Origin of the sequence: Hymenobacter montanus (genome assembly GCF_014699115.1) — a bacterium.
GTDB classification, from domain to species: domain Bacteria; phylum Bacteroidota; class Bacteroidia; order Cytophagales; family Hymenobacteraceae; genus Hymenobacter; species Hymenobacter montanus.
Genome location: NZ_JACXAD010000001.1, coordinates 230,687 through 288,357, shown reverse-complemented (window position 1 = coordinate 288,357; position 57,671 = coordinate 230,687). Strand labels below are relative to the sequence as shown.

The 57,671-nt window shown below is 58.6% G+C and carries 39 protein-coding genes, 1 tRNA gene and 1 CRISPR repeat array (1 of these 41 cut by a window edge); of the genes, 17 read left to right on the top strand and 23 right to left on the bottom strand.

The genetic code is table 11. From position 1 onward, the window contains the following. Positions 1–109: 109 nt before the first annotated feature. Positions 110–1,459, bottom strand: coding sequence for a Na+/H+ antiporter NhaA (gene nhaA, locus IC235_RS01090; protein ID WP_191003307.1), 1,350 nt, complete (start codon positions 1,457–1,459; stop codon positions 110–112). 531 nt (positions 1,460–1,990) lie between these two features. Here nhaA and IC235_RS01085 point away from each other — a divergent pair. Beyond that, positions 1,991–2,419 (top strand): BLUF domain-containing protein, encoded by a 429-nt coding sequence (locus IC235_RS01085; RefSeq protein WP_191003306.1) that lies wholly within the window; start codon positions 1,991–1,993, stop codon positions 2,417–2,419. A 142-nt stretch (positions 2,420–2,561) separates the two neighbouring features. Here IC235_RS01085 and IC235_RS01080 read toward each other — a convergent pair whose 3' ends face one another. Next, positions 2,562–3,053: a helix-turn-helix domain-containing protein gene (locus IC235_RS01080; protein WP_191003305.1), complete on the bottom strand. Its 492-nt coding sequence runs from the start codon at positions 3,051–3,053 to the stop codon at positions 2,562–2,564. Between the two features lie 133 nt (positions 3,054–3,186). Between IC235_RS01080 and IC235_RS01075 the strand changes: the two genes are divergently transcribed. From IC235_RS01075 to IC235_RS01065, 3 genes are all read left to right on the top strand, one after another. Beyond that, positions 3,187–3,519 carry a hypothetical protein gene (locus IC235_RS01075; RefSeq protein WP_191003304.1) on the top strand — a complete coding sequence of 111 codons (333 nt, stop codon included), beginning with the start codon at positions 3,187–3,189 and terminating at the stop codon, positions 3,517–3,519. Positions 3,520–4,070: 551 nt separating this feature from the next. Continuing rightward, positions 4,071–5,945, top strand: a complete 1,875-nt coding sequence (locus tag IC235_RS01070; protein ID WP_191003303.1) for an ABC transporter ATP-binding protein — start codon at positions 4,071–4,073, stop codon at positions 5,943–5,945. A gap of 441 nt (positions 5,946–6,386) precedes the next feature. Further along, positions 6,387–6,998, top strand: coding sequence for a DUF4136 domain-containing protein (locus IC235_RS01065; protein WP_191003302.1), 612 nt, complete (start codon positions 6,387–6,389; stop codon positions 6,996–6,998). A gap of 117 nt (positions 6,999–7,115) precedes the next feature. On the opposite strand, the gene IC235_RS01060 is transcribed toward IC235_RS01065, so the two are convergent. The 3 genes from IC235_RS01060 to IC235_RS01050 all read right to left on the bottom strand — a co-directional run bounded on the left by IC235_RS01060 (position 7,116) and on the right by IC235_RS01050 (position 10,537). Further along, positions 7,116–7,838, bottom strand: a complete 723-nt coding sequence (locus IC235_RS01060) for a hypothetical protein (RefSeq protein ID WP_191003301.1) — start codon at positions 7,836–7,838, stop codon at positions 7,116–7,118. 95 nt (positions 7,839–7,933) lie between these two features. Continuing rightward, on the bottom strand, positions 7,934–9,145 hold the full coding sequence (locus tag IC235_RS01055; RefSeq protein WP_191003300.1) for a DUF1501 domain-containing protein: 1,212 nt from the start codon (positions 9,143–9,145) through the stop codon (positions 7,934–7,936). A gap of 6 nt (positions 9,146–9,151) precedes the next feature. Further along, positions 9,152–10,537 carry a DUF1800 domain-containing protein gene (locus IC235_RS01050; RefSeq protein ID WP_191003299.1) on the bottom strand — a complete coding sequence of 462 codons (1,386 nt, stop codon included), beginning with the start codon at positions 10,535–10,537 and terminating at the stop codon, positions 9,152–9,154. A 1,376-nt stretch (positions 10,538–11,913) separates the two neighbouring features. Here IC235_RS01050 and IC235_RS01045 point away from each other — a divergent pair. Beyond that, the gene (locus IC235_RS01045; RefSeq protein WP_191003298.1) at positions 11,914–16,851 is read left to right on the top strand and encodes a T9SS type A sorting domain-containing protein; all 4,938 of its coding nucleotides are present in this window, start codon (positions 11,914–11,916) and stop codon (positions 16,849–16,851) included. 407 nt (positions 16,852–17,258) lie between these two features. Here IC235_RS01045 and IC235_RS01040 read toward each other — a convergent pair whose 3' ends face one another. Both IC235_RS01040 and pucL read right to left on the bottom strand, forming a co-directional pair. Beyond that, the gene (locus IC235_RS01040; protein WP_191003297.1) at positions 17,259–18,251 is read right to left on the bottom strand and encodes an XdhC family protein; all 993 of its coding nucleotides are present in this window, start codon (positions 18,249–18,251) and stop codon (positions 17,259–17,261) included. Positions 18,252–18,438: 187 nt separating this feature from the next. Beyond that, the gene (pucL, locus tag IC235_RS01035; RefSeq protein WP_191003296.1) at positions 18,439–19,287 is read right to left on the bottom strand and encodes a factor-independent urate hydroxylase; all 849 of its coding nucleotides are present in this window, start codon (positions 19,285–19,287) and stop codon (positions 18,439–18,441) included. A 57-nt stretch (positions 19,288–19,344) separates the two neighbouring features. Here pucL and allB point away from each other — a divergent pair, with 57 nt between their 5' ends. The 6 genes from allB (at position 19,345) to IC235_RS01005 (ending at position 25,992) form a co-directional block, all read left to right on the top strand. After that, a complete protein-coding gene (gene allB, locus IC235_RS01030; protein ID WP_191003295.1) occupies positions 19,345–20,685 on the top strand; it encodes an allantoinase AllB in 1,341 nt (446 codons plus the stop codon). Between the two features lie 4 nt (positions 20,686–20,689). Continuing rightward, on the top strand, positions 20,690–21,952 hold the full coding sequence (locus IC235_RS01025) for an allantoate amidohydrolase (RefSeq protein ID WP_191003294.1): 1,263 nt from the start codon (positions 20,690–20,692) through the stop codon (positions 21,950–21,952). A gap of 501 nt (positions 21,953–22,453) precedes the next feature. Continuing rightward, positions 22,454–23,200, top strand: coding sequence for a (S)-ureidoglycine aminohydrolase (gene allE, locus IC235_RS01020; RefSeq protein WP_191003293.1), 747 nt, complete (start codon positions 22,454–22,456; stop codon positions 23,198–23,200). 267 nt (positions 23,201–23,467) lie between these two features. After that, a complete protein-coding gene (gene uraD, locus IC235_RS01015) occupies positions 23,468–23,977 on the top strand; it encodes a 2-oxo-4-hydroxy-4-carboxy-5-ureidoimidazoline decarboxylase (RefSeq protein ID WP_191003292.1) in 510 nt (169 codons plus the stop codon). Further along, positions 23,974–24,312, top strand: coding sequence for a hydroxyisourate hydrolase (gene uraH / locus IC235_RS01010; protein WP_191003291.1), 339 nt, complete (start codon positions 23,974–23,976; stop codon positions 24,310–24,312). The genes uraD and uraH overlap by 4 nt, the downstream gene beginning before the upstream one ends. Positions 24,313–24,555: 243 nt before the next feature. Continuing rightward, positions 24,556–25,992, top strand: coding sequence for a DUF6986 family protein (locus IC235_RS01005; protein WP_191003290.1), 1,437 nt, complete (start codon positions 24,556–24,558; stop codon positions 25,990–25,992). Between the two features lie 114 nt (positions 25,993–26,106). Next, positions 26,107–30,289: a CRISPR direct-repeat array (repeat unit 29 nt; unit sequence ATTTCAATTCCTCACAGTCCGATTGAAGC). Positions 30,290–30,491: 202 nt separating this feature from the next. Here IC235_RS01005 and cas2 read toward each other — a convergent pair. Together cas2 and cas1b are read right to left on the bottom strand one after the other, a co-directional pair. Beyond that, positions 30,492–30,755 (bottom strand): CRISPR-associated endonuclease Cas2, encoded by a 264-nt coding sequence (cas2, locus tag IC235_RS01000; protein WP_191003289.1) that lies wholly within the window; start codon positions 30,753–30,755, stop codon positions 30,492–30,494. A 48-nt stretch (positions 30,756–30,803) separates the two neighbouring features. Next, a complete protein-coding gene (gene cas1b / locus IC235_RS00995; RefSeq protein WP_191003288.1) occupies positions 30,804–31,814 on the bottom strand; it encodes a type I-B CRISPR-associated endonuclease Cas1b in 1,011 nt (336 codons plus the stop codon). An 81-nt stretch (positions 31,815–31,895) separates the two neighbouring features. Between cas1b and IC235_RS00990 the strand changes: the two genes are divergently transcribed. Next, positions 31,896–32,339 (top strand): hypothetical protein, encoded by a 444-nt coding sequence (locus IC235_RS00990; protein WP_223847004.1) that lies wholly within the window; start codon positions 31,896–31,898, stop codon positions 32,337–32,339. A gap of 43 nt (positions 32,340–32,382) precedes the next feature. Here IC235_RS00990 and cas4 read toward each other — a convergent pair whose 3' ends face one another. From cas4 to IC235_RS00965, 5 genes are read right to left on the bottom strand one after another with little or no spacing between them, the layout of a single operon-like run. After that, entirely contained in the window at positions 32,383–32,907 is a 525-nt protein-coding gene (gene cas4, locus IC235_RS00985; protein WP_191003286.1) for a CRISPR-associated protein Cas4, read from the bottom strand. A gap of 14 nt (positions 32,908–32,921) precedes the next feature. Continuing rightward, entirely contained in the window at positions 32,922–35,813 is a 2,892-nt protein-coding gene (gene cas3, locus IC235_RS00980; RefSeq protein ID WP_191003285.1) for a CRISPR-associated helicase Cas3', read from the bottom strand. Positions 35,814–35,822: 9 nt separating this feature from the next. After that, on the bottom strand, positions 35,823–36,692 hold the full coding sequence (gene cas5 / locus IC235_RS00975) for a CRISPR-associated protein Cas5 (RefSeq protein ID WP_191003284.1): 870 nt from the start codon (positions 36,690–36,692) through the stop codon (positions 35,823–35,825). A gap of 12 nt (positions 36,693–36,704) precedes the next feature. Then, the gene (locus IC235_RS00970; protein WP_191003283.1) at positions 36,705–37,640 is read right to left on the bottom strand and encodes a type I CRISPR-associated protein Cas7; all 936 of its coding nucleotides are present in this window, start codon (positions 37,638–37,640) and stop codon (positions 36,705–36,707) included. Positions 37,641–37,665: 25 nt separating this feature from the next. Beyond that, complete coding sequence (locus IC235_RS00965; protein ID WP_191003282.1) at positions 37,666–39,582, bottom strand: hypothetical protein; 1,917 nt, start codon at positions 39,580–39,582, stop codon at positions 37,666–37,668. 447 nt (positions 39,583–40,029) lie between these two features. Here IC235_RS00965 and IC235_RS21920 point away from each other — a divergent pair, with 447 nt between their 5' ends. Next, the gene (locus IC235_RS21920) at positions 40,030–40,248 is read left to right on the top strand and encodes a hypothetical protein (RefSeq protein ID WP_223847003.1); all 219 of its coding nucleotides are present in this window, start codon (positions 40,030–40,032) and stop codon (positions 40,246–40,248) included. Between the two features lie 46 nt (positions 40,249–40,294). Here the strand turns inward: IC235_RS21920 and cas6 are convergent, their stop codons facing one another. The 5 genes from cas6 to IC235_RS00935 all read right to left on the bottom strand — a co-directional run bounded on the left by cas6 (position 40,295) and on the right by IC235_RS00935 (position 46,945). Beyond that, a complete protein-coding gene (gene cas6, locus IC235_RS00955) occupies positions 40,295–40,963 on the bottom strand; it encodes a CRISPR-associated endoribonuclease Cas6 (protein WP_191003280.1) in 669 nt (222 codons plus the stop codon). 135 nt (positions 40,964–41,098) lie between these two features. After that, positions 41,099–43,402, bottom strand: coding sequence for a xanthine dehydrogenase molybdopterin binding subunit (locus IC235_RS00950; RefSeq protein WP_191003279.1), 2,304 nt, complete (start codon positions 43,400–43,402; stop codon positions 41,099–41,101). Positions 43,403–43,555: 153 nt separating this feature from the next. Then, positions 43,556–45,097: an FAD binding domain-containing protein gene (locus IC235_RS00945; protein ID WP_191003278.1), complete on the bottom strand. Its 1,542-nt coding sequence runs from the start codon at positions 45,095–45,097 to the stop codon at positions 43,556–43,558. Positions 45,098–45,329: 232 nt separating this feature from the next. Beyond that, positions 45,330–45,806, bottom strand: coding sequence for a nucleoside deaminase (locus tag IC235_RS00940; RefSeq protein ID WP_191003277.1), 477 nt, complete (start codon positions 45,804–45,806; stop codon positions 45,330–45,332). Positions 45,807–46,015: 209 nt separating this feature from the next. Next, positions 46,016–46,945 (bottom strand): hypothetical protein, encoded by a 930-nt coding sequence (locus IC235_RS00935; protein ID WP_191003276.1) that lies wholly within the window; start codon positions 46,943–46,945, stop codon positions 46,016–46,018. 362 nt (positions 46,946–47,307) lie between these two features. Here IC235_RS00935 and IC235_RS00930 point away from each other — a divergent pair, with 362 nt between their 5' ends. Both IC235_RS00930 and IC235_RS00925 read left to right on the top strand, forming a co-directional pair. Next, positions 47,308–48,405, top strand: a complete 1,098-nt coding sequence (locus IC235_RS00930; RefSeq protein ID WP_191003275.1) for an MJ1255/VC2487 family glycosyltransferase — start codon at positions 47,308–47,310, stop codon at positions 48,403–48,405. Between the two features lie 117 nt (positions 48,406–48,522). Further along, positions 48,523–50,559 carry a peptidylprolyl isomerase gene (locus IC235_RS00925; RefSeq protein WP_191003274.1) on the top strand — a complete coding sequence of 679 codons (2,037 nt, stop codon included), beginning with the start codon at positions 48,523–48,525 and terminating at the stop codon, positions 50,557–50,559. 228 nt (positions 50,560–50,787) lie between these two features. Here IC235_RS00925 and IC235_RS00920 read toward each other — a convergent pair whose 3' ends face one another. Then, positions 50,788–51,129, bottom strand: coding sequence for a cupin domain-containing protein (locus IC235_RS00920; RefSeq protein WP_191003273.1), 342 nt, complete (start codon positions 51,127–51,129; stop codon positions 50,788–50,790). A gap of 173 nt (positions 51,130–51,302) precedes the next feature. Here IC235_RS00920 and IC235_RS00915 point away from each other — a divergent pair, with 173 nt between their 5' ends. Next, positions 51,303–52,136: a serine O-acetyltransferase gene (locus IC235_RS00915; protein ID WP_191003272.1), complete on the top strand. Its 834-nt coding sequence runs from the start codon at positions 51,303–51,305 to the stop codon at positions 52,134–52,136. Between the two features lie 134 nt (positions 52,137–52,270). Then, on the top strand, positions 52,271–53,194 hold the full coding sequence (cysK, locus tag IC235_RS00910; protein WP_191003271.1) for a cysteine synthase A: 924 nt from the start codon (positions 52,271–52,273) through the stop codon (positions 53,192–53,194). 71 nt (positions 53,195–53,265) lie between these two features. Here cysK and IC235_RS00905 read toward each other — a convergent pair. From IC235_RS00905 to IC235_RS00895, 3 genes are all read right to left on the bottom strand, one after another. Then, positions 53,266–53,342 (bottom strand) — tRNA-Ala (locus IC235_RS00905). Positions 53,343–53,528: 186 nt separating this feature from the next. Next, positions 53,529–57,044: a TonB-dependent receptor gene (locus IC235_RS00900; protein ID WP_191003270.1), complete on the bottom strand. Its 3,516-nt coding sequence runs from the start codon at positions 57,042–57,044 to the stop codon at positions 53,529–53,531. A 145-nt stretch (positions 57,045–57,189) separates the two neighbouring features. Next, on the bottom strand, positions 57,190–57,671 hold the 3' portion of the coding sequence (locus IC235_RS00895; protein ID WP_223847002.1) for a C40 family peptidase. 160 nt of this gene lie beyond the right edge of the window; 482 of the gene's 642 nt are visible here — the last part of the coding sequence; its start codon lies off the right edge, out of view; the stop codon is at positions 57,190–57,192.

Below are 57,671 nucleotides of genomic sequence, written 5' to 3'. Positions count from 1 at the left end.
TGGGGGCAGTAGCTACGCGGCGTAAGTACGCAGGGCTTCACCCACCTGACCGTTCAGCCGGCCCCGGGGTTGCGTCGGTCAAGCAATGCCCGGCTTAGCCGTAATTTCTTTAAGGGGAAGGGGTTTGGGACAGGGATTCTGCGGGCTCAGAGGTCGCCGCGGGCACCCGGAAGAGCAGCGCATACCCCATGAGCCCCGCGACCAGGGAGGACAGCAAAATCGCCAGCTTGGCCACTCCAACACCCTCGGAGTGCTCGCCCAGGGCCAGCAGCGTAATAAACAACGACATGGTGAAGCCGATGCCGCCTAGTACGCCCGCCCCCCACAACTGCCGCCAGCTCACGCCGGCGGGAAGCGAAGCCCACCCCAGGCGCACCACCCCCCAGGATAGCAGCCCAATTCCCAGGGGCTTGCCCAGGACCAGCCCGCACAGGATGCCCAGCCCCAGGGGAGTACCAAGCTGAGCAAACATCGACCCATCGAGCGCCACACTGGTATTGGCGAAGGCGAAGAGGGGAATGATGCCGAAGGAAACCACTGAGTGCAGGCGCTGCTCGAGCCGTTGCGCCGGCGAGCTAATGGTTTCCGAGAGGTACTCCAGCTCTTCGCTGATGGTGCGCGGGTCGGCGTCGGCACCGTGGGTCTCGTGCTTGAGAAAGGTCAGGCGCTCGTCCAGCAGCCGCAGCAGGTCCGGGCGGGGGTGGCCAATGCGCAGGGGAATGGCCCCGGCCAGCATCACGCCGGCCAAGGTGGCGTGAATGCCCGACTCCAGCATGAAGAACCATAGCAAGACGCCCAGGGGCAGAAACGCCCAAAGCGTGCGCGCCCCCAGCCGGTTGAGGGCCAACAGCGTGCCCCAGGTGCCTAAGGCCAGGCAGAGGTAGCCCAGGTGTAGTTCAGCAGTATAAAACCCGGCAATCACCACCACGGCCCCGAGGTCGTCGACAATGGCCAGGGCCGTGAGAAATATTTTCAATCCCAAGGGTACCCGGGGCCCGAGTAGCTGTAGCACCGCCAGGGCGAAGGCAATGTCGGTGGCCATGGGAATGCCCCAGCCCGCGGCCGTCGGGGTGCCGCGATTGAGCAGGCTGAAAAGCAACGCTGGCAGAAGCATGCCGCCCAGTGCGCCGGCAATCGGCAGCACCGCCTGGCGCCAGGTAGACAATTCCCCGTCCAGAGCTTCGCGCTTAATTTCCAGGCCCACAATGAGAAAAAAAATGGCCATCAGCCCATCGTTTATCCAGTGCAGCAGGCTTTTGTCGAGCACTAGCCCGTTGAGGGAGATCCGCAGGTGCTCCTCCCACAGGCCCGGGAAGTAGCGCGCCACGCCCCAGCTGGTATTGGCCAGGACGAGCGCCAACCCGGCACTCAGCATCAGCACAATGCCCCCGGCCGCTTCGCGCCGAAAAAATTCAGAGAAGGGCCGCACCAACGGCCGGACAAGATGGGCAACAGCCATAAACCGGTTGTTATTAGCAAGTAAAATTACTACCGGCACCGTCCCGGATGGGGGCGGCCGCGATTATCAAAACAATTCCCGGGTAGCGAGTGCTTTTAGCTTATCCTCATCACGTGGCGATTGCATAGCTACGCCCACCCTGGCCGACCAGCTGCCAGGCTTATACTACCCCCGTTTTTTTCAAGCATCCTCTCTTTTGGTTTATGATGAAACTCGATGGTAACCAGGTACGCACTCCCTACGTCAACTCAGTAGGCGACCTTATCGACCGGTGGAACTCAAGGGCACCGGGGTGAGCATCCGTATCCCTAGCCTCTGGTACTCGTACTCAACCGCGCTAAGTACGGGGCCTGGCGCGGTGAGCATCCGTGTCCCTCGCGTCGGATACCCTCTCTGCTGGGGCTTCGCGCCTGAAGCGAACCGGGGGCATATCCGGGAGGGCACGGCCGTTATTCGGCGGATAAGCCTCGGCTGCTGCCTCCGCAGTCCTAAATTCTTCTTTCCTATCTTCTAAACTATTGATTGCTAGCTATGCACCAATTGATCTACATAAGCCAGGCTACCCGGCCTCTTTCGGATGCTGACTTAACGGAGCTGCTGCAAGAGTCCCGGCAGCGGAATGCCGCGGACGGCATTACCGGCGTGCTCCTCTACGGCAATGAGCGCTTTGTGCAGGTAGTCGAGGGCGAGGTCGCGGCCCTGGCCGACCTGTACGGGCGTCTGTTGCGCGACGCGCGCCACCACACCGTAACCCGACTGGCGTATGGCCCCATCCCCGAGCGCCGCTTTATGCAGTGGTCCATGGCCTTTCGCACGGCCGCGCGCGCTCAGATGGAAGAACTGGCTGGCTACGCCAACCCCGACCAGCTCGTGCTGTGCCATACCGGAGAAGACACCCCCGATGGGCCACTCTTTCAGCTGATTCAAAGCTTCGCGCACGATACCACGAGCGAGCTGTAGCCTGCTGATAAAAAGTAAAGGCCATCTTACTGAACAGGCCGTAGCCTCTTTCCCGACCGACATTCGACCCAACGAAGTGGGGGAGAGGCTGCGACAGAACAGACCTCCGCGGGAGTGGTTGCTTAGGAACGCTCCATACAGCTTAGTTGGAGCGGTTGAAACCGGTGCGCAGCAGCGACAGCATTTCATCTTTGGCCGCAATCAGCTGGTCTTTCATCGCCAACTGCTCGCGGAGCGACAGTGCCTCTTGGCGGGCCAGGTCGCGCTCGGCTTTGTACGTGTCGCGCTCCCGCTCGCAGTCGGCCAAGCCATAGCCGCGGCCGATGGTTGAGCCCGGAATGGGGCCCGGGCGTTGGCCGGAATTATTTTTCTGGTAGGAGACCAACGGCTCGTCCGAAGCGCTGGGCTCCGTCAGAAACGGCTCGCCCTCCCCGGTAATGAGCCACGCTGGATTTACGCGATTAAAATGGCGCAGGATGCTTTCCAGGTAGTCGGAGTTAGGTTTAGTGCCTTTAGAGAGGTAGTTACGGGTATTGGTGTCGCTTACGCCCAAGGCCGCACTGAAGGCCCTGATGCTTAAGCCCAGGCTCTTAATGAGAAAATTTAGGCGCTGATTAATAGTTTCTTGGGACATATATTTCGCGTTTCAGCGAATATTTAATAAATAGTGTGCGGCATATTAGACGCATCTTCGTATGTTTGCGCGGCGTACAATACTGAGTTGCTGCAAGAAAGCAACTCCTAGGTAAATTGTGCCAACTACCAGCATGCCTAGACGTGGAAAATACACCTGGCACTGGTCTGCCAGCACCCAGTATGAGATGAATGAATCCTCCTATTGGGCAGACCAGGAAGAGCGAGCAGAGCGCCGTGCTAAGGAGCGGGCCGCATCCCTGCAGAAAGCTCTACCCGAAGAGTCAGTTTCGGCGGAGCCCGCTCCCGCAGAGTCGGTCCCCGCGGAGCCGACCGCCGAAACCCCACCCCTCAAGAAGCCCCGCGGGCGTCGGCCTACAGTGAAAGTGCCGGTTACCGTCGAGCTGACCACTACCCCGAAAAAGCCCCGGGGGCGTCGCCCTACCCCGCCCGCAAATCCCGACTAACCGGCCGGCGTCCCGCTTGAGCCTGTTTTTGTGGAGAAGGTGGAGAAAGAGTAGTTGGCGCGCGTCGGCGACGCGCTGCCGTCAGGTGCCTGTGCCATTCCGTTCGTGCCGTCGAACCTCGGGCCCTGCCCCGTCGGCGCGAAACCAATCGGTACAGCGTTACGGGCACCTGCCAGCGCTGCGCTTAGCCCACCCAACCGGCTACACTCGCTGAGAACTGCCTGAGGCGGTCCTCCCGCGGCTTCGCGCCCAGCCTCCTCACCGGGTGACTCGGGTAAGCCTACCCCGCAGTGGAGTAGCCCATCCTCTGGCCAGTTTTACTGGCGGGCTGGTTCGCGCTCACTCCAGCAGCTCCATATTGCTGCCGATGGGCTCGGGCTGGTCCGCTACGAGGCGGGCCCCACCCCCAGGTTATGCGCTATCTGTGCGGGGCGCGCTGCTGCCCGGAAGCGTGGACTGAAGGCTGGCACTGGACCGGGTATGGGCACGGGGGCCTTCTGCCAAAACGGCTGCCTCGGCCTTCCGGCCCCAAGCTTGCCTCTGCCGGGGCGATGTTTGATTTCCTGAAAACCATTTCCGCCAAGCGCCCCACTGCCGGCGACAAACCACCCGTGAGCGTGCGCGAGCGAGTGTCGGCCCTGCGCCATCTGCCCGCGTTTCTCCGGCTCATCTGGCAAACCAGCCCCGCCCTGGCCCTGGCCAACCTGGCGCTGCGCCTGCTACGGGCGGGCCTGCCGCTGGCTACGCTCTACGTGGGTCGCCTTATTCTCGACGAGGTGGTGGCGCTCACCCGCCTGCCCGCCGCCGAGCGGGCCCTTCCGCCCGTGCTCACCCTGGTGGCCCTGGAGTTTGGCCTCGTGCTGCTGGCCGATGCGCTGGGCCGGGGCGTGGCCCTGCTCGACTCGCTGCTCGGCGACCTGTTTGCCAACCAGTCTTCCATCCGCCTCATGGCCCACGCCGCCGAGCTGGACTTGGATCAGTTCGAAGACAGTACGTTTTACGACAAGCTAGAGCGGGCCCGCCGCCAAACGCTGTCGCGCACCGTGCTCATGAGCCAGGTGCTGGCCCAGGGCCAGGACGTGGTCACTCTGCTGCTGCTGGCCGGGGGGCTGGTGGCCTTCCAGCCCTGGCTGCTGGGGCTGCTGCTGCTGGCGGTAGTGCCGGCCTTCCTGGGCGAGTCGCATTTCAACGAGCGCAGCTACTCGCTGTCGCACTCCTGGACGCCCGAGCGCCGCGAGCTGGACTACCTCCGCCAGACCGGCGCCTCCGACGAAACGGCCAAGGAAGTTAAGATCTTCGGCTTGTCCGACTTTCTGATTGGTCGCTTCCGCGAGCTGTCCGACAGCTTTTACCGCCAGAACAAGAGCTTAGTGCTGCGGCGCGCCGGTTGGGGCACTGTGTTCGCCGCCATTGGCGCGGCCGGCTACTACGGGGCCTACGTGTACATCCTGGCCCGCGCCGTGGCGGGGCAGATCTCCCTGGGCCAGCTCACCTTCCTGGCCGGGTCGTTCGCGCGCCTGCGCAGCCTGCTCGAAGGCATTCTGAGTCGGTTTAGCTCGGTGGCCGACGGGGCTTTATACTTGCAGGATTTTTTTGATTTCTTTGCCCTGCGGCCCCGCATCGTGCGCCAGGCGGGCTCCGGCGCTCCGGTAAGGCCCTTCCCCCGGCCCATCCGGCGGGGGGTTGAGTTTGAAAACGTCGGGTTCCAGTACAAAAATGGTACAAAATGGGCCATTCGCAACCTGTCTTTTCAGCTCGAAGCGGGTGAGAAGCTGGCGCTGGTGGGCGAGAACGGGGCGGGTAAAACCACGCTGGTGAAGCTCCTGGCCCGGCTCTACGACCCCACCGAGGGCCGCATCCTGCTCGACGGTCACGACTTGCGCGAGTACGACCCGGCCGAGTTGCGGCAGGAAATCGGGGTTATCTTCCAGGACTTTGTGCGCTTCCAGTTGCCGGCGGGGCAGAACCTGGCGGTGGGCCGCATTGAGGAGCGCCAGAACCAGCCCCGGATCGAGACCGCCGCCCACCAGAGCCTGGCTGACACCGTCATTGCCAAGCTGCCGGGGGGCTACGACCAAATGATCGGCCGGCGCTTTAACGGCGGGGTGGACCTGAGCGGCGGTGAGTGGCAGAAGATTGCCCTCGGCCGGGCGTACATGCGCGACGCCCAACTGCTCATCCTCGACGAGCCCACCGCGGCGCTCGATGCCCGCGCCGAGCACGAAGTCTTTCAGCGCTTCGCCGAATTAACTCAAGGAAAAACGGCCGTCCTCATCAGCCACCGGTTCAGCACCGTGCGCATGGCCGACCGCATCCTGGTGATTGAAAACGGCCAGTTCGTAGAAATCGGCTCGCACGAGGCTTTGTTGGCCAAGGGCGGCCGGTACGCCGAACTGTTCGCGCTGCAAGCCGCCGGCTATCGGTAGGCGGGTGGATAACGCTATATTGGTCCTTCAACCAGAATAGTGCTGTACTCGAATGCCTTACGAACTTCCTTTTGAAAAGAGTAGACTTCGAGCTGAATAAGGCCACAGCTGCTAAACTGATGATGGCTTTTTTAGAAATTCACGATTTAAATCATGCCAGTTCCTGTGCGCATTTCACGCACCGAGGAAGGGTCATGAGTTGCCGGTTGCTTCAGGGGCATCGAGAACTGGCCGCTGCTCTTTAAAAATTGATTTGCCCGGAGATTTACTGCCCGGCAGTATCGCGCTACGCCGAACGGTTGGCGCTAGGAGCGGGCTACCAATAAAAACGGGCACCATGCGCGAAAAGGCGGGTTTTGCTTTTTGTCGCCGATCAAGATTTCGCTAAGGGCCTTAGAATTCGTACATTGGTAGTAACTAACCCTGGTTTATTCTTTTTATATGAGACCTATTTTTACGCTAGTTCTTTTCGTTGCGGGGGCCCTGGCCGGCTGCATGACTACCCGCGAAGCCCGGGTGGACTCTGATTATAGCTACCGGGGCAACTTCCGCCACTACCACACCTACGACTTCGTTAGTGGTAGTGGCCTCACGGCCGATACCAGCCGCCTGGGCGAATCGGTCCGGCAGGCCATCCGCCAGCGCCTGCAAGTGCAGGGCTACCGCCAGGCCCACCGCCGCCCCGACATGCTGGTGAATTTCCGGGTGTACCAGGGCGATATGAGCTTCCACGGGTTTGTGCAGGAAGACCTCAGCCAGTGGATAAAGCGCAATGTGGAGGAGAGCGACGACACGCCCAAGGAACTGCGCCAGGGCTACCAGCCGGTGCGCCTGCTGCTGGCCGAGGGCACGCTGCTGCTCACCCTCATCGACGTGAAAACCAACCGCGCGGTATGGAACGGCTACGCCTCGGGGGTGAGCGTCCCCGAAGGGCCCATGGGTGAAATCGTGCTGCGCCGCTCGGTGCGCTCCATCCTCGACCGCTACCGCGTCTTCACCGAGGAGTTCGCGAACGGCACCCTACCCCCGCCGGCTCCCGAAACGGAGCGGTAAGCCCCCTGGGCGGTAGCACCCCAAGGACTAGTTCGGGTTCCGCCCGCCGAGGATAGGCCCGTAGTTGTGGTTGGGGAATCGGTAGCTTTCGGGTTGGGCAAGCGGGCCCTGGGCTACTTAAACCTCGGATTTGGTGGCGTGTCGCTTTTTGCGGACCATGAGCACCCAGCCGATGGACACGTAGCCCAGGCTGCTTTTCTCGGGCCGGAAGCTGACGACCTCGGACGTGCCGGGTACTGGAATAAGGGATTCCTGGTTGCGCAGGAAATCGCTCAGGTAATACTTGGCCCGAATGTAAAAGCCTTTGGACAGGTGCAATTCCGCGAATACAGCCGAATTAAACGGCCGTACTTCGCTCGGGAACCAGCTGGATGTACTACCTCGCTCTCCGTTGTAGAAGGCCTTCCGTCGGTAATGGAACATGTATTCCAGGGAGGCGCCCACGGCCAGATAAGTGCGCTTGCCCATGTTTCCCACCTTAACAGCGAGCGGAATTCCGAGGCTGTAGCTACGCTGCGTGAGTTGCAGGTCGTCGCCATTGGCCAGGGGGAGGCGGTGAGCGAAGCCTACATTAATCAAGCTCAGACCCGAGTATATCCCGAACGAGGGCGTGTAGTCGTAGTGCGACTGGTAGTTGAGATGAAGGAAGGCACTGAAGCGGCCGTCACTTTTCAGCTTCTGGCCGTAGCTGGATACCTCGCCGGAAGAAAAAATAAGCTCGGAGCCCGACATTTCATACGGTGTTCTCAGGGGAGCGGCATTTTTCAGGGCGGTGGAATCCTGCGCGTTTGCCCGCGGGGCAACGATGCTCAACATAATGATGATCAGAAGCTTGGTCATAGAATAAGCAGGGTGAAGTGAGGGGGCGAGGCAGGGATACGCGCGGACTCTGCGAGTCCGCGTTACGCTCTGGTAATGGAGCAGTGAAGGCGGGCTTATCCTTTCAGAAAATCTAGTGGCGCAAACCGCTGGGCCAGCACTTTTTCCGAGTTCACCCGCAGGGCTCGCTCCAGCAGCGTGGCGTACACCCGCCGGAAGTCGACGGTGTGGATGAGGTCGCCCTCGTCGAGTTGGGTCAGGTTGGGCATTTCGTTGAGGATGCCGGCGCGGCCCAGCCCGCCGCCGGCAATGTACACGTTGTTGGCCGTGCCGTGGTCGGTGCCCTTGCTGGCATTCTGCGCTACCCGGCGGCCAAACTCCGAAAACGTCAGCACGACGGTGTCGTTGAACCGGTTGCTGGCTTTGAGGTCGGCGCAGAAGGCCCCGATGGTTTGGGCGTACGTTTTCAGCACCGCGCTGTGGAACATCTTCTGGAGGGCGTGAGTGTCGAAGCCGGGCAGCGAGATGTAGTAGACTTTCGTTTCGCTGCCCGAGCCGATGAGCTCCGCGATGAGCTTCATCCGCCGGCCAAACTCGTGCGCGGGGTAGGTCTGGGAAGAGCGGTAAATCTTGGAATGCGCGTAGATGTAGTCCACCGACTGATTGGTTTCCGCCAGGGTTTTGTGCAGAAATTCCAGGGAAGGGTTTTTACCCGGTTCCGGCGGCGCGGGACTCAGCTTGCGCAGCACCGGGTTGGTCGAGAGCCGGTACAGGTCGGCCGGGTCGTGAAACGCCAAGCCCCGGCCTTTCACGCCTTTCAGGGCCAGGCTGAGGGTATCGTCGAGCTCCACGGCGGCGTGCGGCGCGGGGCACCGCGACCCGCAGCTGGCATCGAGGTAGCGGCCCACCCAACCCGAACTCAGCACCTGGTCGGCGTCGCTGCCGCTCTGCCAGATGTCCATCGAGCGGAAGTGTGAGCGGTTCGGGTTTGGGTAGCCGACGTTGTTGAGAATGGCCAGCTCGCCCTGGTCGTAAAGAGTGGCTAGCTCTTTCAGGTTTTTGTTCAGCCCCACTTCGCCGGTGATGCCAATGAGGTCCTTCTGGGGGATGGCCAGGTTGGGCCGCAGCTTATAATACTGGTCGTTGCGGAAAGGCACGACGCAGTTAAGCCCGTCGTTGCCCCCGGACAGCTGCACAATGACCAGGGTTTTCCCAGGAATGCCCTCGGAGGGGCCTAACCGGCCCAGTCCGTGCAGAAAGTTGGGAATCAGCAGCGAGCCGGAAGCCAGCGCCGCCGACTTAATAAAGGTTCTGCGGTTCGTCGTCATCAGCGTTCAGATCAGTTGAAATTCGGGCAGCGACATCAGGCGGGCACACATCCCGCGGAGGGAATTATCAGCGGCATCGGACTGGAGCAGGCGCCGGTCGATGGTTTTTGGGTCGCACTGAATGAAGTGGGCAATAAGCTTTTCGGCGAGCTGGGTGGGGGCTTCCGCTTTAAAAAAACTTTCCAGGGCCGACCAGTCGGCGGTTAGCTCGCCTTTGCTTTTCGGGGGGCCGGCGGCCACGGCCGCATCTTCCTCGAACGCGGGCTTGGCCGAGACGTTGAACGCGGTTCCGCTCAGCAGGCGGGCCGGCAGGTTGAGCCGTAGCAGCAGGGAGGTGCTGTCAATCCAGGTGGGGCCCCCCGGCCAGCCAGCCACGTTGGGCGGGAAGAACAGGATTTGCCCCAGCACCTGCTGCAGCTCAATCAGGGATTTGGGGTTCTTGAACTCCAGCCCCACCAGCTTTTTGTAGCGGACCAGCAGCTCCACGGGCGAGCAGATTTTTACGCCCCGGTTTTCGTCGGCGTAAAACCAGTCGGCCAGAAAGATCTTTTTCATCAGCAGGCTGATGTCGTAGCCGCTCCGGTAAAAACCATCGGCCAGCTCGGCCACGCGCGCCGGATGAGCCACGGGGTTGACAAACTCGCGGTAGATTTTGCCGACCACGTAACGAGCGGTTTCTTTCCGCTCCAGAATCAGCCTGATGACGTCCTCGCCGCCGAAGTTTCCGCGCTGGCCAAAGATTATTTTTTCGCCAGCGTCGTGTTCCTGGGGCTGGAATTCAAATTCCCCCTTCAGGTTAACCGTCCACCCGGTAAACGCCCGGGCGGCTTCCTTGATGTCCTTTTCGGAGTAGTTGCCCTCGCCCAGGCAAAACAGCTCCATTACCTCGCGGGCGAAGTTTTCGTTGGGGTGGTTTTTCTTGTTTTCCTGGTTATTGAGGTAGATAATCATGGCCGGGTCTTTGGCCACCGCGTGCAGCAGCTGGCCAAAGTTGCCCAGGGCGTGCTTGCGCAGGGTGTTGTTTTGCACCTGCATGAGATAGGCAAAGGGCGCCGAAGTCGCAAAGTGATTATGCCAGAAGAAGGTCATTTTTTCCCGCAGCACCGCGGGAGTATAGGTCATTTTGAACAGCCACTCGGCATTGAGCTCCTCCATCTCCTGCTTGGAGCGCAGAATCAGGGCTACGAGCTGAAACACGTTCAGGCCCTTGTCGTACTGCCCCTCGTGCAGAGGGTAGGGGAGGTAGGAGACGTTTTTGTACTCCCGCGAGGAAGCGAACAGCTTTTCTACGATTACCTCCCGGGAGGTGCCCAGCAGGGGCTGGATGGCTTGCGGCGTCTCGCCGAAGCCCGCCCGGAGGAATAAATGCTGCAGTTGTTGCTGATTCAACATCGGTAAACAAGAGAGTAAGCTTGGTAGCGCTCATCAGTATAAGCCCCGAACCCGGTGGCATATCGCGCCTCACTGCTAGTGCTTTAACAAGGAGCGGGCCAAAAACTCAGCGCCCGCCGCGAACCCGTCGTCGGCAGCGTGAGTTACGCTCCGCCACCCTCGTGCCCGTAAGTATAAGTATTATATCGGCGAGAGGACCACTGGACCTAATTGCTCACCAACCAGTGTGGGGAGGGCTGTTCCAACTAGTTGGTGAAGAATCCACTCGGGCAGTAACTTAAGGCGTTAGGTGCGCTTGGGCTGGTTCGTGGTCCGCTCAGGGGCTCTACCTCACCAAAGGAGCTGCCGGGCGTGGTTGGAGTCTGGCCTAGCTAAATGCACGAATGGAACAGCAACCAGCTAAAACGATGGTGCTGTAGCGGAGCCAAAAGAAATTCATATATTTATTTGCAGCGACTCGTGCTATTTGGCTAAAAAGTATTGCGGTTATCGATAAAAATTAAAAAGTACTGGAAGTTTATTTATGAATTCAGCCGGTTTCCTCAAGCTTTTATCTTGTTTTTACTGGTATAGTCATAATTTATGGCATGGTAACCTTTAATATGCGGAGTTACTCGCATTTGGTTTGTTCAGCTAGCCTTCTCGGCCAAATTCTGGTGGTTTCTTTAAGAACTATGACTTCTATTACTATCATGATAAGTTGATATTTTATGGCTTATGATTAATTGTCATCCGTTTTTCTCCCTAGCGCTATAGTACCAATATGTGCGCCCGTGTTGGTGTTAAAACCGGAAGCTATTTAAGACAATTAAGATCTGAAAATCATCAATATACAGAAAAGCATTGATATTTATTGCAAAGTTGAAGCCAATATTGATTAACTATTCAGTGATAATTATAACTAAACAGGGTTACTGGATGGCTCATAAAATATTTATATTATTGAATTTTTTATTTGCTCCTGGATCAGTCGATTTTAAGGATGTTATCCAGGCATAATTGGGCTCCTTTACGACTCAACTCACAAAACGACAATAAAATAGGAACAAGGTGCAAAAGCACAGCCTATTTGTAAGCATTTATTCTGTTTTTCAGTAACTTGTGTTATTTGAATAAGGATTTTGCAGATTTTGCAAACATTGTAGCAATACCGACAGTTTTCTCATATATTTGACCGTCCAACTCAGATTTCTCCTAGTTCACCCTCCCTAATCTACCACATGAAAACCCTTACTACTTATCCCATGAAAATTTTTACAGAACGATTAACGTCCTTTTCTTTTTTGAGCCGACGATTAGTTACTTCTCTGGCATTAGGGTTGTTGCTGAATGCCCTGCTAAGCGGGTATTCGATGGTTCATGCCCAACTGCGTTCCATGGCGTTTCGGAACACTACCGCACCGGGCTTCACCCTGGGCGGCAGTGCCCAGCTCACTGCCGGCGCCGGTATCGACCCCGATGGCGCGGGCTACCTGCGCCTGACTCGTGCGCTTAACAACCAGATGGGCTATGCCTTCGACAACACCCAGCTTCCAACGGGCCAGGGTTTCCGGGTCACCTTCGACTTCTTTGCCTACGGGGGGACGGGTGCGGATGGATTTTCCTTCTTCCTGTTTGACGGGAACATGCCCATTGGGAACTTCTCGGCGGGTGCTAACGGTGGCTCGCTGGGCTACGCCCAAAAGGTGGGCACAGCGGGTAATGACGACCCCGGCTTAACGGGCGGCTATATCGGGGTTGGCATTGACCCGTGGGGCAACTTCTCCAATCCCGTCGAAGGCCGGGTTGGTGGGGTGCAATCCAATTTGTTTCCGGTGCGCCGCTCGCCACAGTCCGTAGCCGTCCGGGGCCGGGCCGTAGACAGCTACCCTTATCTTGCCGGTACGGGCCCGAACCCGTTGCCCTTTAATCTCAACGTGCCCACGGCCCGCGCCCAGCAAGGGAGCGGTGATTTCCGCCGGGCCATCATCGACCTGGTGCCCAAGGGCAGCTCGTACGAATTAACGGTGCGTATCCAGCACGGGACGCAGGTAACAACGGTTATTGACAAGCAGCAGCTGCCGCTGCCTCCCTCTACCTTGCGGATAGGCTACGCGGCTACGACCGGCGACAATACCAACATCCACGAAATCCGCGACCTGACGGCGATACTGGCGCCAATCGCCAACAACGACCAGGCCACGACCCCCGCTAACCAGTCGGTCACGTTAAACGCCCTGGCCAACGACGTTTTCCCCGGTAGTAATTTCCTTTCCAACTCGGTGGACCTCGACCCCAGCACGCCCGGCGTACAGACTAGCTATTCGCCATCGAATGGGGCGGGTACGTTCTCGGTAACTCCAGCCGGCCTGGTGACATTTACGCCCAACGTTTCGTGGGGCATAGGCACCGTCAGTATTCCGTATACGGTGAAGAACCAGGCAAACATTGAGTCGGTCCCGGCGACCATTCTGGTCAATGTAACAGCCGCGCAGTTCGCCGACCTGACGACGACGCTCAGTTCGAACCCGACTTCAGCCATACCTGGTTCGACCGTGGTCTACACCCTGACCACTCGGAACAACAGCGCCACTGCTGCCACCAACGTCTCCTCCAGCGTGACGCTGCCCGCGGGCGTGAATCCGTCTACGGTTTCGGTAACCGGGGGCAGCTACAATGCCGGCACCCGGACGGCCACGTTCAACACGGTCGCCAGCCTGGCGGGCAACTCGAACCTAACCAATACGCTTAGCTTCACCATGCCCGGTACGTCGGTCACGGCCACTGGCACGACCTCGGCCAGCAATGAGTCCAACACGGGCAACAACGGCTCGAGTGTGACTACGACGGCATTGCAGTCGGCCGATCTGACCACGACGCTTACCTCGAACCCGACCTCAGCCTTGCCCGGGACAAATATCATTTATACGCTCACTACGACCAATAACGGCCCGACGGCTGCGACCAACGTGGCGCCGAGCGTGACGCTGCCCGCGAACGTGGTTGGAGCCGTTTCGGTACCCGGAGGCACTTATAATGCCACCACGCGGGTGGCCACGTTCAGCACGGTCGGCAGCCTGGCCAGCGGTGCTAATGTAACCAACACGCTCAGCTTCACGATGCCGACCACGTCGGTTACGGCTAGCGGTACGGTTACATCGAGCACCTCGGACCCCAACTCGGGCAACAACGGGTCAACCGTCACCACGACGGCATTGCAGTCAGCGGACTTGACCACGACGCTCAGTTCGAACCCGACCTCGGCCCTGCCGGGCGCGAGCATCACTTATACGCTCACCACGACTAACAACGGCCCGACGGCTGCGACCAGCGTGGCGCCGAGCGTGACTTTGCCCGCAAACGTGGTAGGAGCTGTTTCGGTGCCTGGGGGTAGCTACAACGCCACCACGCGGGTGGCCACGTTCAACACGGTCGGCAGCTTGGCCAGCGGCTCTAATGTAGCCAACACGCTCAGCTTCACGATGCCGGCTACCTCGGTCACGGCCACTGGCACGGCCACGTCGAGTACCTCGGACCCCAACCCGGGCAACAACGGCTCGAGTGTGACCACGACGGCCATCCCGATGGCGGACCTGACCACGGCGCTCAACTCGAGCCCGACCTCGGCCTTGCCCGGGACAAATATTCTCTACACGTTCACCACGACCAATAACGGCCCGATGGCTGCGATCAACGTGGTGCCGAGCGTGACGCTGCCCGCGAACGTGGTCGGGGCCGTTACGGTACCCGGAGGCACTTACAACGCCACCACGCGGGTAGCTACGTTCAGCACGGTCGGCAGCCTGGCTAGCGGTTCGACTTGGACCAACGTACTCAGCTTCGTGATGCCGACCACATCGGTCACGGCCAGCGGTACCGCCACGTCGAGCACCTCAGACCCCAACCCGGGTAACAACAGTTCAACCGTAACCACCACGGCATTGCAGTCGGCGGACCTGCGGACCGCGCTCGTCTCGAACCCAACCTCAGCCCTGCCGGGCGCGAGCATCATTTATACGCTCACCACGACTAATGATGGCCCGACGGCTGCGACCAACGTGGTGCCGAGCGTGACTTTGCCCGCGAACGTGGTCGGGGCCGTTTCGGTACCCGGAGGCACTTATAATGCCACCACGCGGGTGGCCACGTTCAGCACGGTCGGCAGCCTGGCTAGCGGTTCTAATGTAACCAACACGCTCAGCTTCACGATGCCGACCACGTCGGTTACGGCTAGCGGTACGGTTACATCGAGCACGTCGGACCCCAACACGAGTAACAACGGCTCAAGTGTGACCACGACGGCCATCCCGACGGCCGACCTGACCACGACGCTCAGCTCAAACCCAACCTCGGCCCTGATCGGATCGACCGTAACCTACACGCTCATTACCCGGAACAATAGTGGAAACGCTGCCACCAATGTCTCCTCCAGCGTGACGCTGCCGGCGGGCGTGAATCCGTCTACGGTTTCGGTAACCGGGGGTAGCTACAATGCCGGCACCCGGACGGCCACCTTCAACACGGTCGCCAGCCTGGCGGGCAACTCGAACCTGACTAACACGCTCAGCTTCACCATGCCCGGTACGTCGGTCACAGCCACTGGCACGACCTCGGCCAGCAATGAGATTGACACGAGCAATAACGGCTCGAGCGTGACTACGGGAGTCCTGCCGACGGCGGACCTAACGACCACGCTCAGCTCGAACCCAACTTCGGCCCTGATGGGCTCGACGGTGGTCTATACGCTCACCACTCGCAACAATAGCGGCAGCGCCGCCACCAATGTCTCCTCCAGCGTGACCTTGCCCACCAGCGTGAGTGCGGCTACGGTTTCGGTAACCGGGGGCAGCTACAATGCCACTACCCGGACGGCCACTTTTAACACCGTCGCTAGCCTGGCCAGCGGTTCGAACCTGACCAACACGCTCAGCTTCACCATGCCCGGCACAGCGGTCACGGCCACCGGCACAACCTCAGCCACCAACGAGGTTAACACGAGTAATAATGGCTCGAGTGTGACCACGGCGGCCCTGCCGACGGCGGACCTGACCACGACACTCAGCTCGAACCCGACCTCGGCCCTGCCCGGCTCGACCATAACCTACACGCTCACCACTCGCAATAATAGTGGCAGCGCCGCCACCAGCGTTTCATCCAGCGTGACCTTGCCTGCGAGCGTGAACCCGGCTACGATTTCAGTCACGGGGGGTAGCTACAATGCCACTACCCGGACGGCCACCTTCAACACGGTCGCCAGCCTGGCCAGCGGTTCGAACCTGACTAACACGCTCAGCTTTACGATGCCGGCTACGTCGGTCGCGGCCACCGGCACGACCTCGGCCACCAACGAGGTTAACACGAGCAACAACGGGTCAGCTACCAGCACGGCAGTGGAGGCGAACGCGGACCTGCAGACGACGCTAACCGGCCCGGCTACGGCCCCGGCTAATACGAGCGTTACGTACACGCTCATAACCCAGAATAATGGCCCGGACCCCGCTATCAACGTGCGGCCCACCGTGACCCTGCCCGAGAGCGCGATTTCCGTTTCGGTGCCACCCGGTGCCACCTACAACTCCACTACCCATGTAGTGACGCTTGCGCCCATTGGCAATCTGAGCTACCCCGGCACCGATACCAAAGCCATTAGCTTCACCATGCTCAACCCGCCGGGCACGGGTGCCGGTACGCCCGTCACGAGCAACGGCTACGTGACGGCGAACACGCCGGATCTCAACATGAGCAACAATACGTCGTCGGCGGTTACCGTCGTGCAGAAGCCCCTGCCGGTGGAACTAGCCCGCTTCGAAGCCGTGGCCGTGAAAAATGACGCCGTGTTAACCTGGACAACGGCGGCCGAAGTCAATAACGACCGGTTTGAGGTCGAGCGCTCGTTTGATGGCCGTTCCTTTGAGCGGGTGGGTACTCAGCGCGGCCAAGGCAGCAGCTTCCGCCCCACCGATTACCGCTTCACCGACGTTGGGGCCAGCCGTCTGGGCTACCCGCTCGTTTATTATCGCTTGCGGCAGTTCGATATCGATGGCAAGGACACGCGGGGCCCGGTGCAGGCCGTCATGTTCACTAGCGTCACTAAGGCCAGCGGGGAGCTGTACCCCAATCCTACTTCGGGCCAAGCCATGCTCGACCTGAAGCAGCTGCCTACGGGTACCTACCAGGTTCGTTTGTTTGACCTAACGGGCCGCGAGGTTGGCCGCTATACGCTGGCCAGCGGCGCTGAGCACGCGCTCAACGTGCAAAGCTTGCCGCAAGGCAACTACGTGGTGCGGGTCGTTGGCGACAAGGTGAGCTTAGTTCTGCCGCTGGTGCGCAACTAAGCTGTTGACAGCAGCAATCAGCAGCAATAAAAAAGCTCCCGAAAATATTTCGGGAGCTTTTTTATTGCTGCGGCCCTGAGGTGGGAGCTGGGCTCCTATGTAATACGGGACGGCATAGCTGGGTTGGTTCGGCGGGTTCGTGCTGTGGTGAGGCCCAGCTTCGCCCGGATGGCTGGGGCGGGTACCGGGCTTGTTTAGGTACCTAGCTTGTTCTATTGCGAGGCTCAGCCTCGCCCGGATGGTCAGCACGAGTTACGCTGCGCTGAACTCACGCCAGTACTGGGATATTACTAGCCCAGTATTGCTAGACCAGGATCAGCAGGAGGCAGCTTGGCGGCCAGCATGGTTTACCCTGGTGGCCGCGTGAGCGAACGGGTGGCTTGGCGGGTACTTCGCCGGAACTCGCGCTAAATATCAACGGGCCCGTGCCGTACCTGGATGAGCTCGGCGGCGATGCTGACGGCAATTTCTTCGGGCGTTTGGCTGTGGATGGGCAGCCCGATGGGGCCCCGCAGTTGGGCGAGTGCCGCGGGCGTAAAGCCTGCTTCGCGCAGCTCGCGGCGCAGTTCGGCCACTTTGGCGGCGCTGCCCATTACGCCCAGGTAGCGGTAGGGCCGGCCCAGGAGCTGGCGTAGCACCACGGCGTCGGAGCGGTAGCCGACCGTCATTACCACGACGTATTGGTGCGGACCCGGGGGGATTTCGGCCGCCACGCTTTCGTAGCTGATGAGGCGCCGGTGGTGAGCCGTATCGTTGGCCGCGAGCGTGGGCAACGCGGGCCGGTCGTCCAGCACCGTCAGCTCGAAGTCGAGCTGGCCGAGGATGGTTGACAAGGCCAGGCTCACGTGGCCGCCCCCGACAATGGTAACGTGCTCGCGAAAGCCTAACTGCTCGCGGTAGTACCACTCCGGCCCGGGCTGGTATTGGTAAAAGCTGCCCGCCTCGGTCTCGGCCGAAGACCTGGCCGGCACGAGGCGCAGCCCACGGCCCGGGCCCAGCGCAATATGCCCGCGGGCGCCGGTTTGCAGGGCCTCCTCGATAGCGACCACGGTGGGCAGATCAGCGGCGGTCAACGGCCAGAGCAGGACTTCCTGTTCGCCGGAGCACATCATGCCGGAGCGGTCGGCCGGGGCTTCGCGGCGGTGAATCTGAGGGCGCAGGAGCGGGGTGGAGTCAGCGGCCCGCAGGCGCTGGCGGGCCAGCTCCACAAACTTATGCTCCATGATGCCGCCGCCGATGGAGCCCGCGCTGGCCGTGGCGGTCACGCTCATTTTGAAACCCTGCCGGCCGGGGCTGCTGCCGGCGCTCCGCACCACGCACAGCAGGGCCACCGGGGTACCTGCCCGGAGGCTGGCGGCGGCGAGGGCCCACACGGGCAGGTCGCGGGGAGAGGCGGGCATGGGGGAGGAGCGTGAATTATTTGAATGCCGTTAAAGCGGCTTCGAAGTTGGTAGATCTGGCGCGGGCGTGGGAACCTCACGTGACCCTAGTTCGCTTCAGGCGCGAAGCCTCAGGAGGGGGGAGCCTGACGCTAGGGGCTGCTGATTTGAATTGCCAACAGGTCGATGCTTGGCCGGGGCAGGCCCACTAAGGCTCGCGCGTGACGGTGCCGGTGATGTAGCCGAAGGGGGCGTCGGTGGCCACGAATATTTCGTTGGTGTTCGGCTGGCCGAAAGGCTCCAGGTTAAAGGGAATGTGGTGCTTATTGGGCATAATGAGGCTGATTTCGGCTACCACGTCGTTTTCCTGGAGGATTTTCTCGCCGATGGCGTAGAGCGTGTGCTGCACCGAGTGGCTCTGGTGGCCGGCGAAGGTGCGCAGCAGCGACTGGCGGATTTGCTGGTGCCGGGAGTCAAAATCGAGCTCGGTGGTGACATAATTCCAACTGGCTTCGCACTCCGTGGCCAGGATACGGTCGGATGTTTCGGGGAGCACGGTGAATTCATCCTTGGGGTAGCCGACGAAAGCCGAATCCGTGGTTTTCAGCAGCAGCAGGCCCTTCAGCCCGGAGCTGACGGCCGGGCCTGCGGCCGTGCGGGTAACGACCGTGGTACGCTTCTCCGAGCCGCCGCCCGTGAAGGAGTGGGGGTGGGGGACGCCGTCGAACGCCAGGCGCTGCCAAAGGTGCTCGACCAGCTCGATGCGTACCTGCGATACCGGCGGGTTGCGGGACAAAAAATGCTGGCTCAAGGTTAGCCCAAAAGCTTCGATGGAGCTGGTGAAATGCTCGCGGGCCAGGGCGTAGACCGTGTTTTTCTGGGTGTCGGTGGGTAGAATGCGGGAGTTGTCGCCAAGCGTATGGGCCGCGTCGAAGTCGCCGGTGAGGGCCACGCTCACCGACACTTGTCGAAATTCGTGGTAACCTTCGTGCCGGATGATGCGCGAAAGGTTGACCGCGTTCTTGCCGTACCGGTTGGCACTTAATTTTATACGCATCGGAGTGACGAAACTGCAGGTTGGAAAAGTCTCGAATGTAGCGCAAAACGTAGCCCCATGCCCGATCTTATTCTGAAAAGCCGCCGGGTTGTTTGCCCCGAGGGTATCCGCGAGGCGGTCCTGGTAATCAGGGAAGGCCGCCTGGCCGACATTCTGCCGTTTGGTAGCGAGGTAGCGGGGCCCGTGACGGATGTCGGCGACCACGCTATTCTGCCCGGCGTTATCGACCCGCACGTGCACATCAACGAGCCCGGCCGCACCGACTGGGAGGGCTTCGACACGGCCACGCGGGCGGCGTTGGCCGGCGGCCTCACCACCTTGGTCGACATGCCGCTGAACTCGGCTCCCGTGACCACGTCGGCGGCCCACCTGGCAATGAAGCGGGCCGCCACCAAGGGGCAGCTGCACGCTAATGTCGGGTTCTGGGGGGGCGTAGTGCCCGGCAACGCGGGCGAAATCGAAGGCTTGATTGCAGCCGGGGTGCTGGGCTTCAAGGCCTTCCTCACCCACTCCGGCATCGATGATTTTCCCAATGCCAGCGAAGCCGACTTGCGCCGGGTGATGCCCCTGCTGGCCCGCCACCGGCTGCCGCTGCTGGTGCACTGCGAGCTGTCGGCCGAAGGCGGCGAGGGCCCACAAGGCAACCCCCGCGCCTACGCCAATTACCTGGCCTCGCGGCCCAAAAGCTGGGAAGACGAGGCCGTGGCCCTGATGATTCGCCTGTGCGAGGAGTTCGACTGCCCCACCCACATCGTGCATTTATCGTCGGCCAACGCCATCGCGCCCCTTGCCGCCGCCAAGGCTCGGGGCCTGCCGCTGACGGTGGAAACCGCCCAGCACTACCTCTATTTCAATGCCGAAGGCATTGCCGATGGTCAGACGCAGTTTAAGTGCGCCCCGCCCATCCGCGAAAAGGCCAACAACGACCAGCTGTGGGCCGCGCTGCAAGCCGGCATCATCGATTTCGTGGCCACCGACCACTCGCCCGCCCCGCCCGCGCTGAAGCAGTTGGTCAGCGGCGACTTCGGTACGGCCTGGGGCGGTATCGCTTCGTTGCAGCTGGCCCTGCCGGTGCTCTGGACGGGCGCCCGCCAGCGCGGGGCCACGCTGTCGGATCTGGCCCAGTGGCTCAGTGAGCACCCCGCCCGCCTCATCGGCCAGGGCCACCAGAAAGGCCGGATTGCGGTGGGCTACGACGCCGACCTGGTTGTGGTAAATTCCGAAAAGTCCTTCGTAGTCCGGGAAGAGATGCTGCAGCACAAACATAAAGTGTCGCCTTACATTTGCCAGGAGCTGTGGGGGGTGGTGGCGCAAACCTTTCTGAAGGGCCAGCTGGTGTACCAGCACCAACCCCCGGCTTTCACCCACCTCAACCAAGGCGAACTTTTAACCCGGTAGCTGAATGCAGGAGGAATACCTGGCGCGCGCGGAGCGAATTATGGGGCGCATTGAGCAGCTGGCGGCCATCAGCGAAGACCCCGCCGGGGTGACGCGCACCTTTGGTACGCCGGCTTTCGTGCGGGGCCGTGCCCTGGTGCAAAGCTGGCTGGAGGCTGCCGGCCTGGCCACCCGCGTCGACGGCATCGGCAACCTGCGTGGCCGGCTGATAAGCCGGAACCCGGGGGCGAAAACGCTCGTGCTGGCTTCGCACATCGATACGGTGGTGAATGCCGGCAAATTCGACGGCCCACTGGGCGTGCTCATGGCGCTTGATCTGCTGGAAAACCTCGCGGCGAAAGCAATCAGCCTGCCGTTCCACGTCAAGCTGATTGCTTTTAGCGACGAGGAAGGCGTGCGGTTTCATACGACCTATCTGGGCAGCAGGGTAGTGGCCGGCTCCTTCGACCCGACCGTGCTGGCGCGGGCCGATGCGGCCGGGGTGACTCTGGCGGAGGCCCTGACTGCCATGGGCGCCGACGCCTCGCAGATTCCGGCCGACGCCATTCCGGCAGCTGACTGGCTGGGATATTTCGAAATGCACATCGAGCAGGGCCCGGTGCTGTGGGAGCGGCAGATTCCGGTGGCGCTGGTTACGGCCATTGCCGGGCAGCGGCGGGTAGAGCTGCGGTTTCGCGGCGTGGCCGGCCACGCCGGCACCGTGCCGATGGACCGGCGCCAGGACGCCCTGTGCGCGGCGGCCGAGTTTATTCTCATTGCCGAGCAGTTTGCCCTGCACCACGACCAGGGGCTGGTAGCGACGGTGGGCCAGCTGACGGTGCGCCACGCGGCCAGCAACGTTATCCCCGGCGAAGTAAGGTGCAGCCTCGACCTGCGCAGTGCCAACGAAGCCCAACTGGCCGACGCCTACGAAGCCCTACGAACCTACACCGCCGCCATCGCCACGCAGCGTAACGTGGAGCTGGAGTGGAACCTGGTGCAGCAAACCGCGCCGGTGGCCTGCGACCGCAATCTGAACGCCCTGCTAACCCAGGCCATTACCGGGGCCGGCCACGAGGCCGTAGGGCTGGTCAGCGGCGCGGGCCACGATGCCGTGCCGATTTCGGCCGTGGCCCCCGCTACGATGATGTTCATCCGCTGCTTTAAAGGCATCAGCCACAACCCCCTGGAAAACGTGGAGCTGACGGATCTGGCAGCGGCGATAGAGGTAGCCGACCGTTTTTTAGTGGAACTGAAAAGGAATGTTGAATTAGGAATTAAAAATTAAAAATGAAGAATTAAAAATGTAGCTATGATTTAGTGGGGGCTTTTAGATGAGTTCTTGCAATTCAATTGTCTCGGTATTGCTTCTGCTAGCTGGTCAACGATAGCCGAGCTTACCGGGCGCCGGCGGTCAGTAGTTAGGCACAACTTCGCGAAGCATCTGGTTCGCCTCGTCGAGCGATTAAGAGCCTATCTGAAAAATGTCTGTCCTAGAAAAAACAGAACGTCATGCTGAGCGCAGTCGAAGCATCTCTCCCGCGTAGTAATTCATTCAATTGGACCTACTCTAGTGGTAGAGATGCTTCAACAAGTGGACGCCAGATGAAGCATGACGTTTTTCTTATTTTTCGGATAGGCTCTACGTTATTGTTGCACGCGACATGCTTGGGCGGCCCGGACACCGGATGAGGATAAATGATTGACATACTGGTTGGTACGAATACTTGCGCGTGGATATTTCAACAACCAATTTTTAATTCTTCATTTTTAATTTTTAATTCAACAGATGAAAATCTCCGCCCTGACCCGCTCGGTTGTCAAGCCCAACCACGCCATCATCGCACCCGACGGCTACATCAACAGCAACGTACCTGGCTGGACCGGCTGCACCGTGAACGTTATCATTAACGAGCAGATGGGGGCCCGCCTCTGCCAAACCCTCATCACCCTTACCGAGGCGGGTCGGCTGGTGGGGGAGACGCAGGCGGCGCAGATTTTCTTCTACGTAGTGCAGGGCCAGTGCCGGGTGGCCGTGGGCGGCGAAACCCGGGAACTGAGCGCGGGGCAGTTTGTCTACATTCCCATCGGCCAGGCGTATGAGTTCAGCCAACCGGAGGCCGGCACGCAGCTGCTGACCTTCCACAAGGTGTACGAGCCGCTGGCCGGCCACGCCACGCCGGGCATTTTGTTTGGTGAGAAAGACGACCGCAAAGCTCCCGTGTACATGAACGACGAGGCCCTGCGCATCCAGGAGCTGCTGCCCAACGAGCTGGCCTTCGACATGGCCGTCAATATCTTCACCTACGACATCGGCGGCCACCTGCCCATGGTGGAAACCCACATCATGGAGCACGGCTTGCTGTACCTGCAGGGCCAGGCCATTTACATGCTCGACCAGCAGTGGTACCCCGTCAAAAAAGGCGACTCGATCTGGATGGCGCCCTACTGCCAGCAGTGGGCCACCGCCATGGGCCAGGAAAAGTCGGTGTATATCTATTACAAAAACGTCAACCGTTTCCCGACGGTGGTGTAAACTAAACCGCTATGGCGTACGCAAGGCCGAAAGGCTTGTATTTCTTTCTGACAAGTGAGCCGAATACCAATTATTTATATGCGGAAGTTTATTATAATGAATTCTGCATATGTCACGTCGACACTGAGAAAGGTGACTTTAGCGTCAGCTTCTTCAATGAGCCCAGGAATAATTACGGGATGGAATCTATCAACGTCAACTTAAGTGACTTCCTGCTGACGCTGGAAAGAGCGAAAGAACAGCTGCTAAAGCATCACAACAGAATAAATGACCCTCTCTGACCTCAATGCCTTGCCAGCAGCGGTTCGTGCCGAGTCACTGGCTGCTTGCTGCGGGGCCCACGCTTGGGTAGCCGCGCTGAATCAGCAGTTTCCTTTCGCCTCATCCGCGGCGCTTTATAAGGCCGCGGCGCATACCTGGAGTAGCCTGGCGGAAGCCGACTGGCGCGAAGCCTTCACGCACCACCCCAAGATTGGCGGCGACGTGCAGGCCTTGCGCGAGAAGTTTGCCAGCACCAGCACCTGGGCCGAAGGGGAGCAAGCCGCCGTAAAACAAGCGGCGCCCGCTACCCTTGAAGCATTGGCCGCCGGCAATACGGCGTACGAGCAAAAATTTGGTTACATTTTCATCGTTTGCGCCACCGGCAAATCGGCCGATGAAATGCTGGCGTTGCTGCAAGCGCGCCTACCCAACAAGCCGGAAGCTGAAATCCTGGTTGCCATGGGCGAGCAGGCTAAAATCACCCGCATTCGCCTGGAAAAACTACTAGCCGCATGAGCCAGATAACTACTCATATTCTCGACACCACGAAGGGCCGGCCCGCCGCGGGCGTAACCATCGCGCTACTGCAACAAGCCGGCAACGACTGGCAGGAAATTGCGCGCGGCGTAACCAACCCGGATGGCCGGATTACTGATTTACTGCCCAAGTCAACTTCCTTAAAGCTGGGGGTTTATAAAATGAAGTTTTATACCGAAGAATATTTCAGGCAGCACGATACGGCGAATTTCTATCCGTTCGTGGAAATTGTTTTCGACGTGGCCACCACCGAGCATTACCACGTCCCGCTGCTGCTGAACCCATTCGGCTACGCTACCTACCGCGGCTCCTGAACCGGGTCGCGGCGCCATACGTCACTAAACGACCGCGCCCGCGCCAGCACGCTAACTTAGATCGGCTCTCAAATCAGGGCACCGTTTTTTAGGAATTAAAAATTAAAAATGAAGAATTAAAAATTGACCAGCCGATTTTTAATTCTTCATTTTTAATTTTTAATTCCTTTTCGAGAACTGCTCTACTCACCCCCGCAACGACGCCCCGCCCAGGGTTGCGTCGCTACAGCTTCCTAATTTCCCATGAAACTCAGCCTACCCGAATCCGACAAAACGACCCTGCTCGACCAACTGGGCGTCGCCAACCGGCACTTCCAGCAAGTCTACCCCGGCGACAAGCCCGACCGCCAGCCCGTGCATACTGTGTACGGCGGTGCCAACCTGTTCAAGGCCGACACCTGCGTGCGCATGGGCGACATCGCGCTCAACAACTTGCAAACCTACGCGCCCAACTTCGCGGAGCTGGCCCGCGTGCTGCACCTCAAAAACCACGAGAACCTGCCCCCACTCGAAAAAGACATCGCCGCCCTCACGACGAAGCTGGATGCCTTGTCGGCCGAGGCGCGCAAGCAGGAGCCGGCCTGGCTGGCGTATTCGGTCTACCACAAGATTGTTCAGAAGCTGCAGCGCGAACCCGTAGAGGACTTCCGGATAGACTTTGAAGACGGGTTCGGCAACCGGCCTGATGCCGAGGAGGATGCCACCGCCAGCCGCGCCGCCCAGGAAGTGGCTAAGGGCATGCGCCAGGGCACGCTGTCGCCGTTTATCGGCATTCGCATCAAGCCCTTTACCGAAGACATGAAGGCCCGCGGCGTGCGCACGCTGGATATCTTCCTGACCACGCTGCTGGCCGAAACCGGCGGCCAGCTACCGGGCAATTTCGTGGTGATGCTGCCCAAGGTGACCATCCCCGAGCAGATGACCACAATGGTGCGCCTGTTCGAGCTGCTGGAAAAAGCCAACGGACTGGCCCCCGGCACCCTCAAAATGGAAACCATGGTGGAAGCCACCCAAATCATCATGGACGAGGAGGGGCGCAACCCGCTCCTGCGCCTCATCCGGGCCAGTGAGGGACGGTGCGTGGCCGCCCACTTCGGCACCTACGACTACACCGCTTCCTGCGGCATCACGGCCCGGTACCAGACCATGGCCCACCCCGTGTGCGACTTCGCCCACCACATGACCAAGGTGGCGCTGGGCGGCACCGGCATCTTCCTTTCCGACGGGGCCACCAACGTCATGCCCATCGGCCCGCACCGCGGCGACAACCTGAGCTACGCGCAGCTGCGCGAAAACCAGGAGTCCGTGCACAACGCCTGGCGGCAGGCTTACCACCACACTACCCACTCGCTCATCAACGGCCTCTACCAAGGCTGGGACCTGAACCCGGCGCAGCTGCCGATGCGCTACGCCGCCACGTATAACTTCTTCCTGAGCAGCTACGACGACGCCGTTACCCGCCTGCGCACCTTCGTGGAGCGGGCCGCCATCTCCACCCTCACCGGCGACATTTTCGACGATGCCGCTACCGGCCAGGGTCTGCTCAACTTCTTCCTGAAAGCCCTGAACTGCGGCGCGATTTCCGAGGAAGATATCGAGGCCACGGGGCTGACCCGGGAAGAAATCAACACCCGCTCGTTCTTCCGCATTCTAGAAGGGCGGCGTGGGAAAACGGAATGAAAAGTGCATTAGCGGCAGCAACGCAATACGCTTCGATTGAAGTAGCCACTCCGCATTGTGAATGATGGTCCGCCTGGATTTCATCGAGCACTCCAGTTAGAGCGGCAGCGTGGAGTCTCAATTCCTCACAGTCCGATTGAAGCCGTGGTCGAGCCGCTGCTAAGCACGGCGCAGTGGGAATTTCAATTCCTCACAGTCCGATTGAAGCTTGGGGGGGGGTGCCGGGAACGCCTAGATGGCCTATTTCAATTCCTCACAGTCCGATTGAAGCGAGGGAGCGCGTTCAACAGTTCGTAGCTACCCCGTCATTTCAATTCCTCACAGTCCGATTGAAGCCAGCCCAATGCCTGTTACCCGAACCTGCATTCGGCATTTCAATTCCTCATAGTCCGATTGAAGCCGGAAACCCAGGCGGAGGCCCTGCTTGCGGAATACAGATTTCAATTCCTCACAGTCCGATTGAAGCAAGGGGGGATGGGCTGAAAATGGGCGGCTTAGCTAGATTTCAATTCCTCACAGTCCGATTGAAGCCTGATTGTTGGCCTGTTGTAACTAACTTGTTGTTGTCATTTCAATTCCTCACAGTCCGATTGAAGCGCCAACTGGCCCAGGCCAAAAACGACGTTACTTACCATTTCAATTCCTCACAGTCCGATTGAAGCGGCGCCCACGGCCTCCTTTACGGCGAACACGGCCAAATTTCAATTCCTCACAGTCCGATTGAAGCGAGCGAAGCAACGGGCTTGCGGACGGCCGTTTTCTTATTTCAATTCCTCACAGTCCGATTGAAGCCCATACCAAATCAACTAACATCATGAAATATACCCGATTTCAATTCCTCACAGTCCGATTGAAGCAGCTACGCTGGCCCGTACCGTAGGCGCTGAACACGGATTTCAATTCCTCACAGTCCGATTGAAGCCCGGCTGAATTATAAGGCACGTAACGGGTTCCCTATATTTCAATTCCTCACAGTCCGATTGAAGCGCGTGCCGTTCCCTTGTTGCCCGGCCGGGTTGCCGTATTTCAATTCCTCACAGTCCGATTGAAGCGTGGCTCGTTGGGCGATACCAGCGTTCACCAGCGTTATTTCAATTCCTCACAGTCCGATTGAAGCCACGGGGGGAGCCACCCGCCTGCGGTCGACGGTCATATTTCAATTCCTCACAGTCCGATTGAAGCCGGTGGGGGCGGCGGTGGTCGCGGCGGCCAAATTCTATTTCAATTCCTCACAGTCCGATTGAAGCTTCGGACTTGCAGACGCTGGACCCGACCCTTTTGCGATTTCAATTCCTCACAGTCCGATTGAAGCTGGCGGTCGTCGGCATACAACTGCCCGGCTAGGCCCATTTCAATTCCTCACAGTCCGATTGAAGCGCCGAAGGAATCGAAGTGAGTAGGATATTCGCTCATATTTCAATTCCTCACAGTCCGATTGAAGCCGGCCGCTTATAACGCTTACGAAGCCAGCCACCCCCATTTCAATTCCTCACAGTCCGATTGAAGCAGGGCCAGGTGGCTATGTGGTAGACATAAAAACCACATTTCAATTCCTCACAGTCCGATTGAAGCTTCGTCATATCCTTCCGCTGGCGGCGGCTCCGCAAAATTTCAATTCCTCACAGTCCGATTGAAGCACAAGGGCCGGATGGGGGTATTTGGGAGGCAATCGTATTTCAATTCCTCACAGTCCGATTGAAGCCTCAAGCCTTGCGGGTGATCACGTTCACGACATTAAATTTCAATTCCTCACAGTCCGATTGAAGCGCGAGCAATCAGGTCAAGACCTGATTTTGAGATACGATTTCAATTCCTCACAGTCCGATTGAAGCTTTCTTGCTGTCCCACTCTTCCATGCGGCGGCACAGATTTCAATTCCTCACAGTCCGATTGAAGCAGTATCTACACCCCGGCCCTATCCCCCGCCAATCCAATTTCAATTCCTCACAGTCCGATTGAAGCTGCTTTCCAACAATTGTGCTTTCCGCTGTAAACAAGATTTCAATTCCTCACAGTCCGATTGAAGCTGCATTAAGCCATCTAAATAAAAAGCATGCTGTACGATTTCAATTCCTCACAGTCCGATTGAAGCTATTACTACTGTTGGTGCTCTCTCTGATCTCCACCAATTTCAATTCCTCACAGTCCGATTGAAGCCGTAATCCAGGCGGTAGCACTTCACACAGCCACATTATTTCAATTCCTCACAGTCCGATTGAAGCCCGTAACTTTCTACGCCACCTCTCCCCATACCATAATTTCAATTCCTCACAGTCCGATTGAAGCGAACAGCCGGTTCAACTTCGCGGCCAATAAGAAAAATTTCAATTCCTCACAGTCCGATTGAAGCACCCCCACCGCTGCCTGGCAGCACCAGCCCAAAATAATTTCAATTCCTCACAGTCCGATTGAAGCGGGATAATAATTAGTGGATGGATTCGGGGGAATAAAATTTCAATTCCTCACAGTCCGATTGAAGCCCGCGAAGCCTTCGCCGAATTCTTCGCTTTCATGGAATTTCAATTCCTCACAGTCCGATTGAAGCAGTACGGTGTTGCTACTATCCCACCAGTCCGCATCGATTTCAATTCCTCACAGTCCGATTGAAGCGGCTGCTCTACCTTCGGTGCGGGGATGAGTTGAGCCATTTCAATTCCTCACAGTCCGATTGAAGCCCCGCACCGCTACCGCCTTTCGCACCTCGGTTTCCCATTTCAATTCCTCACAGTCCGATTGAAGCGCCGGGCGGGCAACGGGCAGTAGTGGGTGAAATTGGATTTCAATTCCTCACAGTCCGATTGAAGCCGGCCAAAAACGCCAAAAACGGGATCATGGTGGACGAATTTCAATTCCTCACAGTCCGATTGAAGCCACCCACCCGCAGTACTACCCCGGCGACGTGACACATTTCAATTCCTCACAGTCCGATTGAAGCATTCAGCCTTGCCGGGCAGCGCAGAGGCAATACGGAATTTCAATTCCTCACAGTCCGATTGAAGCGGGGGCGGCGGTGGAGGCGGCGGCCAGGTTTTTAAATTTCAATTCCTCACAGTCCGATTGAAGCCCGGGCGTTGCGCCGTTAGCGAAAGCAGTTCAGCTTATTTCAATTCCTCACAGTCCGATTGAAGCTACGGCCCTTCCATGCACCGTTAGCCCGCTCATCCAATTTCAATTCCTCACAGTCCGATTGAAGCCCGGTTGTAGCTATCCAATTTCGCAATCCTACTGAATTTCAATTCCTCACAGTCCGATTGAAGCCCGGGCCCAGGACTCCTTCCCCCGCGGGCTGCATGTATTTCAATTCCTCACAGTCCGATTGAAGCAGGAAGAATTTGCCGTGTCGTACTTGGCTTCGACCAATTTCAATTCCTCACAGTCCGATTGAAGCCCTGGGCTTCCAGGTAGACGACTACCGCATGTACTTATTTCAATTCCTCACAGTCCGATTGAAGCCTCGCCCCGACCTTAAATAATCCTTATTATGGCCTTATTTCAATTCCTCACAGTCCGATTGAAGCGCGTGTCGCGCTTGGCGAATTTGGCCTTCTGATTCAATTTCAATTCCTCACAGTCCGATTGAAGCCGCCTGACGCGGTGGTCATTCAATCTGCTTCCTATGGCCATTTCAATTCCTCACAGTCCGATTGAAGCCATTACGCGGCGGGCTGAGAGCGGAACATATCCATCATTTCAATTCCTCACAGTCCGATTGAAGCTGCGCGACCTCGCGCACAAGTCCGGCAAGCGTTTTAATTTCAATTCCTCACAGTCCGATTGAAGCGTCGGCCATCGAGAAGGGGATAGCCAAGCCAGGCTTATTTCAATTCCTCACAGTCCGATTGAAGCCCCGGAACGCGTAGGGATCGGGCTGGGGTTGGGGTATTTCAATTCCTCACAGTCCGATTGAAGCGGTGGAACTTCCCGAATGCCAACACTTTCGACGCGAATTTCAATTCCTCACAGTCCGATTGAAGCATCCCGCTTTGCGCTACGTGCGGTGATATGTTGTGATTTCAATTCCTCACAGTCCGATTGAAGCCCCCAGGCATTCCGCAATAGCAACTTCGACCAGTAATTTCAATTCCTCACAGTCCGATTGAAGCCGCCAAACTAGCCGCGCTCTCGCTGGCCAACAAGATATTTCAATTCCTCACAGTCCGATTGAAGCCTGTAATGGAAACGCTGGTCTCCCGCCTCGAAATCGATTTCAATTCCTCACAGTCCGATTGAAGCATTTAACGGTTGGCGAGTTCCCGCAAGGGATAATGATTTCAATTCCTCACAGTCCGATTGAAGCCCGTAGCAATTGAAGCAAAAATATGCCCTGGCACGTTGTGATGCCAGTTTTTAGCAAGATAAAAATTTCATAAAGTCGTCGGTGCCCGGAAGTAGGAAAACCCCTGCTCTGCGACGACTCTAACAATAAGCGAGTTATAAAATTTAGAACATGAACATCCTGTGTCTCGTGCCCTGTGCAATTGGTAACGACGACTGCGGTATCATAAAAACGCATCCAGTCGCTTACGCTCTTGCCCCAGCACTTCCTTCTGCAGCCATTGCTGGGTGCAACTTTTAAACACCAGAACGCTGTCCTCATCCAGGTCGAGGAAAGCTTCGGCTTTAAGCAACAGCTCCTTGAGTTTCACTTCAGATATTTCGCCTTCAAAAACAGAGTTCTGAATCCAGTGCAGGTACTGACGACAAAGCTTGAGCATTTTGCCCACGCGTCGCTCTTTGATGTCGTAAACCAATAGCACGTACATAGCAGCTGGGGTTTCTTGTTTAATTTGGTAAGAGCAACAGGTTGGTCGCTACCACCACGCTTTGAACGGCTGGTATTCTTCTATGCTCAGCAGGTGTTTGGTGAGCTTGTAGCATTCGAGCTTGAGCAAGGACTGATAGCTGATGATGCGGTCGAGGCGGCGGTGGCGGAAGGTTTCTTTCAGGCGCTCCTCAAACACCCGGATGAATACCTTGCGGGCGGGCTCGCGTAGGTGGCAGCCACCGAGCTCCCGCACGAAGTCACGAGGCTGGATTTCCTTTTTGTTGAGCACTCGGAAAATAGTGCGGTCCACGAGCAGGGGCTTGAAAATTTCAGCCACGTCCAGGGCCAGGGAGAATCGGCGGGCACCGGGCTCGTGCAGGAAGCTGATGGTAGGGTTGAGCTGGGTGTGGTAAATTTGCGAGAGGCAGGCCGCGTAGCAGAGCATGTTGCCGAAGGAGAGCAGGGCGTTCAGCTCGTTTTGGGGCGGCTGGGTGCTGCGGGTGCCAAAGCTGAACCCATCCATGCTCACCAGTTGCTCGAAGCAGCGGTAGTAGGTCTGGCGGATGTTGCCCTCGTAGCCCATGATTTCAGCGATGCTCGTGGCGTGAGGCAGGGCCGCTACGTACAGCTCAATCTGAGCAAGTTCCTCGCCCACGGCGCGGCCGCGGCTTTGGTAGTAGCGAAGGTTTTTGCAAAGGTTGAAGGCCGCGCCTTCCACTAGCTTGCGGGCCAGTACGAGGCGCTTTTTCTTGTTGGTGTAGTGGGTGGTCTGGGCTACTTGCACCCGGCCGGCCAGCAAGTACTCCTTAGCCATAAACGAGCCGGTGTAGTGGTCGTAGAAATCGAAGAAATGCACCGAGACGCCGTTTTTACCCAGGAAGTTATAGAGGGCTGAGTTGGCGTCGAGCGCCCCGAACACGTAGAGGTCGCTCACATCCTGCACGGGGAGAAAGCGCGTTTGACCCTCGCCGCCTTCTTCGTTGTAGGCCGTGTACTTAAGGGTGTTATCCTGCCGGCTCAGACGGCCGGGGTTGAAGAGGTAGAAGGTTTTCTTCATATAGCAGAAGGCAGCCGGATTCGGGGGATTTCGCAGATTTATAAAATCTGCCCTAATTTAATCTTTTAGAGGTTGAAGTTTATGGCATCAACAGAGATTAGCAATTGCTCATTTATGTACTTGTTGAAAAGAACAATATCCCCGTACCTTGGAGAAGATTTGATTATCGGAATTTTTCAGCAGCTTGAAAGGGCTAAAGAAGCGAGAAAGGAATATATTATGAAGTGTAGGGTGGATGATAAATGGGCAGAACAACCTTATAGAGAAGTCCATTTAGAAAATGATACTACAATCTATGATACCGTTGTAATTCATGAAACCGAGCGTATAAATAAAGAAGTGTATGTTGTCAGTCTTTATGAAGAGGGGTTTGGCCAAATTATAAGAGAAGTTTGTAAAGTATTTAATGATGAAAATGAAGCAAGAGATTTTACTGAAACAATGAACAAAAATGACAAAGAATATGAGCCGAGTTGGTATGACTTGGAAGCCCTAGAGGTAGATAAAATATACTATGATAAGTGAATATAAGAAAAAGTACACCATTTGTGTTCCGGTGCTTGAGCACCTATGAGCCTGTTTCCAACGTGCTTTCGCCCGAATAGCAGAACTCATAGTAGCTGCACTGCTTGCAGAAGGGCTTGTTGATGACGGGTGGGCAGGGACCGTCCAGAATGCGGCGGATATTCACTTCCCAGGTGGCAATGGCCGCATAGTCGTTGGGTTCCAGCTTCACCACTTGTTTCAAGCACAAGCGTGGGTACTCCAGAATGCCGGTAGCGTCTGGCACCCCGTGCTGCTCCAGCAGCCAGAGGTAATATTTTACCTGCGCTACGTGAGCTTCTTTAGCTTTATTGCCGCGCTTCATTTCGTGAACTACTTTGGCCTTGCGGTCATAAAAATCAATCTTGCTGCCTGCAATCATGATTTCGCGAAAGTTTTCGGGCCGCTGAGGGTAACTGGTTTCATGAATCAGCTTACCATCCTGTACGGCATCCGAGAAAAATTCCATGCGTACCTCATGGGCATGGAGCCACAATTCGCGGTGGCAGATGTGGTAAAGGTTGATGAGGGTGGCGGTAACAGGACGCATACAACCGACTGCGATTAGAGGAAAACGGTGAACTCATCCGCGGCCAGCTTGTCGCTGCGAATACCGCTTTCTAGGTCGTACACTTCTCCCCAGTGATAAGTGTCGAGTGCCCATAATCCATAAACATCTTGAGCATTGATACTTTTTTGAATTCGGACCATATCCTTCGACTGAGCGAACAGGGAGCAGGTAAATAGGGCCAGAATGCCTTGTAGCTGCTTGAGATTCTGTCGGCTTCTCTGCTTCTCGTCGCGGCTTTTACCGGGTTCTTTGATAAGCTGCTTGAAAAGGTCCAGCACCTTTTGCCCGGCTATTAAACCGCCCTCAGGCACGATGCCGTGAGCTTGCAGAAAATCCTGCTGTGCAGTAGTGAGCAGGCGGTTGCCCGCATCAAATTTCTGCCAGTCCTCAACAGATGCAAAATCAATCGGGTTTGGCTGCTGCCACTGGCCAGCAATCCATACATCCGGATACAAGCCCATAGGGCAGGGCACGAATAAAGTACCCGTTTCCTGGTCAATTAGCTTCAGGGTGGTGTCAACGGCCGGAAAATTCAAGCGGCGGCAGTAGTCTTGGTAGGTGCCCAGGTTGACGCCGCCCGCTTTTGCGTTCCAACTATCAATACCTTCCATCACCTTACGGTAGAGTCGGTCAAAATCCTTACTGGTCAGAATTTCGGCCGCTTCGGTGCGAAAGGCGTTGCTCTCCTGCACCCCATAGCGCTTGTCATGGCCGTAAAGCAGCTTAGCTGAGTCGAGCCGAAACAGGTACAGCACGCTACCCGTCTTGGTGGCGTTGCGGTTGATGCGGCCCGCCAGTTGCTCCTCGCTGTCGAGCAGCGACCGGTCTTTGAAGCCGAGATCCATGTCGATGTCTACTCCGGCTTCTACCACCTGCGTGGTGATGAGCAGTACTTTTGGACAATCGGCCGGCTGGTTTTTGAGGAAATAAATAATTGCTCGGCGCCGGTGTTCTAGAATCGTCCCCGACAGCACCAGTAGTGTGTAGCCAGGTAGCAAGTCCTTGTTAGTGATGAGTTGCTGGAACTCAGTAGCCGTCTTCTTAAAAATAAATTCGATAACGGTACGCACCCGGCCGTCGTGCTCGGCAGCCCAGGCTTCGGACCGGGTATGTATATGGCCAGCCAGTGCGGTCAGGTAAGCCGTGCGGGCTGCTTCGTCTTTCCGGTCGGGAGTAGGTAGTTCGTTTTCAAGCCCGAAATCGAAGCGTACCCGTTGGCCGAAATTAGGGTTGATAAAAAACCGCTCCCGCGCCTTGGGCAATAGCTCCTGAAATGGCACCCGCACGTAGTCTTTACCCCCAATCTTTAAGTCGCTGAGGCGTGGCAGTGTGGCCGACATCAGCACGAAGCGGATGTTGAAAGTGCGGGCGTATTCCTCGAATAGCCAAGCCAGTTTGTCCCAGTGGCGTGGGTCGTAGCTCTGAAGCTCGTCGAGTACTACCACTGAGTTGGCTAGCCGGTGAAGCAAATAGTTGGCTTCCTTACGGCTGGTTTTGAGCACGTCCACGAACCGCACGTGTGTCAACAGGCACACGGGGAAGTTTACAAATTGGTTGTCAAGTTGGGTGCGGTGCTCGCGGCCGTAACTGGCATCAGGTTCGGGATCGTTGGGGTAGTCTTTGCGGGCGTAGTCGGCGCGGCTGTGTATCTGCACCACCTCATCGGCGGTCAGTCCCAGGGTATCGCGTAGCGCCTGAGCGGTTTGGGTGATGAGCGTAGTGAAGGGGAAGACATAGTAAATTTTGGTCAGCTCGGGGTTTGCCGCCAGCAGTTCGGCGGCTGCCAGCATGGAGAGATTGGTTTTGCCGCCGCCAGTAGGCGCGTGCAGGTAAAACAGCCGTTGGTGAGCGTTTTGGCGCACACTGTTAACTACTTCGGCTGCCATGCGGCTACGCAGCCTATTTAGGTTGTCGGCGCTGGGCAGCTGCCAGTCAACCTGCTCGGGGTCTTGAGCCAAATAGTCAGCTAGTCTTTCCGTGACCTCCCGGTTGTAGTCTTGTAGGGTACGGGCGTTGCGAATGATTCGCTCCCGTAGCTCGCCTGCTATCAGCCCAAAATCGTCGTAGGGCTGCGCGTCGTCCCAGCCGTTGTAATAGTGCGCCGTTCCGTAATAGTCGGCGGCCGTAAGCAGTGAAAACGTGAGCCGCACCAAGGCGTACAAGGCGAAAGGCGGGCGTTGAGCCGTTGTGAGTAAATCCAGGGTCTCGACATGACCGGAACCTATCAACTCGTGGATAAAAAGCTGGTCGTCGTTGGTAACAGTGCTACCAAACAGTGCCAGGTACCCTTGTAGCAGTTGGGCAGGCCCTTGCAGCGACGCGTTACCTTGTGCCAAGTCATCGCCAAGGCGAGGGGCATGGTGACGTTCTATCGGATAGGCCAGCGCCAACAAAGCTGCTGCTAAGGCTTTCTGAGTGGTTTCTGGTTCGTGCTTTAGAATGGCATCCAGTTCCCGCACCACAAACAAATATGTGCTCACGATGGCATGATGCGAGCCGAAGCCATGTCTTACCGCTAGAAATTCAGGTCGGGCGGGGTTTTGAATGTGGGCTTGGTAAGCTGCGTTCACTTTGCCAAAGTCGTGGTGCCACACGGCCTGTACCAACAGGCGCTTTACCTGACCGGCCACTCGGGATAGCTCGGCAGTTGGGACGGTGCCGGTCAGGGTTTCGTAGACCAGTGTGTCAGCCACAGCATCGAGGCCGTGGGCCTGGACCAGCCGCCCGAAGTAGCCCATGACCCGATGCATGTGCTCCGCCAGACTTTCCGGGGCTACCGTGTCGTTATAGGCGCTGTGCCCGTGGTAAGCGTGGGCATTGGTCAGGGTGGTGGCTAGAGGTGGCAGTTCAGCCAGCAGCTCGTCGAAAGAGGGCAGCGTCGTCATTGGCCACAGTTAGTGCAGCTGCACTACTTGGCCTTCCAGCCATTCATACAAATCTTCGATGGGCGCGTCGGCCTGGAACCGAGCGTTGCTAAACACGAACTCGGCGTAGCAATACTGCATCAAGTGCTCATCAAAGCCTACTGGCAGCCGCTCAAAGTGCAGAAACGGTGGGTCGGACGGCCCATGCTGGCGGGCGCGCAGCCCCACGGCTCGCGCCACAGCATCGCTCACGCGCTGGGTTTTGCGAAATGCTGACACTACCTGAAACTCGTGCTCGCCCTTAAACGGCCGTGGCTCGGGCATTTCCTGGACGTTGCCCCAACTCAGGGCAAATTCGTTTTTACCCAAGTAAGGCAGGAATTCCGCCTCTTGCCGTCGCAGTCTCTGGTATAGGATTTCCTCCACGGCATTCACCCGATTCAGCAGTACAAAGCAGCGGTAAGCGGGCCGGATGAGGGTACTTTCGCGCAGTATCCAGGTGCCGTCGGCATTAGCGTAACCTACCGTATTGGTGTATTCGAGCACTGTTTTGGCAAAGCTGCCGCGCTCGTGGCGGGGCCGGTCACCCTTGTCCTGTGCCTCGTTGCCGACAAACGCCAGTGGGGCCACCCCCACGCGCAAATGCCCCAGTTTTTTCCAGTATTCAGGTCGCTGGTTGCGCCCGGCGTAGCCACCCAGGCCCGCTACTGCGCCTAGTAGGCCCAAGAGAGCAGGCCGATGTAGCAGGTTGTAGCTCAAACTCAGGCCCTCGTTCACGTCGGGCTTTCGTAAAAAACCAAAATCGGCCCGCACGTCGAATGACAGCAAGATGGATGAAGCGAGGCCGGCAGTTGAGGTTGGCTCAGTCACCGAAGCTTCAAAAGAAAGCAAGGTTTGCATACACGGGCAGTCCTAAAGGGGCAGAACCTGGGCCCCGGCCGGCGCGTTGCGCACCTCAGTACCGGCCGCGTGGTAGTATAACTCGATGCGAGCTACTTGCTCAGCCACTCGCGGCTCGGCCAGCAAGTCGCGCACCTTGGTCAGGTCCACTACGCGGTCGAGGCCTACGCTCACCAGCTCTACCAACGAAGGCAAGACCAGCTTCGAGCCCTCGTTTAGTTCTACCCACAGCAGCAACTCGTTTTCGGTGCCGGCCTTCGAGGCTGAATCATAGAACGTAACGCCGCTACGTAGAGCTTCCTTGAATTTGTCTATATCGGCGATAGTAAGGCCGCTGGCGCCCTCGCCCACTCGGGCGACGTGCTCACTCAGGTTCTGCGGGTTCACCGAGAAGTGGTGCACGTAGTGGCCCTCGCGTAAGCGCACCTGCGTGCCGAGCGTGGACATGGTTGAGTCGATGCTTTTGTCGCCAGGGTTACGGAACGGCGACATAATCTGCTCTGAGAAAATAGCTCCCTCGGCGTAGCGGTTCATGCCGTGCGTAATCTGTACTGGTCCATGAATGGAAATGTTGGTTTCGCCCGCAAACGTGGCTCCAAACAGGCGAACATCCAGGCACTTGAGCAAATTGCCCAGAATAGCCAAGCGCACCACGCTGTCCTTATTCTTTCCCTTCTCCTGTGGATATGGGCCAAATAAGTTGTTATAGGTTTCGTCCAGGGTGCGGGGCGACATACCTTCGTTGAAGGTTTTGAAATAGAAGATATTATCCTCGGCGTAGTTACGTACGAAGTAGTTTTTGATGGAATACTTCAGCACCTTGTCGGTGGCGTACACCGTGCCATCGGGCAAGGTGCGCGGCTGGTGCGTGAAGTCGGCGTTGTAGTTGGAGTTGACGCTCTTGATGACGGAGCAACCGTAGGCGCGGCGGGTGTAGACTTGGGGCATAAGATTAGAAAGTAAGAGGAAAAAATCAGGCTTCAGTTTCTTCGGTACCTGCTTCGGTAGTAGTAACCAGGGCTTCGGGCTTTTTGCCAAACATCCCCGATGGGCTGAAATAGCCGCACAGAATAAACGGCATTAGGTCTTTAGGCGACTTCTGGGCCTCGTAACCCAGCACTTCGCCAGCGAGCTTGCGAAAACGTCGGTTGCCAAACGATATGGCGTGCTTGTAGCGCCGAATGGTTTGGGCCAAGGCCTCCTTGAAAAGGGCCGCGTTGGTTTTTTGCAAGAAGGGTTCGAGCAGCTCGTTGGTTTTGTCTTCGGTCTTGCTCTGGTACAGCAGGTAGTAGATAAGCTGGCCCGCAGCGAAGGCAAAATCTTCGTCGGTGGTTAGGTGCTGGTCCGCAGCATCGTCAGCGAGTAGGCGCGATAGTGAGTCGCGTAACTCGGGCAAATAAGTGGGCATGGCGTGTTCGGTAAAGTTGGAGTTGGAAGAATCAAACAGATGGTTGAGGCTCAGATAAATGTTGAGCTTTTGTTTGGCCCGGTAGCCCGCATACTGGTCGGTTGCGACTACATCGTCCAGAATGCCCGACAGGAGCATATCACGCCAGGCCGCCGCCGTAATAGTTTGCCGACGCGATTTGTACACGAAATCATACCAGGCCTCCCGGTACTGCATCACCAGCCGAAACGTAGTAGCCGAGCAATATTTCGGATCAATATCGTCGAAGTATTTGTAGGCCCAGGCACCACTTTTCTGCACCTGGACCAGCGCATTGCTAAAGATGATTTTCAACACCTGCGTTTGGAGTTCAAAGACGGTAGCCGGTTTCAGCACTTGGTTGATACCGAACAAGTCTAGCACCTGCCAATAGTCGGTGCCCGCCACCGGGTCGTGCAGCCGGATGTCGAACTGGCTCACGTAGTCAAAATCCTTCACCTCGCCGCGCTGGTAAAACAGCAAGTAGTAATTATTCAGGTCGTGGCCGCCGAGCACCAGCCGTTCCATTATTTCGCGGTAGCCAGGCTGCGTCGTTGGGTCTTCGTTGAAAATGGCCACTACCTCCCGGTTCAACTCATCGGCATCCACGAACACAGGTAGCGGGTTGGGCAGTACGCGCGGGTTGCGGTCGGCCAGCAGTCGGAAATCGTTGAGCCAGCGCGCATCGGCGTCAGAAATGCGGTTGCTGATGCCCGATGCTGCCGGGCTGCGCGCCGAGTTGGTGCCGAAAGGCGCCGTCTGGTGAATGAGGAAAGGTTTTTTGTCGCCGTAGCCGTTGAAGAAGTTGCTAGTGCCGTAAATGCGGCCCTCGGCATCGGGCAGCGTGTTACGCTCACTTGTGTTAAAAAGATTGTCGCGCAGGTAGCGGTTATTCGTCTTTTCGTAGTCCGCCAAAGTAGCTTGCGGCTCACCCAAGTAAATGACGATGTAGTCGGTTTCTTTCAGCTTGCTGTATTCAGGCAAATCGGTCAGCATTTGTGGCAAATCATTCTGGCAGAAGTGCTTGAATTGCAAGCTCATTTGCTTCTCCCGTTCCTCGGCTGGCTCCAGCAGCAAAATGGCTCGGTCGAAGTAGCGGCCGATGCGCTGGTCCAGCGGTTGCTTTTTGGGGTCGTCGGCCTTCTTCCGGTGTTCTTCTCCACCCACCCATGTTGCCCGTTTAAATGCCAGGCAAAAAGGTGAAACTGTATGTATCTCTTTTTCCGGCGCGTCGAGACACTTCCAAGTGTTAATCATCCACGCCCGTTGCTCACGCCGTGCGCAACTCAGCAGGAACTCCGATATGCTGGCGTCGGTGCGCCGGTACAGGGCCGCCTCCTGCAGTTGAGGCGTTCCATCCACGCCGAAGCTGACCAGTACGTGTAGTCCGTCTTTAGGTCGTAGGCCATGTTCCTTAAAGGCCGCCAATACCTTTTCGGTGTAAATGACGAGTTCCTGAATCATATGGCTAAGGTAGAAGTACTTGATGAATAAATGTCAAGAGAAGCACAAGTAGGATGAAAAAATTTGATTTGCTGTCCAATATTAAATTCTATGTGTAATCTTTGCCCCACGAGAGAATGGAATTGAAATAGGGATGCACAAAAACTTGGTCGGACCAACCTTTCGTAGCCCGTGAATGCCTAAGCATTCACGGGCTTTTGCCAACAAATTCTTGTCAGCGATAGCCATTATTTATTATGGAAAGTTTTGATCCATCGAATTATATCAATTTGAGTCTGGTGCAGTCCAAAATGCAGGAGCTAGGTATTGGAATGAAAAGTGTACCACAGGTGCAGCACAATTCCCGCACGGTCTGGTTGCCCTCTCGAAGCTTTCCCGGTTATCCAGAAGTATTTTCCTTCATTGGTTTTGATGCAGAAATGCGTCCGTTTTTTGTAGCTTTGACATATGTCGAAAGTCAATTCTTCGCCCTCGATGTCCGAATCGCCACAGAATCCGAAATTGCCCGTTACTGGTGCGCCGGTCAGCTTCCGCAACCCATTTGAGGAGCGCGATTCCGACGAGGTATGGCGCGAGCTTCTCGAAAATGCAGGTCCACCCATCAGCCGGGAAGAAGCAATGAAGCGCATGGTAGAGGCTGATAAAGAGCGTAGAACCAAAGAATAAGTCAATCAGAAAGCAGCCCCACCCGGCTGCTTTTTCACTGCCCGCGCTACATTAGCGCCCCGCAGCCTATCCCCGTGGAGTGGCCAACCCCCACTTCCCAGGCGAACTGAATCTGCTCACTCGTGCCGCTCACCAGCACCGGGCAGATGCTGCCCCGGCACTGCACCTGCTTATAGCGGAAGAGCTTGGACTTAGCGGTGGCGATAAAAGCAGGGTCGAAGCGCACGGTGGCCCCGGCCTCGTCGCGGCCGGCCTGGCGCAGCTTGTGGCGCAGCGTGGCGGTGAGCAGCTCGTCGGCCAGCTCGTGGCCGGGGAGGAGGTGGTCAGCGGGCTTATCCCGGTCGACTTCGTGCTTGACGAAAACGGGGCTGGCCACGCGGAAGGGCTGCTCGCCGGCGGCAAACGCGGGGGCGTTCTGCATGCGCACGTCGCGCACGCGCAGGCCCAGGCCGATTTCGGGCTCGCGCACCACGCCACCTACGAGCTGGTGAATAAGCTCCGTATCCGGGGCCGAGATAAACCAGCTGGCTCCTTCCCGGAAGTAGAGGCCCCCGCGCCCGGCTCGCGCCCCGCGCAGCCAGGCCAGCGAGTAGAGCGAAAGGCCATCGTGGCGGCGGGCATCGTGCCCGGCCCAGCGGTTGAAGGCGCCGACCAGGGTCGGCAGGTAGTCGAAAGGCACCCGCTCGGGGGCTTCCAGGTAGAGCTGTAAACGCATGGGGGCCGGGTAGAGAGCTTGCTGGAACGCAGGACTGATTCCGGCGTTAAGTAATCAAATAATCTTGAATATCGGTACTATTATTTTCAGTGAAGCCTAAATAATTTAGTAAGCGGCTGGCTGCGAATTTATTAATTATTGAGCAGTAGGAAAGCCCTGCTTTAAATTGTAAGCCGGGGCTTCGGAAAAGTCCGGGTACAAGCTCATCAGCACCTTTTCCGGTGTCATCGGGGCCGAAAAGGGGAGGGCGGTACGGGGCTGAAAGGCGCGCACCGCATCGCGCAGGGCGAAGTAGGTGCCAATGCCGTACATGAGCGGCGGCTCGCCCACGGCCTTGGAGCGCAGGATGGCCCTGGGGTGGCCGGGCGTGTCGAGAAAGTGCACGTCGAGCACGGCCGGCGCGGCGTAGATGTCCGGAATTTTGTAGCTGTTGAGCGAGTTGCTGAGCAGGCGGCCCTCGTCGTTGTACGCCAGCTCTTCCATGGTCATCCAGCCGATGCCCTGCACGACACCGCCTTCAATCTGGCCGCGGTCGATGATCGGGTTGAAGCTCTGGCCGAAGTCGTGGGCAATGCGCAGGGCATCCACGGTGTAGGTGCCGCGCAGGCAGTCGACGGTGACGGTGGTAAAGGCCGTGCCGTAAACGTGGTAGGCGAAGGGGTACCCCTGGTTGGTGTTCGGGTCGAAATGCAGGTCGGGCGTGGCGTAGTGGGCGTTTTCGGTGAGGGCCACCCGCTTCCAGAAGGCTGAGGACACCAGCTTCTCCCAATCGGTGGCGGCGGGCACCCCGGCTGCCAGCACCTGCTCGTCGCGGATTTCCAGGCCCTCGTAGTGTAGGGTGTACTCGGTGCTGGCGTGGCGTAGTAGGCGCTCGCGCAGGGCCGCGCAAGCCAGCTCGGTGGCTTTGCCGTTAAGGTCGGCTGTGGCGCTGGCGGCGCTCGGGGAGGTGTTGGCCACCCGGGTGGTGTTGGTGCTTTCCACCTTCACCCGGCCCAGGGAAATGCCCAGGGTGCGGGCCGCCACCTGGGCGATTTTGGTGTTCACGCCCTGGCCCATCTCCACCGCGCCCGTGCTGATGCCCACCGAGCCGTCGGAGTAGATGTGCACCAACGCCCGGGCCTGGTTCATGGGCGTTTTGGTGAAGCTGATGCCGAAGCAGATGGGCATGGCGGCGAAGCCTTTTTTGAGCAGCTTGTTTGTTTGGTTGAACTGCGCCACTTCGGCCCGCCGCCCGGCCAGGTCGTACCGCTGGGCCGCCGTGTCCCAGGCCTGCTCGGCGTGGCACAGCTCGGCCGGCTGGCGGTAGGGAAACCGGTCGTTCTCGCGCAGCAGGTTTCGGCGCTGAATCTCGCAGGCAGCCACGCCCAGCTCCTCGGCGGCTTTGGCAATGGCCGACTCTATTACGAACATGCCCTGCGGCCCGCCAAAGCCCCGGAAGGCCGTGTTAGGCGGCAGGTTGGTGCGGCAGCTGTAAGCCGTGGCCGTCACGTTCGGCACGAAGTAGGCGTTGGTAGCGTGGAAGAGCGTGCGCTCGAGCACGGCTGGCGAAAGGTCGGCGGCCGCGCCCGCGTTCTGGTAGAACGTGACTTCATACGCCACGAGTCGAAGGCTTTCATCCAGCCCAATCCGGAAGTCCGACGAGTAGGGGTGGCGCTTGCCGGTCATGCGCAGGTCGGCCATGCGGTCGAGCACCAGCTTCACCGGCTGCCGGGTGATGAAGGCGCCCAGCGCCGCCAGGGCGCCCCAGGGCGTAGCCTGGTCTTCCTTGCCGCCGAAGCCCCCGCCGAGGCGCGTCACGTCCACCTCCACCTGGTGCATGCCCAGGCCGAGCACGTGGGCCGTGTGGCGCTGCACGGCCGTGGGGCCCTGGGTGGAAGAGATGATGCGCACGCCGCCCATCTCGGTGGGGAAGGCGTAGGCGCCCTGAGTTTCAATGTACAGATGCTCCTGCCCACCCGACTCGGCCACGCCCTCGAACACGTGGGCGCAGGTCGCCCAGGCCGCCGCCGAATCCCCGATCTGGAAGGTGCGCGGCGGCACAATCAGCTCGCCCTGCGCGGCGGCCACCCGCGGGTCGGTGATGATGGGCAATGGTTCGATCTCAGCCCGGATGAGCTTGAGGGCGGCGTGGGCCTGCTGCTCGGTGCGGGCCAGCAGCAGCGCCACCGGCTGGCCCCGGAAATGCACGTGGCCCTGGGCCAGCAAGGGCTCATCGGGCACGATGCCCCCGATTTGGTTGTGCCCCGGAATGTCGTCGGCCGTGAGGATGCGCACGACCCCGGGCGCGGCCAGGGCGGCGCTCAAATCCAGGTGCCGCAGCTTGCCGTGGGCCAGCGGGCTCTCGAACACGGCCGCGTACAGGGTGCCCCGCTGGGTCGGCACGTCGTCGAGGTACTGCGATTCGCCGCGCACGTGGCGCTGGGGGTCGAGGTGGTTCATAGGTTGGGTCTTTATTAGGCGTCGGGCTCGCGTGAACCTCACCCCCTGACCCCCGGTTCGCTTTATGCGCGAAGCCGCAGGAGAGGGAGCACCGGAAATGCTCCTGCCGCAATCGTTGGGGCGAAGAGGCTTTCGTGACGCGACGTGATTGCATCAAATTAATTCATCCACTGCCAACGTGGGCGCAAACCGCAGGAAGTGCGCCCACAGTAGTTGGCGCAGCAGTAGCCGCTTGTAGTCGGCCGTGCCGCGCACGTCCGAGATCGGGCTGATTTCGGCCTGCATCACCTCATTAGCTGCTATCACCGTCGCCGGGGTTAATTCGCGGCTCACCAGGAACTCGCTGGTACGGGCCAGGTACAGCGGCACCGGGCCCACGCCCCCGGCGGAAATCCGGGCGGCCTGAATTTGGCCTCCGGCCACGCGCAGCCAGGCGGCGGAATTCACGCTGGCAATGTCGAGGTGCGTGCGCTTGGAGACCTTTTCAAAGTTGAAAAAGTCATCGGGTAGGGGAGTGGGGAAGCTGATTTCGGTTACCTGCTCCTCGGGCGTCTTCGCCAGTTTTTTGTAGCCCAGGTACAAGTCCGGTAACGCTAACTCCCGGATGGTGCCGGCAGGGTCAGCCAAGGTGATGGAGGCCCCCAGCGCCAGAAACAGGATGGTCAGGTCCCCGATGGGCGAGCCGTTGATAAAGTTGCCGGCCACGGTCCCCATATTGCGAATCGGCGTGCTCGACACCAGTTTTAGGTACTGCGGCAACTGGGGCAGCAGCGCGCGCATCAGCTCCGATTCGAGCAGGTGGCTGGCCGTGGTGGCCGCCCCCAGTACCACCCGCCCAGCGCTGGCCTGGCGGATGCCGCGCCAGCCGCTCTGGTCGAACACCAGGCGCACGGGCTGCTCGCGCAGCTCGGCGAGCCGCTGCACCAGCAAGTCGGTGCCGCCGCCGAGCAGCGCGGGCGCGAAGGCCTGATTGGACGAGTAAGGAGAGGTACCATTCTGGCGTTGGGAGTGGCCGCCGGGAGCGGTAGAAACCGGGGCCGCCCCGTGGGCGAGAGCCCCGAACTCCGCTACCGCGGGCGCGCCCCCCGTTGCCGGAGCGGTGGGCTCAGCCCGTAGCGCCGCCAGCCGGGCGGCCATTGCCCCGAAATATTCCGGAACATACCGCTGCTCGCTAAGCCAGGCCAAGGCGTTCTGAGTGGGCCGGCTGGCGAGTTGGGCGGCCAGGGTAGCGGCGGCCCGTTCCAAAGATTTGTAGCCGGTGCAACGGCAGATGTTGCCATCGATGGCGGCAATAGTGCTTTGCCGGGTAGCGGGCCGCTCACTCAGGCTGTGCCCGGTGAGCGACATCACGAATCCCACCGTGCAAAAACCGCACTGCGAGCCGCCCTCGTCCACTATGGCGCGCTGCACGGGCGTAAGCTGGCCCTGGGCCGCATTGATTCCCTCAACCGTTACTACGTGCTTACCGTGGGCGTTGCCTAGTGGTGTGAGACAGCTGGTCATGCTCTGGTAGCTCACCGTTTGGCCATCGGCTGCCAGTTCGCCCACCAGCACGGTGCAGGCCCCGCAGTCGCCCTCGCGGCAGCCGATTTTAGTGCCGGTGAGGTGCTCGTGGTAGCGCACGAAATCGAGCAGGGCGCTGGCCGCCGGCTCCGAGGTGCGAATCAGCTGGTCGTTGAGGTAGAAGGCTATCATGGGGGTATATCTTTCCTCAATATAGGGCCTTCCGCTAAATACCAGCCCGCCCTGCTGCACCTAAGGCACTATTCCAAAATCAACTTACAACGGTTCCACAATTGCGATAGCGCCTTTTTATCATCTGGCTCTCCGCTCTTGCAGTTGTGCGGGTAATCGTGGATGGCGGGAACCAGCTTTTGCCCACCAGGCTTCCCCTCTCCCCGGAGAGGGGGCCGGGGGGTGAGGCCCCCTAATAAAGGGTCCGCTCCTCCCGCTGCTCCCACGCCCGGAAGCCGGCCAGGGCTTCGTCGCGCAGCAACTGCGTCATGGGCAGCTGGCGGGCGTCGAGCGGACGGTCCAGCTCTTCGTAAATAAACTGGTCGTCGAAGCCGATGGCGGCGGCATCGGCCTTGGTGTTGCCGTAAAACACCCGCGCCGGCCGGGCCCAGTAAATGGCGCCCAAACACATGGGGCAGGGCTCGCAGCTGGTGTACAGGTCGCAGCCCTCGAGCTGGAAGCTGCCGAGGGCGGCGCAGGCCTTGCGGATGGCGTCGACCTCTGCATGGCAAGTGGGGTCGAGCGTGCTGGTAACCTGGTTGAAGCCGCGTGCGATGATGTGCCCGTCTTTCACCACCACGGCCCCAAACGGCCCGCCGTGCCCAGCCTGCATTTTCTCAACGGACAAGCGGATGGCTTCGCGCATGAATTCGGGGTTGGGAGCTTCCATGGCAATGGATAAATTAGGTGAAGGAGCGGATAAATGCAGCCCCGGTTTTAAAAACGGGTAGCAAAGAACGTCACGAAGGCTTGCTTTAGCCGGTTATCTACCCCTTTTTAGGAATTAAAAATTAAAAATGAAGAATTAAAAATCGGCTGGTCAATTTTTAATTCTTCATTTTTAATTTTTAATTCCTTTGCGAAAACTGCTCTAATTGTTCACTTCGTCGGAATCCGCAGCTGGAAGCCCAGCGAAGGCACCAGGGTGATGCCTTTGATGGAGGTGCTGGCCCCGTTCAGCAGGGCATATTCGCCGTAGTTCTGGTAGAAGATGGAGACGGCCGGAATCACGTAGAAATACCGGTAGCCCAGCTTGAGGTTGAGGAAGCCGCCAAACGACGAAAAGTCGCGGCTTTGGTCGGACAGGGCCGATACTTTCTGGGTCGGGCTGACGTACACGTTATCCGGCGCGAAGCTATATTTCAGCCAGCTGTGGGCGTATACTACGCCGTAGCTGATGGCGCCAATTTCTTCCTCCGGGCCGAAAGATTGGCTGAAGATGAGCGGTACTAGCAGGTCGTTGCGGGAAGCCCGAAAATTCAGTACTGAGTTAATGTCCGACAGAAACGGCAGGCTGGGCAGCTTGGCCCGTTGAGTGGCAAACTGCAGGCCGATGCTAGCGTAGGTGGTGCCGCTCACGGCCCCGGCACCGGGGCTCTCGGGCGAGCCGGTGGGGCCCAGCAACTGGTACTGCGCATCGATTACGTGCGAGCCGAAAGCATATTTGTAGCCCGCATCGAGGCGCGGCGCGAGGCCATAGCGAATACTCAGGTCGGCGGTGGGCTGGATGGGGTCGAGGATGTAAGCCAGGGCGGCGGCCTGCAGGCTGTTCACCGCGCCGTTGTAGCGAACGGTATCCTTACTGGCCGCCTTGCTGGCGGCCTCTTTCAGGGCGCTGCCCGCCTTGTTTAAGGGAGCCGTGGCGAAGTTGAAGCCCTGGTTGTAGCCTAGCCGAAACTCCCCTTGCGGGGTAACCTTGCCGGTAGCCACAATGGCGCGGGGAGCAGTACAGGAAGTGGCCAGCAGCGCAGTAGCGGCGAAAATGCTGGCCAGGCGCCGGGAAGAGCGTAGGGAGAAAGGAATCTTCATAAAAAACAAAGGTTAGCCGTAAGGACCGGAAAACGAAAATCGGGCCGAAACCGCCGGCGCCGGCAAGCAGTGAGCGGACGGCCTGCCCGTCGCAACGGCAAGCAGGCCGGGCTTCGCACTCCTGCTCAAACGACGGGGCCGACGGCTATACCAAGGGCCTGATGCCCATGGCTGGGCTTCACACTCCGGCTTAAACCTATTCCGTTGAGGTGGTCCGACGTCACGGCCAACCGATTACTACTCTTCGCCCTGCGGCTCAAACGGCTCACCCTGGCGAAATTTCAGTTACTTGCCAGCCGGTTTAACAGCTAGCTCACCAAAAATGGTGGGCTCCCGGCTCAATTAGCGGTAATCAGCAACTAATGAACATTCTCTACGGCGTACCCGGCGAGGGCCTGGGCCACGCCACGCGCAGCAAAGTGGTGATAGGCCATCTACTAGCCCACGGGCACCAGGTGCAGGTGGTGAGCAGCAGCCGCGCCTATCAGGTGCTGACGGCTGCCTTTCCCGGCCGGGTGCACGAAATCCGGGGCTTCCACTTAGCCTACCGGGGCCTGGCCGTGAGCAAGGCCCGCACCACCGCGCTCACCCTGCGCACCGCGCCGGAAGACCTGCGAATCAACTTCGCTAAATACCGCGAGCTATTCGCTGATTTTCGGCCGGACTTAATTATTTCCGACTTCGAGTCGTTCAGCTACCTGTTTGCTAAAGTGCGGCGCCTGCCAGTTATCAGCATTGATAATATGCAGATTATCAGCCGGGCCAAATTAAACGTGGCGGTGCCCCAAGCCGAACGCGGTAATTATGAGGTAGCCAAGGGTATCGTGCGGGCCAAGCTGCCGCGGAGCCGGCACTATTTCGTTACCACTTTTTTCGACCTGCCCCTCAGCCGGCCCCGCACTACGCTGGTGCCGCCCATTATTCGGCCCGAAATTCTGGCGGCGACGCCTACCCCGGGCCGGCACATCCTGGTCTACCAATCGGCCACCACCCAGCAGAACCTCGTGCCGCTGTTGCAACAGTTGCCCGATCAGGAATTCCGCGTGTATGGCTTCAACAAAGAGGAAGCGCATGGCAACGTGCAGCTGCGCGCTTTCTCCGAAGCCGGTTTCATTGCCGACTTGGCTAGCTGCCGGGCCGTGGTTACCAACGGCGGTTTCTCGTTGATTTCGGAAGCAGTGTTCCTGCGAAAACCCATTTGCGCCGTGCCCATCCCGGCGCAGTTCGAACAGTGGCTAAATGCTGCTCAAGTGGAGAAAATGGGCTACGGGCGACACTTCGCGGCCATTACCACCGACAACCTGCGGGCCTTTCTGGACGGATTAGCCGGCTTCGAGGCCGGGCTGGCGGGCTATCAGCAGCAGGGCAACGAGGTGCTGTTTGCCAAGCTCGATGCGGCCCTGAAGGAATTGACAAGTAATGAACCGACTTCCTCTCGGCTGGAAGCGGGAACAGTTTAGCGGCACCAAGCACTAGGCTCCAACAGCCAAGGGTCGACTGGAAGCGGGAACAATTTAGCGGCTCGAACCCCCGCACCAGGCTTGGAAAGAGATGTTTTGCCGCCTTATGCCTCATCGATGACTCGCTTCCTCCATTACGGGCTATTGCTGTTGCTGCCCGCCTGCGCGCGCACCCCCCGCCCCAGCTCTGATTTGGTTAATAAGTACCATGATGCCGTCATCCGGCAAATCGGAACGGCGCAGGACGAGCGCAATCCGACGGCGCTGCTGCCTTTTCTTACCAATGCCAACCCCGCGTATCGCCGCGAAGCAGCCTTGGCTTTGGCCTCGGTACAGGCGCCCGCCGCCGGGCCCGGCCTGATTCGGCTGTTGCGGGACGGTGACCCGGGCGTGCGCCGGGCCGCGGCCTACGCGCTCGGCCAGATTGGCGACAGTACGGCCGTGGATAGCCTCCGGGAGCGGGTTTTGAAGGAACCCAACGGGATGGTTTGCCGCTACGTGCACGAGGCTTTGGGCCGTACTGTCACCCGTCGCAGCCTGCCCGAGCTGTGGCGGGCAGAAACCCCGAGCGACACGGCCCGCATCGGGGCCCTGGCCTGGGGCCTGAGCCGGGCTGCTCTGCGTGGCCTCAGCTCCCCCGAAAGCATTCGCCGCACGGTGCTGGTGCTGGATTCGCCCAAACTGCCGGTTCACGCTCGTCTAGCGGCCGTCGCGGGCCTGGCGCGGACCCGCGGCTACGATGCCGACCTGGCCCGGTTGGCGACAGCCACGCTGCTGCGGGTAGCCCAGAAAGACCAGTCGGCCCCCGTACGAGCTGCCGCGGCCACGGCCCTCGGCAAAATTGCCGCCGCCCCGACCCCTGCCAACTCCGCCGCCGTCGCGCTGGCCGCCCAGAGCCCCGCTGGTCTGGCCGCCGTGCTGGCTCGGCTGGCTACTCAGGACCCCGATTACCGGGTGCGTCTGAGTGCGCTGCGGGCCCTGCCTTTCGGTGCTGAAACGTACTCCGCTAGCCGCTTAGCCGTATTGAGTGCCCTAAGTCACGACCAGGCGCCGGTGGCTCTCACCGCGGCTGAGTGGCTGCTGGCCCACGCCAAGGGCGAATCCGGGGCCGCGCTGGGAACCCTGGCGGATGGCAACCAACGGGCCTCGCCCCGAGTGCGGGCTACTTTGCTGCAGGCTGTCGTGCGCCACGCCAATGCGGCCACCCGCCCCAGCCTCACCGAAACCATTCGGCAGCGTTACGCTGGGGCCCCGACGGTATATGAAAAAGGCTTTTTGCTGCAAGCCTTGGGCGAAGACCCGGCATCATTCGATTTTGTGCGGACCGAAGCTTTCGCGCCGGGCCAGTCGCCCGTGGTAGCTGGCTACGCGCTGGCCGCGTTATTGGCCATCCGGCGCCACGCCGATTTTCCCGCCGTCCGCCACACCGATTTCGCGGCGGCCATGCGCCAGGCCTTGGCCACTGGCGACGTGGCGCAGCTCGGCACAGCAGCCGAGGCCCTCGCCGATGCCAGGCTCTACCCCGAAACCCAGCCTGCCGACCTAGCGGCCCTGCGCCAGGCGCAGAGTAAGCTGCAGTTGCCCCGCGAAATCGAAGCCTGGCAGAGCTTGCAGCAAGCCCTCGATAAATTGGAGAAAGCGCCCCAGCCCACGCCCTTGCCCATTGCTACGGCCCGGCAGCACCCCATCGATTGGGCTGTCGTGCAACGCGTTCCGCTCCACCAGCAAGTGCGGATGCGGACCTCCCGAGGCACCATCCTGCTGGAGCTCAAGCCGAACGAAGCGCCCGGCAGCGTGGCCAGCTTCGTGGCGCTCACGGAGCAGAAATTCTATGATAACCTCTATTTCCACCGCGTGGTGCCCAATTTTGTGGCCCAGGGTGGCGACCCGCGGGGCGACGGCAACGGCAGTGCTCCCTACAACCTGCGCTCCGAGTTCGGCGACCTCCGCTACCAGGAAGGCAGCGTGGGCCTGGCCTCGGCCGGTAAGGACACCGAGAGCTGTCAATTCTTCATCACCCACACGGCTACCCCGCATTTGGACGGACGCTATACCATTTTCGCCCAAGTAGTAGGTGGCCTCGACGTGGTCCACAAACTCGACATCGGCGACCAGATTCTGAGCGTGGACCTCGTGCAGAAAGCTATTAAATGAGTGCCGTTCAAAGTAGCCGGCAGGAGATGCCTAATGGCTCGTGACCAGCGGCCCTAGCTCAATTAAAGTAGGGAAGAGGGCGCGAACACGTACTTAGCGCCTATCCGGAAAATAAGCAGCACGTCCTGCTCATCTGGCGTCCGCGAAGTCGAAGCAGTTCGGAAAATCTTTTACAGCAGTTTATGAGTGTAACCAGCGCCGGGGCACCTCACCCCCGGCCGGGCTAGGTTACTTCCCCTCGCGTCCGTGCACCTGCGACGGTGGCGAGGTTGCCTCCACGGCCGAGAAGCTCTCCAGAATCTTATAAGTATGCTCCGCCCCCTGGGGTACTACCCACGAGTTGCCGGGCTCCAGAATAACGACCTGACCAGCCAGATGCAGTTCGGCCCGCCCACTGAGCACGAATCCCACGGTTTCGTAGGGTCGGGTGGCGGGCGCTTTGGGTTCGCCGGGCTGCTCGTTTTCCCACATGCGCATGGCCACGTGCTTGCCCGAGGCCAAGTATTTTTCGCCATCAGCTCCCTTGGGCGAGTGGTGCGAATCGACTTTGATGATGGTGGTATCCGACATGGTATGTTGGTTGGGGAAGAAGGAAAGGGTATCTTTTGCGTCGGTTTTGCTTAACGAAGCCAACGCTTGGGCTAAACGACGGAACCCCGCCAACCGTTGCCCGACTTGATTAGAACCTTCGCCCCGCTGGCCGGTTAAGCCCCCGGTTTTGTACCTTCCTTTTTTCTGTTATTGTGCTACCTGACTCTTTTGCTGCCGAGCTGGCCCTGGTCCACGCCTCCGTGCCCGATGCCTTGCCGGGCGCGGCCTTCTGCGCTTTGGCTGATGGGCTGCTGGCTCTCCTGTTTCCGCAGCGGGCCGAGCGGCCTCTGTCCACGGCTGACGCCGTAGCGGCCGACCTCTATCACTTTCGGGCCGAGCTGGTCGAGCTGCTGGCGCTGGTGCCGGCCTTACCGGCGTCGGCCACCGCGCTCGCCGATGAGTTTACGGCCCAGTTGCCCGCCCTGCGGGCGGCTCTGTTGCGCGACGCCAGTGCCATTCTGGCCAGCGACCCCGCCGCCCAGGGCCTGGGCGAAATCGTGAGTTCCTATCCCGGGTTCTACGCCACGGCCCTGTACCGGATTGCGCACGCCCTGCACCAGCGGGGGCTGCCGCGCCTGCCGCGTCTGCTAAGCGAATATGCCCATCAGCGCACTGGAATCGACATTCATCCGGGCGCCCAAATTGGCTCCTCCTTTTGCATCGACCACGGCACCGGCCTGGTCATTGGCGAAACCGCCATCATCGGCGCCGATGTGCAAATTTATCAGGGCGTCACGCTGGGCGCGCTCAGTGTGACCAAAGGCTTACAGGGTACCAAGCGCCACCCGACCATTGAAGACCACGTTGTGATTTACGCGGGCGCTACCATCCTGGGGGGCAGCACGGTGGTCGGGGCCCACAGCATCATCGGCGGCAACGTATGGCTGACCGAAAGCGTACCGTCGCACTCCCGGGTTTACCACCGCGCCCACATTCAAATCTCCCGCAGTGTAGACCCGGCCGCCGAGTTGGTTTTTTCTATTTGATTTGTTCAGCAAATAAAGGAGCGGCTGATTGAGTTAATCGCCTGGGCTCAGCCGCCTTGCGCTGCTCGCTCCCAGCCTTCCGGCCAGCTTACGCATTCATTTCGCCTCATTACTTCTCATTCCTTATTGTAAAGATGAAAGCCAACAGCATCCTTGATACCATTGGCAACACGCCCCTGGTGCGCCTCAATCGACTCTTCGCTGCCACCCGCCCCGATGTGGAGGTGTGGGTAAAGCTGGAGCGTGCCAACCCCGGCGGGTCCATCAAAGACCGGATCGCGCTCAGCATGATTGAGCAGGCCGAACAGGATGGCACCATCACCAAAGATAGCCTCATCGTGGAGCCCACCTCCGGCAACACCGGCGTCGGGCTGGCCTTGGTGGCTGCCGTCAAAGGGTATCGGCTGGTCCTCGTCATGCCCGAGAGCATGAGCATCGAGCGCCGCCGCCTCATGGCGGCCTACGGAGCCCAGCTCGAGCTCACCCCCCGCGAGAAGGGCATGAAAGGAGCCATCGAAAAAGCGGGAGAAATCGTGGCCAACACGCCCGGCGCCTGGATGCCCATGCAGTTTTCCAACCCCGCCAACCCGCGCATTCACGCCGAAACCACGGCCCAGGAAATTCTGCGCGATGCCCCGGAGGGTTTCGATTACCACATTACGGGCGTGGGCACCGGCGGCCACATCACGGCCGTTACGGAAGTGCTCAAGCCGCTTTTCCCCCGCATGAAGACCTTCGCGGTCGAGCCCGAGGCTTCGCCGGTCATCAGCGGTGGCGCCCCGGGGCCGCACCCCATCCAGGGTATTGGCGCCGGCTTCATCCCCGAAAACCTGCATACCAACATCCTCGACGGCACCATCCAGGTATCGCAGCAGGAGGCCTATGAGATGACCCGCCGCGCGGCCCGCGAGGAAGGCCTGTTCGTGGGCGTCTCGTCGGGCGCCTCGCTGGCCGCCGTTGCCAAAAAGCTACCCGAAGTGCCCCAGGGGGGGCGCATCCTGACCTTCTGCTACGATACCGGCGAGCGCTATCTGTCGGTAGAGGGCCTGTTTGTATAACCCGGCCCCTAGCCCCAAATAAAAAGCCCGGCCAATTGCTTGGTCGGGCTTTTCGTTTGTGTTCATAACTCTGGTGGAGAATATCGGAGTCGAACCGATGACCTCTTGCATGCCATGCAAGCGCTCTAGCCAGCTGAGCTAATCCCCCAGTTTAGGATGTTACCGCCGTGCCAATTGCGCTTTGGTTTGACAAAAGTACGGCTTAATGGTGGTTTGGCAAGCCCAAGACGTAGTTTTTTCTTGCTGAATGGCGCAAGGGTCAAGCAATCAGTTACAAAAAAGAGGGCAGGAATTGCTTCCTGCCCTCTTGATGAACTACCCTAAGCCAAAAAGCTTAGTTGAAGAGGTAGCGGATGCCTATCTGTCCCTGCCAGCGAGAACCAATAGCACCCGTATCATTGCGGAAAGTATCGGTGAGTTTTGTGCCGGGAGTAACGGTGTTATCGGCATTTCTTACTGGGTTAACCAAGTAACGGTATTCGAACACAGGCTGTCCCTGCGCATTATAACCGTTAAATGTTAGAGGATTGACACGATTTGGCGTCTGGATCGTACCCCAGTTGCTGTTGATTAGGTTGCCGATGTTGAAGATATCAAGGCTTAACTGCAGCGTGTTACGGTTTTCGCCAAGATTGGTAAAGACATCCTGCAACAGGCGCAGATCAAGACGATTCTGCCAGGGGCGCACGGCCCCGTTACGCTCAGCATACTCACCGCGGTGCTTGCTGAGGTAGCTGTCCTGGCTGATGTAGTTGTCTAGATCGTTCCACTGTTCTGCTGCCGAATAAACGCCCCCACCTTGCGCTGCAGTGAGCGTAATGGGCTGCAGGTTGATTTCGCTCTGGTTGCGGGGGATGTACATCAGGTCGTTCGAAGTCTGACCATCGCCGTTCATGTCGCCTGAATACACGTAGGAGAAGCGGCTAGTGTTGTTCACTACAGCCGGAGCTGCTTCGAAGAATAGCGAAAGCGTAGTGCCCAAGTGGTTCAAGTACTCGCGGCGGTAAGAGGCCGAAGCGATAACGCGATGCTGTTGCAGGAAGTTAGAGTAGCTCAGTACATTGGCATTCGGGTCGCCCGAAACTGCCCGGTCACGCCAGATGGATTGGGCAATCGAGCCGCCATCGTTTACCGAGCGCGCATCCGAGTAGGTGTACGCTACGCTGGCGTATATACCACTAGCAAAAGTTTTTTGCAATTGCGCAGTTACTGCGTAGGAATAACCTTTGTTAGTGTTCCTCATCAGGATAGCGTCGCTGATGTTGGGGCGGGCGGCGGTGTTTCCACCCTGCGCAGCCGGAATTTGACCATAAATCTGGTTAACCCGGGTCGTGGCCGCAAGGCCGTTGGTTATCACTACCGGGCTGTTTACGGTATAGAAAATAGCGCGATTATCGGGACCAGCGGCCCGGTTGTAGGGGGTAGCTTCGCTGCCCGGCAGGTTCACGTTCTGGTGGTAAACAGCATTGATGTCCCTCGTGAAGAAGGCTTCCAGCGTAGCAATAATACCGCCGGGTAGTTCTTGGTCAACCGCTACGTTCGTGCGCCATACCTGCGGGAATTTGAAGTCGCTGGCGGTAACGGCTATGTTGTAGGCGGTGTTGGGGCCTGCATTCTCCGGACGGTAGGCATCCACGTTAGGATTGAAATACGCCGGAGTATTGGTGGCTGGATTGTTCGCGCTGAATCCAGTTAGAGTATAGGAGCCAAATTGCACACCGTTGTTGCTGGCCTGGTTCGACAACCAGACGAAAGGAACCCGGCCAGTGAAGATGCCGGTACCGCCGCGGAGCTGAGTTTTACGGTCGTCGTTCACGTCCCAGTTGAAGCCAACCCGGGGCGAGAACAGCACGCTTTTCTTGGGCGTGTTACCCGTGTTGATTTGCACGTTCTCCCGGAAACCAGTGAGCGCCGCGACGTTGGTATTTTGCTGCAGGTCCGAAGTCAGGTACGGGAGGTCAGCCCGAATACCATAGGTTACCCTCAAGTTGCTGAAGGGCGACCATTCATCCTGCACATACAGGCCCAACTGGGCGGCGGAGATTTCGGCGAAGGGGAAGCCGCCGGGTAAGGCCGAGTAAGAAAGATTATACCGTTGGGGCCCGGGGCGAACGCCGGTCAAAGTTGATACCGAAGGTGTAAAATTGTTGCTTGCGCTAGGGCGGGTATAGTTGAAGCCAGCCGAGGCGTAAAAGTCTTCGAGCGAGTTGAAGGAGTAGTTGCCGTAGTAGTTCGGCGAGAAGCCGTTCTTGAACTTATAGTACTCGTTGTAAGTACCCACCGTTACGTTATGCTTACCGAGGTAGGCCGTAAAGTTGTCGCCTATCTGATAGACATCTGAGTTAAGAATGTTGAAAGCCGAGAAGGGCTCGAAGCCAAACGAAGTCAGCGAGTTCGATGCTGTAATGCCGGTAGTCCCGAGTGGGGTCCGTCCTACCGAGGTGCCAATATCGACCAATGGGAAAACGCCCCCGCTGCTTTCGCGGAAATCGCGGAATGCCGAATAGCCTGCCGTCAGGTTGTTCGAGTACTTCCCATTATTAAGAGTGCTGTTGAGCTCGGCAATAATCGAGTTCAAGTTATTGTTAATGCGGTAGTAAGAGGAAAAGAAAGGCAGACCGAACTGAGACTGCGAGCGCTGGTTGTTGATGGCGCCGGAAGTACTCGGGGCAATGTCAGCGTACGACTTCAGGTAGTTGTACTTGATATTGAAGCGGTGGTTGTTGTTGATGTTCCAGTCAATCTTAACCGTGGCCTTGTCGCTGTTAGACTTCAGATTGTAATTTTCATACGGGCCGGGATTATAGCCGTACTGCTGTTGCAGGAAGTTGCTGAGGAAATCGAGTTCCGTACCCGAAGCACTTGATACAGTGCCACCAGCAGGGGGAGTGACCCCCTCGTTGCGGTTGGCGGTGAAGTTGTTGGTAGGCGGGTCGTTGCGGCGCTCCGATTCGCCGTTGATGAAGAAGAACAGTTTGTCTTTGATGATTGGGCCGCCTACGCGAAAGCCAATATTGTTCAGGTTGAATTTTGGGTAGTCCGACTTTACGTCGGCTACTTTACTGCCCACTAGTTTCTGATTGCGGTAGAAGTCGTAGATAGAGGCCGATACTTTGTTAGAGCCCGAGCGAGTTACCACGTTAATACCCGCACCCGTAAAGGAGCCTTGGCGCACGTCGAATGGGGCGATGCTCACCTGAATCTGGTCGATGGCGTCCAGCGAAATAGGCTGAGCATTAGCCTGGCCACCTACCGTCGACTGTAAGCCGAACGCGTTGTTGAAGATGGCCCCGTCAACGGTAATGTTGTTGAAGCCCGAGTTACGGCCGCCGAAGCTTTGGCCGTTGGCCTGCGGCGTGAGACGGGTGAAATCATTCAGTGAGCGGTTCAGCGTGGGCAGTCGCTCAATGGTTTCCCGCTGAACGGTAGTAGCCGCACCCGTGCGGCCAGCGTTCATTACAGGGTCTTGACGGCCACTTACCACTACTTCTCCCAGCTCCGTAGCAGCGTCGCTCAGCTTCTGATCGAAGCGTAGGTTTTGGCCCAGGGTCAGATTCAACCCCTCACGCACTAAATCCTTGTAGCCCACGAAAGTCACCCGTACCGTGTAAGGGCCACCCACGCGCATGTTCTGGATATTGAAGCGCCCATCCGCGTTGGTTGGAGCTACATATTGGGTATTGGTAGGGGTGTGGATGGCAATAACCGTGGCACCAGGGAGCCCTTCCCCTTTGCTATCAGTGATAACCCCGCTCATGGCTGCTGTGGTGGCACCCTGGCTCCAGCCTAAGCGGGCCGTAAAGAGCATTAGCGCCAACAGAAACAAGTGGCGTAAACGTAAATGATTCATAAAGAAGGGATTGGTGGAAACAATGAGCTTGTCAAAAGGCGGCACAAAGGTAAGCCGCCGTATAGAGGGCGACATTACGAGAACTTTATTATTTATTGGAATCCGCACACCGGTCTTTTCACGCCGCAAAGGTACTAGGCTAAGTTCACAGTTGAGGTCGCACCGCCCGAATAAAACGGCTCAGGTAGTAATCAGACTCCAAGCTGTTTTCTACTACCCCCAGCGAGGTTGAAGCGTGGATAAAGTCCACGCCTTCGTCGTCCACCACGGTTACTAGCCCCACGTGGGTGATGGTCTGGCTACCGGGGGAGGCGCCGAAAAAAATCAAATCCCCCGGCTGTAGCTCGGTCACCTTTATGGGAATGCCCCACACGGCTTGCTCGTTAGACGAGCGCGGGATGCTGACGCCGGCCTCGCTGAATGACAGCTGCAGGAGGCCCGAGCAGTCCAGGCCCAGGCGCGTGGTACCACCGAAGAGGTAGGGCGTGCCCTGGTACGAGCGCGCGGCCTCGATTACCGAGGCCAGGGTGCCTGTGGCACTGCCCGTGCGCTGGGGGCGCCGGGTTACGGTTACTGCCTTGGTTTTTTCGCCGCTGGGCAGGGTGCTGACGGTTTTGATTTTGCTCC

Excerpts from the sequence above, each read along its gene's own strand:
- nhaA (WP_191003307.1), bottom strand. The coding sequence starts at position 1,459 with ATGGCTGTTGCCCATCTTGTCCGGCCGTTGGTGCGGCCCTTCTCTGAA.
- IC235_RS01085 (WP_191003306.1), top strand. The coding sequence starts at position 1,991 with ATGCACCAATTGATCTACATAAGCCAGGCTACCCGGCCTCTTTCGGAT.
- IC235_RS01080 (WP_191003305.1), bottom strand. The coding sequence starts at position 3,053 with ATGTCCCAAGAAACTATTAATCAGCGCCTAAATTTTCTCATTAAGAGC.
- IC235_RS01075 (WP_191003304.1), top strand. The coding sequence starts at position 3,187 with ATGCCTAGACGTGGAAAATACACCTGGCACTGGTCTGCCAGCACCCAG.
- IC235_RS01070 (WP_191003303.1), top strand. The coding sequence starts at position 4,071 with ATGTTTGATTTCCTGAAAACCATTTCCGCCAAGCGCCCCACTGCCGGC.
- IC235_RS01065 (WP_191003302.1), top strand. The coding sequence starts at position 6,387 with ATGAGACCTATTTTTACGCTAGTTCTTTTCGTTGCGGGGGCCCTGGCC.
- IC235_RS01060 (WP_191003301.1), bottom strand. The coding sequence starts at position 7,838 with ATGACCAAGCTTCTGATCATCATTATGTTGAGCATCGTTGCCCCGCGG.
- IC235_RS01055 (WP_191003300.1), bottom strand. The coding sequence starts at position 9,145 with ATGACGACGAACCGCAGAACCTTTATTAAGTCGGCGGCGCTGGCTTCC.
- IC235_RS01050 (WP_191003299.1), bottom strand. The coding sequence starts at position 10,537 with ATGTTGAATCAGCAACAACTGCAGCATTTATTCCTCCGGGCGGGCTTC.
- IC235_RS01045 (WP_191003298.1), top strand. The coding sequence starts at position 11,914 with ATGGCGTTTCGGAACACTACCGCACCGGGCTTCACCCTGGGCGGCAGT.
- IC235_RS01040 (WP_191003297.1), bottom strand. The coding sequence starts at position 18,251 with ATGCCCGCCTCTCCCCGCGACCTGCCCGTGTGGGCCCTCGCCGCCGCC.
- pucL (WP_191003296.1), bottom strand. The coding sequence starts at position 19,287 with ATGCGTATAAAATTAAGTGCCAACCGGTACGGCAAGAACGCGGTCAAC.
- allB (WP_191003295.1), top strand. The coding sequence starts at position 19,345 with ATGCCCGATCTTATTCTGAAAAGCCGCCGGGTTGTTTGCCCCGAGGGT.
- IC235_RS01025 (WP_191003294.1), top strand. The coding sequence starts at position 20,690 with ATGCAGGAGGAATACCTGGCGCGCGCGGAGCGAATTATGGGGCGCATT.
- allE (WP_191003293.1), top strand. The coding sequence starts at position 22,454 with ATGAAAATCTCCGCCCTGACCCGCTCGGTTGTCAAGCCCAACCACGCC.
- uraD (WP_191003292.1), top strand. The coding sequence starts at position 23,468 with ATGACCCTCTCTGACCTCAATGCCTTGCCAGCAGCGGTTCGTGCCGAG.
- uraH (WP_191003291.1), top strand. The coding sequence starts at position 23,974 with ATGAGCCAGATAACTACTCATATTCTCGACACCACGAAGGGCCGGCCC.
- IC235_RS01005 (WP_191003290.1), top strand. The coding sequence starts at position 24,556 with ATGAAACTCAGCCTACCCGAATCCGACAAAACGACCCTGCTCGACCAA.
- cas2 (WP_191003289.1), bottom strand. The coding sequence starts at position 30,755 with ATGTACGTGCTATTGGTTTACGACATCAAAGAGCGACGCGTGGGCAAA.
- cas1b (WP_191003288.1), bottom strand. The coding sequence starts at position 31,814 with ATGAAGAAAACCTTCTACCTCTTCAACCCCGGCCGTCTGAGCCGGCAG.
- IC235_RS00990 (WP_223847004.1), top strand. The coding sequence starts at position 31,896 with ATGGCATCAACAGAGATTAGCAATTGCTCATTTATGTACTTGTTGAAA.
- cas4 (WP_191003286.1), bottom strand. The coding sequence starts at position 32,907 with ATGCGTCCTGTTACCGCCACCCTCATCAACCTTTACCACATCTGCCAC.
- cas3 (WP_191003285.1), bottom strand. The coding sequence starts at position 35,813 with ATGACGACGCTGCCCTCTTTCGACGAGCTGCTGGCTGAACTGCCACCT.
- cas5 (WP_191003284.1), bottom strand. The coding sequence starts at position 36,692 with ATGCAAACCTTGCTTTCTTTTGAAGCTTCGGTGACTGAGCCAACCTCA.
- IC235_RS00970 (WP_191003283.1), bottom strand. The coding sequence starts at position 37,640 with ATGCCCCAAGTCTACACCCGCCGCGCCTACGGTTGCTCCGTCATCAAG.
- IC235_RS00965 (WP_191003282.1), bottom strand. The coding sequence starts at position 39,582 with ATGATTCAGGAACTCGTCATTTACACCGAAAAGGTATTGGCGGCCTTT.
- IC235_RS21920 (WP_223847003.1), top strand. The coding sequence starts at position 40,030 with ATGTCGAAAGTCAATTCTTCGCCCTCGATGTCCGAATCGCCACAGAAT.
- cas6 (WP_191003280.1), bottom strand. The coding sequence starts at position 40,963 with ATGCGTTTACAGCTCTACCTGGAAGCCCCCGAGCGGGTGCCTTTCGAC.
- IC235_RS00950 (WP_191003279.1), bottom strand. The coding sequence starts at position 43,402 with ATGAACCACCTCGACCCCCAGCGCCACGTGCGCGGCGAATCGCAGTAC.
- IC235_RS00945 (WP_191003278.1), bottom strand. The coding sequence starts at position 45,097 with ATGATAGCCTTCTACCTCAACGACCAGCTGATTCGCACCTCGGAGCCG.
- IC235_RS00940 (WP_191003277.1), bottom strand. The coding sequence starts at position 45,806 with ATGGAAGCTCCCAACCCCGAATTCATGCGCGAAGCCATCCGCTTGTCC.
- IC235_RS00935 (WP_191003276.1), bottom strand. The coding sequence starts at position 46,945 with ATGAAGATTCCTTTCTCCCTACGCTCTTCCCGGCGCCTGGCCAGCATT.
- IC235_RS00930 (WP_191003275.1), top strand. The coding sequence starts at position 47,308 with ATGAACATTCTCTACGGCGTACCCGGCGAGGGCCTGGGCCACGCCACG.
- IC235_RS00925 (WP_191003274.1), top strand. The coding sequence starts at position 48,523 with ATGACTCGCTTCCTCCATTACGGGCTATTGCTGTTGCTGCCCGCCTGC.
- IC235_RS00920 (WP_191003273.1), bottom strand. The coding sequence starts at position 51,129 with ATGTCGGATACCACCATCATCAAAGTCGATTCGCACCACTCGCCCAAG.
- cysK (WP_191003271.1), top strand. The coding sequence starts at position 52,271 with ATGAAAGCCAACAGCATCCTTGATACCATTGGCAACACGCCCCTGGTG.
- IC235_RS00900 (WP_191003270.1), bottom strand. The coding sequence starts at position 57,044 with ATGAATCATTTACGTTTACGCCACTTGTTTCTGTTGGCGCTAATGCTC.